The following is a 54,383-nucleotide window of genomic DNA, read 5'->3' on the forward strand; positions in this document are numbered from 1 at the left end:
TTACGTCGCTCTTCACGCGACGCCCTATCAATAGCCAACAATGTCACTCCTCCCGTAAGGAGACCCACCCCTTACACACACCATTTGACACGCTCCAGACGAAGCATCGTCAGTACGACCGCGCTGAGCCGGCTCAGTTCCGAAAACTGGAACATGCTTGCCGGAATTTACCAAGAGCGCTTCCGCCCAGCGGGTTTCCTGTGGACAATCACTTCCCGGCTCGTTCATCTTGGACGGGACAGCGCCGTTCACTGACTCACCGCCTCGCACGGGAAAGGGCTTATGTCACCCGAATCAGTCCGCCGAAAATACTCCCTCTAGGGCGAAAGTGCTCGGAGTTGGCTCGCCGAACGGCACTTGTTCGGAGAAGTCGGCGCCGGGTTTCGGCTCGTCTCCGACGAGATTCGTTTCGCGGGTTACCGGGCCGCCCGGCTCTGGCATAGCGAGGGCGAATACTCGATAGCGCGTCGCTCGAGGATGGCGCTGCTGCTCGTGCAGATCGAGGGAGAGGCGACGGTGCAGGTGCCGCTGTGGGGCGAGGTGCCGAAAGTACTGAAACCCGGCGATCTGGCGGTGCTGCCCGGAGGGACGGCGAGGCCCTTCCGATTCTGCGCGAAGCGCCCGGTTGCCCGATATCAAATTGAGTACGACCTGGCCGGCCTTCCTCCGCAGGCGCGCCTCGAACTCGAACTTGGAATGGTGTTCTCGCAGCCTGCGAAGCAGTATCGCGACGCCGTTGCGGCGACCGCGAATATTGCGCTGAATTCCTCGATGGGGAATGAGGAGACGGGCTTCATCGACTTTGGAATCGGACTCAGGCATCTGACGACGGCACTTCTTCTGCATGCCCTCGACGCGACTGCCCCCGAACTTCCGGAGGCTGCGGAGCGAGTGCACCGCGCGGCCCTTCGGGTGATCTCGATGCGGGCGACGGATCCCGCTTTCACTGTGGAGTCCCTCGCCGACGCGATCGGCACATCATCCCGCAATCTGCGCCACGTTTTCGCCCAGGCTGGGTCCTCGGCTAAGGCGGCGCTCACGGCGGAGCGGGTGCGCCGGGCTCGCAACCATGCTGCCCCGCGCGAGTACGGCCAGCGATTCACCCCGGCCGAGATAGCGCGGCTCTCCGGATTCCGGAACGTGCGGGCTCTTCGGCGTGCACTCGAGAAGGGCGAGGAGGAGTGCGCGTCTTAGCGGCGTGACGCCGCGTGTCAGCAGCCCCTTTGAGCCGCCCGAGTGCCTTGTGAAGCACCGAACATCTGCGCCAACTTGCACCAAACATGATTACGCCGCAGATGAACGAACGTCACCGCAGCGCGCCGGAGAGACTCATTTTGGAGGGTTATTCCGGCGTCGTGTTGAGTGATATCGGCGCCTAATAGGATGGCAAATTTTTCTAATAAGAATTTAGAGCGTTATTCATAGGACTTGATGTTTGCGTTGGTTCCGCCCCCCCTGCGGTTGACAGCGTGTCAGAGGCCGTCGCTCGCAAGCAATTGATTTAACGGCGGCGCGGATAATCTTAGGGCCGGGGAGGGTATGGAGATTCCAAGAGGCGTCGTGCGAAATCACGCCTTGTCGAACGGAGGGGTGGGAGGTATGGAGGCTTATGTAAAACGGCATCGCGCGCTGAACAAAGGTGCTCCTGACCTAAGTTTTGTGGCGCTCAGGAGGGTTTTGCATAGGCTTTATGATCGCGAAGAGGGACGTCCGGACGTGCTTTGCGCCCGGACGTCCCCTGATCTTTCGCCGAGTTCCCCTAATTGCTGAAGCTACGGCGAAACACTAGGTTGTATTACTATTTGCAAGCGGGTGACTTCTTGTAGGATGCGTAAGTCGTACTGCCGCTCTTGTAAAGTGAAACGAGCTTGCTATCCACAATTACGTCCTTTTCGGTGCCCTTGACGATGCCGGCGCCACTGTTTCTGATCGTGCCATCGGAACTCTGATAAACGAATGCGCCGGTTGCTCCATCGGAGACGAGCGTCGTTGCGGACTTCGAGTCCGCGGTCGCGCTTTCGATTGGTCCGGTGGTCGTACCATCGGAGAAGTTATAGCGGTATACCCCATCAGCCTTCTTGTAGTAGACGTAGGTCTTTCCGGCGTCGGTGGCTAGGGTAACGAGGCCTGCGCCCGTGTCAACTCCCGTGTCGGTACCCTTGACGAGAACACCGGTACTATTGTAAATGCTTCCGTCCGAGGTCTGGAAGACGAAGGCGCCGCTTCCGGCGTCTGAGATGAGCGAAGTCGCGTCCTTTGAATTCGCGATGGGCCCGGTCGTCGTCTTGGTGGAGAAGTTGTAGATGTAGACGCCGTCGGACTTCTTGTAGTACAGGGATGTGGTCCCGTCGCTTGTCGCGAGGGACGTGAGACGCTGGTCGGTGGATACGCCGGTTGACGTTCCTGGCACGAGATCGCCGCCGCTGTTACGGATGCTCCCGTCCGAGCTCTGGTAAACGAAGGCGCTTCCGCCCGCGTTGGAGATCAGCTTTGTTGCGGTCTTCGAACTCGTATTGGTTGTAGTGTCCGTGATAGGTCCACTCGTCTTCTTGGTGGTGAAGTTGTAGCTATAAACACCGTCGGCTTTTTTGTAGTAGACGGTGGTTTCACCCCCGCTAACCTGTAGAGTGACGAGGCCGTCCCCGGTGTCAACGCCTGTTTCAGTGCCGGGAACGACTGTGCCGTCGCTACTGTGGATTGACCCGTCCGAGTTCTGGAACACGTAACCTCCGCCGGAGGCGGAGGAGATGGTCTTGATCGCGGTTCCCGAGTTAGCCACCGGTCCGGTGGTCGATCCGTCGGTGAAGTTGTAGAGATAAAGTCCGGTCTCTTTGGAGGGGTCCGCAGATACGGGTGCATTCGTGGTCAGGGCATCCGACTTCGCAGCGAAGTTGCTCTTGCCGCCGGTTGAGGGGACCTTGATGTCCGGCAGCGTGACAAGCCCATTGGCATCGGTCGTTCCCGTGTAGGTGGTCGAACCATCGGCGAACGTGTAGCCGTCCTTGAGCGTGACGGTGACGGTCTTGCCCGGGTCGGGAGTGGTGCCGTCGGTGGTGCGCTTGACCTGCACGCCCGTGATGGTGCTGCAAGCAGTTCCGGTGTAGGACGCCTTCGTGAACGCCAGCGTCGGCGTCTTCGACGCTGCGGCAGCCGGCGTCGCAACCGCAACCGCAACAACGGGGATGGTCCAGGCGGCGCCCTTGACGATGGTGCGGCGGTGGACGCCGTCCTCGGCGGGGATGGTCCACTCGGTGAGGGGTGACCCGACGTCGCGGAATTTGTCGAAGGAATTCTTTGTCATGTGCTCGAACTTTCGTCTGTGATGAGGGGGACAGACGAAGCATTGCCAGGTCAGCGAGGCAAACGAGCCGCTGGGCCGCAAATAGTTCCGCCGGGGCCGGAACTTGCGATCACGGTAGCCCCTGGGCGATACATACGCAGACGATTATTCTTGGGTACATCGACAATTGACGAGATCCTGTCGATTTACTCGATTTACCGCTGAGCTCTTGGAGGGCTTATGTCACCCGATTCACTGCGCCGTAAATTCTCTCTGCAAGGCGAAGATGCCCAGCAATGGCTCGCGGAGCGAGACTTCTTCGGAGAATTCGATACGACTTTCCGACTTGTATCAGACGAGATCAGCTTCGAAGGTTTCGGAGCCGCCCGCGTATGGCACAGCGAAGGGTCATACGAGATCGCCCGCCGCTCACCCACGGCCCTCTTGATCGTGCAGATCGAGGGCGAATCGACCCTCCAGGTGCCCACGTGGGGCGAGGCGTCGAGGGTCATCAGCCCGGGTGATGTTGCGGTCCTCCCTGGCGGGGGGGGGGTGGCACCATTCCAATTCGCTGCCACCCGCCCGGTCGCGAGATACCAGATCGAGTTCGATCTCGCCGGACTTCCAGCCCAGGCACGCCTCGAACTCGAGTTCGGGATGGTGTTCGCTCAACCCGTGAAGACGTATCGCGACGCCGTCGCGGCCACCGCGAACATTGCCCTCAATTCCACGATGGCCGACAAGGAGGCGGGGTTCGCCGACTTCGGGTTGGGGCTTCGGCACCTCACGACGGCGCTTCTGCTGCACGCTCTCGACGCCACGGCACCGGAGCACTCCGAAGACACCGAAAGTCTGCACCGCGCGGCGCTCAGGGTGATCGCGATGCGGGCGACCGACCCCGATTTCACGGTAGAAGCCCTCGCGCACGCCATCGGTAGGTCGCCGCGGAATCTGCGCCACATCTTCGCTCAAGCCGGATCCTCTGCAAAGGCCGCGCTCACCGAGGAGCGGGTGAGGCGGGCCCGCAGCCATTTCGGCACGACGGAGCACGGACAGCGCTTCACCGCACCAGAAATCGCCCAGCTAGCCGGTTTCCGGGATGTGCGGGCACTGCGCCGCGCCCTCGCAAAGGACGAGGATGGCCAATAAGTTACTTCTTCGTCAGCGACGACTCCTTATGCGCGGCCTTCGCATCCGTCTTATCGCTCTGCACGATCCAATACGGCTCGTCCTCCGAGGCGTTGAATTTCTGCCCCTCGAAGTGGAAATCTTTCGTCTTCTTCTCGACGAGCTCCCCGCGAGTCTCGCCCTGCGAGGTGTTCCAGCTGATCTTGTCGCCCTTTTTCACGAGGCCTGTCCTTTCTCTCGGTCGCGCACGAGCGCGGGTTTCCCTTCACGCGGCAGCGCAATGGTGGTCGTCACATCGACTATCGCCGGAGCAGCGGGAGCCGACGAGAAGCCGAAACGCACGGGAGGCGAAAGCGGCCGCAACGGGCCGAGGTCCGCCTCCGCGAAAGTCGCCTCGACGCCCTCTATTCGGCGAATTCCCCGCACGCCGTAGTACTCCCGCAGCCCGTGCCCAGCCGAGCCGGCGGTGCGGACGCCGCGCACGAGCAGCGAGGCGACCGGCGAGATCGCGGTCAGCCACGCGGGATGCTCGGCCACCCGCCCCGGCACCGCCCGCAGCAGGCGCCCAAGCGGAGTGAGCCCACCGAGACGCAGCCTCACCCCGAGGGGACCGGCCGCAAGAGAGAGACCTCCGGCGATCCTCCGCCATTCCACCGCCGCCACCACGACCTCATCGAAGGCATACGTCGACCCGATGAAGTCGGCGATCTCACGGGTCGGCGCGATCAGGAGACGGTGGCCATCGCCCGCCTCGATCATCGCGTCGGCGAATGCCCCGAAGGGCGTGCGCTCCCAGAGTCCGAGCGCGACCCGCGTGCCCGAGGCCGTGCCGAACCCCGCGATGCGCCCGCCGAAGCGGAGTCGGCGCGGGGCTTGGCCAGGCATCAGGAGGCCGACCGCAGCAGCGTAAACGAACCGTCACGGACAATCAGCGTGGTCACCTCACCCGCGACAACCTGCTCCGGGTCGCTGGACGCGGCGAGCGTCCACTCCGCCCCGGGCGCCTTCGGCACCGTGAATTCGACGCCGTTCTCGGCCGCGTTCAGCAGCAGTGCAAAGCTCGCGCTGCCTCCGTGCTCGAACACGAAGGTGATCGAGCGGGCGTCCGGGTTGTCCCAGTCCTCGTCGGCGAACCCCTGCGCGTCCGAGCGGAGGATGCCGACGGAGTCGCTGCCGCCATCACCCGGGGCCCGGCGGAACCACTTCGGGTGCAACGCCGGCTCGGCGGCCCGCAAGGCAATGAGTTCGCGGGTAAAGGCGAAGAGTTCGCGGTCCGCGTTCTCCCAGTCGAACCACGAGATCTTGTTGTCCTGGCAGTAAGCGTTGTTATTGCCACCCTGGGTGCGGGCAATCTCATCGCCACCCAGGATCATCGGTACTCCCGCCGAAAGCAGCAGCGTGGCGAGGAAATTGCGGCGCATCCGATTGCGGCGCTCGATGACCGCCTGGTTGCGGGTCGGCCCCTCCGCGCCATTGTTCGAAGAGCGGTTGTCACTCTCGCCATCGTTGTTGTCCTCGCCATTGGCCGCATTGTGCTTGCGGGAATAGGCCGTGAGGTCGGCGAGAGTGAAGCCATCGTGCGCGGTGACGAAGTTGACGCTCGAGAGCGGCGAGCGACGGTCGGCCTCATAGACGTCGGGCGAGCCGAGCACACGCTGCGCGGTCGTGCCGAGGACGGAGTCGGCGCCGTGCCAGAAGTCGCGCACGTCGTCGCGGAACTTCCCGTTCCACTCCGACCAGTCCGCCGGAAAACCGCCGACCTGATAGCCCGCGGTATCCCACGGCTCCGCGATCATCTTGACGGGCGCGAGCACCGGATCCTGCGCGATCAGGTCGAGAAAGGCACTGTGCACCTCCGCCTCGCCGCTCTGGCGGGTGAGGGTGGTGGCCAGGTCGAAGCGAAAGCCGTCGACATGCATCTCGGTCACCCAGTAGCGCAGCGAATCCATGATGAGGCCGAGTGCGGCCGGATGCGCCACATTGAGGCTGTTGCCGGTGCCCGTGGTGTCGAAGTAGTGGGCGCGGTCCTCCTCGACCAGGCGGTAATAGGAGCCGTTGTCGATCCCCTTGAACGAGAGTGTCGGGCCCTTGTCGTTGCCCTCGGCGGTGTGGTTGTAGACCACGTCGAGGATGACTTCGAGCCCCGCCTCATGAAATGCCTTGACCATCGCCTTGAACTCATCCACCTGCGAGCCGTCATCGCCGGCGTGCGAATACTCGTTGTGCGGGGCGAAGAAGCCGAGGGAGTTATAGCCCCAGTAGTTGCGCAGGCCCTTCTCTTCGAGATGCGAGTCCTGCACGCACTGGTGCACGGGGAGCAGCTCCACCGAGGTGATGCCCAGGTCGGTGAAGTGCTTGATCGCGGCGGGGTGCGCGAGGCCGCGGTAGGTGCCGCGGATGTCCTCCGGCACGTCGGGGTGCAGCTTCGTGAAGCCCTTCACGTGCACCTCGTAGACGACCGTCTTTTCAAGCGGAATGCGCGGGGCGGTGTCGCCGCTCCAGTCAAAGGAGCCGGGGTCGGTCACGACGCAGCGCGGCACCAAGGCGGCGGAGTCGGCATCGTTTCGGCGGTCGGCGTCCTCGTAGAACTGCCCGAAGACGTCCTCCGACCAGGTGTAGGAGCCCTCGATCGCGGTGGCGTGCGGGTCGAGCAGGAGCTTCGCGGCATTATGGCGGAAGCCGTTGGCGGGGTCCCAGGGGCCATCGACCCGCAGGCCGTAGCGGGTGCCGACGCGCATGCCGGGGACGATGCCGTGAAAGACGTGGCCGGTCCGTTCCTTCAGGGCGACGCGGGTCTCTGTTCCGGACTCGTCGAAGAGGCAGACGTCGACGCTGTCCGCGGTCTCGGAGTAGACGGCGACGTTGGCGCCGACGTCGCTACGGAGCGAGACACCGAGGGGATACGGGAAGGAACGGGGAGAAGCGGGCATGCGATCATCCTGACCGTGCGACTGCGGCCGCTTCTCGGCCTTGTCCGGCGCGCCTGCTGCCGCTACGCTCGCGGGCCCTTGTGTCCCGGTCGCGAGGGACCCGACCGTGCTCAGCTGAGCGGAGCCGAGTCGTCGGTCGTGAACACGATCTTGCCGATCGTGCCGTCGGTCCCGGTAGCGCGACGCGAAAGCACGTCGATGACCGCGCCGAGCGGATGCACCGCGCCGGGCTCGGGGCGCAACTCGCCGGAGGACGCCAGCGAGACCGCGCGTCCGATCCGCTCCGCCGTCGCCGCCACGATGAGGTTGCGCACCCGCGGCCGGTCGCGGCGTACCACGCCGGCGGCCTGAGCGCCGAGCGCCGGACCACTGGGGACGAGGGTCGCGATCCGGCCGCCCGCGGTCAGGAGGATCGCCGCGTCGTCGACCGCCAGGTGCCCCGAGATATCGACCACCGCGTCGAAGCGCCCCGCCAACACCCCGAGATCGAGAGCCCGGTAGTCGTGCGGCTCAGCGCCGAGGGCGCGCAGAACATCAGCGGAGGCGGCCGAGCCGGTCGCGGCGAGAGCGCAGCCCGCGCGCAAAAGCAGCTGAATCGTCAGGTTCCCGATGGCTCCGGAGTCGCCGCCGACGAGGATCCGCTCGCCGGCGCGCACGCGCAGGGCGTCGACCAGGCCGATCGCGGTGCCCCCGGACATGGCCAGCGTCACCGCCTGCACGAAGTCGAGGCAGTCGGGCAGGGGGACGAGCGAGCGGCTGCGCACGATCGACGCGTCGGCGAAGGCGTCACCATCACGGGTCATCCCCACGACGCGATCACCGATGGCGACGGAGTGCGGGCCGGGACCCAGAGCCTCCACGGTGCCCGCGATATCGAGCCCGAAGCCGTAGGGGCGCGAGCGGCCGACGGCCATGATCCGCGCGGAGCCGGACAGAATCTTCTCGTCGGTCGCGTTGATGCTCGCCGCGCGAGTGCGCACAAGCACCTCTCCGCGACGCGGCATCGGGACCGGAGCCTCACGCCAGGAGAGCAGGTCGGGCCCGCCGAACCTGTCGTATCCGAGTCGTCGCATGTCACTCCCGTCGTCCGTGCCGTTCTGGCGCTCGCCCCCCGAGCCTAGGGCGTGAGGCTCGGAGCAGGACGCTCCCTGCACAGCAGGGGAAGCCCCCCTCGTGCGCTGATCGCCGGTGCTACCGTGGCGGCCATGAGCGCAGACCAGAGCCCCGAATTCGCAGGCTTCGAGGCCACACCCTCGTCCGATGTCGAACAGGCCGACGACGTCCGCTCGGCTGACGCCGAGTCCGAGGAGAACACCAGTGCCGAGGAGAGCCGTGACCCGGATCACGGATACGACCCGATGAGCGAGAGCGGTTCCGAGAACGCCCCCGAGGACGAGGTCGGCGCTCGCGAGGACGAGGAGGGCCTCCTCCCTCCCGGCAGCACCGCGGACGGAGCCGGCACGTCGCTCGGCGCAGTCCCCGCCGAATCCGCCGCCCCCCTGGGCGAAAACGCAAGCGACGGCACCCCACCTCAACTCGCCGACGAGCGCTGGCGCACCAACGGCCCCAACCCCCTCGGCTAACCCCGCCTCGCCCCGCCTCGTCTCCTCCCCTCCCCTCCTCCTCCCGTCCCCGTCCGCGAAATGTCGCGACATCGGCTAATCCGGACGAAACACCCCGCCGATTCCTGCGATCTCGTCCGTTCCTCCCGATCTCGTTGCCCGACCTCGGTCGTAGGGGGCGGCGCACCTCGCGAAAGAGCGCCGGACGGACGAAATACCCGGTTTCGGCGGCCGATCTCGTCCGTTCGAGGGCATCTCGCGACATTTCGCGGCGGGAGAGAGGGGGAGGAGAGAGGGGGAGGAGCGGGGGAGCGGAGGGCTCGGCGTCCAGGAAGTACTCCGGTCGCTCGGAGGAGGAGCGGGGTCTGGCACCGTAGCGTTCCGGATGCGCGGCACGACGGCCGCGCGGACGGGGAGTCCCATGTCGTTGTTCTTGAACCGCACGCGCGAGGTCCTCTGGACCGAGGACGAGCGACGCGCGCTGGCCGAGGCCGTCGCTGAGGACAGGGCGGCGGCGTGGCGAGGAGTCGGGACGCTCGACCGCACGGTCGTCATCTCCACCGAGGATCCCGGCGTTCGCGGGGGCGCCCGCTGGCCCACGGACCATCGTGCGTTCCTTCGCGTCGACCGCGGCTCGTCCGTCGTCATCACGACCGACGGGCTCAGCGACCCGTTCGACAGGCTCGCGCATCCGGGCATCGGCCTCGGTCTCGAACTCTGTCTCGAGACCTCAGCGGTCCGCGGCGTCCCGACCGCCGAGTTCTGGAAGCACTGGCACTTTCGCCTGCTCTACGAAGCCGCGCGCCGCGCCACACTCCAGGGCGTCTGCTGCCGCGCCGGACTCGACACCGCCCGCCTCGCCGGGGCCGACGCACCGGCTGCGTGGGCGGACGATCAGGGAACGGTCGGGGTGCTCTTCGGTCTCCGCAGCCCCGGTCTGCCCGAGCGCCTCGAACTGGCAACCGGAGACGCCGACCTCGTGACCGTCACTCCGCTGCGCCCGCAGGAGTACGCGTGGGCCGCGGTCGACGCGACCGCGCGGACCGAGATCGCCGCGCGTCTCCGCGCCCTGCCGCACGAGGAACTCGTGCACACCGCGCGTCCGCTCGTGGTCTAAAGCCTCAGGCGCTGTCGGCGGGCTCCGACATGACCGTCATCTCGCCCGTGTTGTTGGCGCTTGCCACGAGCTGCTCGATCCATGCGCGGTTGAGCGCGGGCCTCTTGCTGCCGTGGAAGCGGTAGTGCAGCGGCGTGGACGGGTGCACCCAGACGGAGCTGCGGCCGTACCCCATCGACTCGGGTTCGCGCCACGACAGGCTAAACGCCTCGTTGCGCCGCATCTTGGTGAACATGGCGACTTTGAGGTGAGCGAGCAGCCGATCATCGAAATCGATCTCGAGTGCTTGCGGTCCGTAGATCAGTCGTCCCATTGTCTCCGCCGTGCTGGTCGTGTCGATGCTCAGGAGTTCCGTCGCGCCGTGGGCTCCCTGTGGTTGGGAGGTGCCACGGAGAGGATACCGATCTGCCCGTCCGCGCGAAGTGGCGGGCACGAAGAACGCCCCGCCGACCGGATCCGGAGATCGTGGTCGACGGGGCGTCAGAAGTCAGAGATTACTCGCCGACGCCGCGGATGTTCGCGGCCTGCGGGCCCTTACGGCCCTGCTCGACGTCGTACTCGACTTGCTGGTTCTCGACGAGCTCGCGGTAGCCCTGCTTCGCGATGGCGGAGAAGTGCGCGAACACGTCGGCGCCTCCGTCGTCGGGAGCGATGAAGCCGAAGCCCTTTTCGGAGTTGAACCACTTAACGAGGCCAGTAGGCATTTCTTTTCCTTATGTGTTAATGACGCCGACCGTGGCCGACGTCGTCAGAGTCCGCACAGATGTGCGGTACCCGCTCGACTCGTCTTCTGCGGGTGAAACACGCAGCGGCCGGAGTCGTCCGGGTTGTCTAGAGGCTGAGCACGCGATTCCGGAGGAGGGCGGCTCTGCGGGGGAGAACGTCCCGTGCGTCGACGGAGTCGGCGGAACGGGGGTCGAACGAGAAACGGCGCGGCTTCCGCGGCGTCCTGTGAAGGGCGGTACCCGCGTGCGAGGCGGGCGTTCGAACCGTTAGACCGAGGACGATGCGCTCGATCGGTGCGGTTTCTATCAGGGGCTGAGTCTCTTCGTCGTGCGACTTGTCTCTTCGTCGTGCGACTTCTCAGCCGTGGAATTCGGGCGATTGCCCAGGAGATGTCTTAACTGTACGGGATCACTGCCCTCGAGCGCGACTGTGCACGTCACACGGCGTGCCGCTCCTTGTGGTCTCGGCCTCGGATCCGCGTTCCGCCCGCCACCAGGGCCACTCAGACCGTCTCGGCGCGCTTCTGCCGCGCCGGCTCGGCGGGGGCGTCCGGTCCATTCCAAATCGACACGATGCCCCAGACGACTGCCGCGATGGGCACCGCCAGCACGGCTCCGACGATCCCGGCCAGGACCGTGCCGACGGTCAGTGCGATCAGCACGATCAGCGGATGCAGCTTCAGCGAGCGCGCCATCACGACTGGCTGCAGGAAGTTGCCCTCCAGCTGGTTGACCCCGATCACGACGAGGATGACGATCAGCGCCGCGACCGGCCCGTTCGCGACCAGGGCGACGAGGGCGGCAAGGATACCGGCGGCCGTCGCTCCGACAATCGGAATGAACGCCGTGAGGAAGACGATGACGGCAAGCGGGATGGCCAGCGGCACCTGAATGATCGCCAGCGCGACTCCGATACCGACCGCGTCGACTGCCGCGATCGTCGCCGTGCCGCGGACATAGCCGCCGAGCACCTCGACGCCCTTGTGCCCGACGCGCTGGGCGCGCTCATAGCTCGATCCGGTGAACGGGCGGAGGAGGAACTCCCAGATCTTCGGCCCGTCCTTCATGAAGAAGAAGAGCACGACGATCATGAGCACGAGGCCGGTGATGAAGTTGGCCGCCGCCGAGACGCCGGCCAGAGCGCCAGTGCCGAACGAGCTCGAGGTCAGGAATCCGACGACCGACTGCCGAGCATCCTCGATTTGCTGGTCGGAGATCTGGAACGGCAGGTGCTGCACGTAGTCCTGCAGAGACGTGATGCCCTCGGAAGCACTGCTCACCAGCTCGTCCCACTGGTTGCGCACGGCGACAGTGATGAGCCAACCGACCGCACCCAGGATCGCGAGCAGCCCGATCAGAGCGAGCCAGGTCGCGAGGATCGAGGGGACGCCCTTCCGTCGCATCCAGCCGAGGACCGGGTGGATCGCTGACGCGAGGATCAGAGCGATCATCACCGGGATAAGCACCAGCGTCAGCTGCGTCATCGCAAAGACGAGTACCGAGGCGAGCAGTAGCACGACGACCACCTGGAGGCAGCGGAGCGCGAACCGGCCGAAGCCGTCGGTCCACACCGTCTGGCGCTGATCGGGTTGAAGGCGCTGATCGGGTTGAAGGGTCGAGGGGTCGTTGCGGTCGAAGAAGCCCATGCAGGGACGGTAGCGGCTCGCCGGGCTCTCTCGTGCCTCCTTGACACCCGCTACCGCCGACGGCGAGGTGCCCGAGAATGCTCCGATTCCAGCCGGCCTGGAGCACGGTCGGGCACCTCAGCCGGTCGTCGCGATCAGGCCGGGACGCGCACCGTGAGTCCACCCGGCTCGATCCAGGTGTGGAACGCCGACGTCAAGCCGAACGCGTCACCGTCGAGTTCGATCTCCTGCGCGCGCTCGAGGCGCACCGTGAGGTCTCGGCCCTTCACATAGCGCAGGGCCGAGACTTCCTTGGTCAGGCCCATGAGCTTATTCCCCACGACACCGCCGCGGCGCAGGACGCCGTTCTCCCAGACGACCTTGAAGATGATCTGCGCCCAGCCAATGAAGCCGTCCGGCCGCAGCAGGACGATGTCGAACTCGCCGTCGTCGACCGCAGCATCCGGCAATAGCAGGATGTTCGCGGGCAGAGCCCCGCAGTTGCCGACGATGATCGTATGCGCGCGCACCCTCCGGGTCTTCGAGTCGTCCAGGCGGTAGCGGAACTCCAGCTGGTTCTTATCGAGCAGCGCCTTGCGAAGCGCATCGACGTACGCGAGCCAGCCCGCGCGCTTCTTGAGATCGTCGTCGGTGTTCGCGAGCATCTTCGCGTCGATCCCGAGGCCCGCCATGACGACGTAGGCGTGCCGGTCCCGGCCCTGGGGTGTCTCGATGTCGATCATCCCGACGTCGATCGCACGGTCTTTCCCCGAAAAGGCGACGGAGAGCGCGTTGTCGATGTCGTCGAGGGTGAGGTTGAGGTTGCGGGCGAGCAGGTTGCCTGTGCCGGAGGGCAGCAGGGCGAGCGAAGCCTCGGAGTCGCGCAGCGCCTCCGCGACGACGCGCACTGTGCCGTCCCCACCTGCCGCGATCACCATATCGACGCCGGCGGCCAGTGCCTCCTTCGTCTGTCCGGCTCCCGGATCCTCGACGGAAGTCTCGAACCAGAGCGTCTCCTCCCAGCCCGCGGCCTCCTGCGCGCGAGCGATGGCGGCCTGCACTGTCTCGAGATCGACCTTGACCGGGTTGTAGACGATCGCTGCGCGGCGGTGCTCAGGCATCGTCCCGGCTCTCGCCGTTTTCGTCCACCCGGCCGGGACGCACGTCAGCGTCCTCGCGGATGTCGATGCGGGTGTCGCCTGCCGCGGTCGTCGAGACGTCGATGCGCGGGGCCGCGTCGGCCTCCGTCGCGTGTGGGGCGCTGGTCAGCTGGTCGTGGCGGTCGTCCGCGCTCTGGTCGCTCATGTCTGGACGCTAGCAGCGGGCCGTCCGGGGTTGCACGGGCTTGCGGCGGCGCACAACGTCAGCTGAGACGCCTCCTCATCCACCATCGTGGATGAGACCTCTTTTCAGCTGACGTTGCGTTGCGCCCTCAGCGCGACCGAGCAGCCTGGAGCCCCCACAGCACGAGCGGGACCTGTAGCGGCAGGCGCAGGAGAGTGATCGCGCGGGCCCGCGGGCGGCGCGCATCCTTCGCCATCTGCACGTTCCCGGGGAAGACGGCGGCCATCAGCGCAGCGGAGGCGAGCCCACCGACGGCGCGCGTGCGAGGCAGGAGGGTCGCGACGGCACAGGCCAGTTCCGCCGCTCCGGAGGCGAGGACCCAGCCGCGGGCCGAGCCCGGCATCCCGCGCGGCACAACCGCGTCGAACGTCTGCGGATGCACGAGATGTACCACTCCCGAGATCGCCATCGCCGAGACGAGGACGAGCGGGCCGGTGCCGAGCCGGGTCACTGCTCCTCCGCTCCTCGTTCGAGCGGAGCGACGTGGTCAAGGATGCGCCGCCACTCCCGCACTAGCGCCAGCCGCCCCGCGCCAGCGACGGTAACCGTGCGTGCGCGGTCGAGCCGCCCGCGGTACCAGCGGCCGTCCTCCGCGCTTGCGACCGGGTCCGCGTCGCCGTGCACGAGCAGGGTCTCGGCGGTGACCCGGTCCAGATCGTCTGCCCAGGAGCCGTGCCGGAGCGCGGCGAGGTCGATCGCCGCGCCGCTCGGCCCCTGCCTCCAGCCCTCGCCGAGCATCCGCTCGAGTCGATTGCGCAGGCCGCCGTGGCTCGCGAGGACCGGGTCGTCCGAGTCGATGCCGAGCGCGTCGAGTCCCGGCTGGGTCTGCGGTAGGGAGGCGCCGATCGCGGCGGCGTCCTCGTCCGGGAGGATCTCGCGCCGCTCCCACGCGCCGGTGGAGTGAACGAGGACGCCGGCCTGCGGCGGTGCCGGCGTGCCGACGAGGGCGAGACGGTCGACGAGGTCGGGGTGCCGCGCGGCGAGCGAGAGGGCGAACACGCCCCCGGACCCCCACCCCACCACGCCGACGCTGCCGAAGCGCGCGCCCTCGACCATGCGGGCCGTCCGCTCGGAGCGACGCAGGTACTCGGCCAGGTCATCGGCGCGGTCCTCCACCCGATCGTGCGCGGCATCGACCGGGTCGGAGGCGCCGTAACCGGGACGGTCGAGGATCAGCAAGTGCAGCCCCCAGGGTCCGGTGATTGTCGGGTCGGGGTCGAAGCCGCCCGCTCCCGGAGTCGGGTGGCAGAACACGACCAGACGGTCGGCGACGGGATCCCCCGCCGCCGAAACTCCGATCCCTCGGCCGGACCGCAGCTCGAAACGGTGGTTCGCCATGTCGCCTCCCAGGCACGCCGACCGCCGGCGCATCGTCCCCAGTCAAGCGGAGCCGAGCGCCCGCGCGCTGGGCCTTGCGCCGGAGGAGACGCACCCGTGTCAGTCGTCGGTGGACTGTGCCCGGCGGGAGCCCCTGCTCACAATCGGAGGCACCTCAAGGTGGGGCACGGCCCGTTTCATGAAGCGGTCGAAGTCCGGGACGGTGAACGCCGCGTAGCCGTACTCTGGAGTGTAGAGGAGCCCCATATCGATCAACTCCGCTCGAGTCGGGCCCAACTGCTGGGACGATCTCTCCAGAAGAGCTGCGACGTCACCCGCCTTCTGCGGCTCCGGGCCGAGTTCCGCCATTGCGCGCATGTAGGCGGTCTGAAGCTGCGTCGCTCGGTCGAGTCGGACGCGGAAGAACGAGCTGTCGAGCTTGGCCTCGTAGGCGTCCCTGGCGAACTCGACGTCTTCCTGAGTGATGCGGTTGGCGGTCGCCACGGTCCAGACCTGGTAACCCAGCTCCTGGATGAAGTACGGATATCCGCGCGTGATGGTGACTGCGAGTTCGACCGCCTCGTCGTCGTATGTCGCTCCTTCCGCGGCTGCAGGCTCGCGGAGCGCTGCGGCCGCCGCGTCGGGATGGAGGGAGCCGATTCGGGGAAACGTGAACAGCCGCTCTGCGTACGATTTCGCATCGCCGGCCAGCTCGGCGATCTGCGGGAGGCCCGCTCCTACGAAGGTAACGGGGAGGTTCCGCTGCACCGTCTTGTGAATGGCCTGGATGAGGGCTTCGAGCTGTGATGAGTCGAGGAACTGCACCTCGTCGATGAGCAGCACGATGCCCTCTCCCTGTTCGGCCGCTGCCTCTCCGACTGCGACCAGGACGTCTGTGAGATCGAGCCCGAGATCTCTGTGATCCGCGAGCCCTTCTGCTGGTGGGACGTCCCAGCCGATGGACCACGCCCCGTCGGCGCCGACCGAGACCGCGAAGGCGCTCAGCGCCGCCGCAGCATTCCGACCGCGGTCCGACCAGCGGGCTCGCGGTGAAAGCCGCAGCAGCGCGGCCTTGAGCTGGGAGGCGATCACCTGGCGGAACTGACCTTCGCCGTGCTTCACGGCCTCGAATTCGATGACCTCCCAGTTCTCCTCCTGGGCTATGGACCGGAAGCTGTTCAGGAGGACCGTCTTCCCCACACCCCGCAGACCGGTGATGATCATGGACTGGTCCGTGCGACCTCGCCTCAGGCGCCTGAGGAGAGTGCGGAAGGCCTCGGTCTGCTCGTCGCGCCCAATGAGTATCTCCGGCCGAGCGCCGGCGTTCGGCGTGTACGGGTTGTCAACGGCATCCATGACGGCGAGTTTAGGGAGTTTAGAGTGGTTTATCCAGATCTCCTAAACTGCACTAAAGTCAAAAAACCGCGGTCGAGCCGGCCGCTGACGTCGACCCGAGCCGACTGAGTAGAGGCCGCACCCGGCACCGGATCCCGCCCTTGGACGTGCAACGCTGCGAACGCTGGCATGCTGTACAAGATGGTCGGTGCGCTCAGGTGCGCCGCACGGACGGCTCCTTCCGCATGACAGCGGCGAGCTGACCCCGTCCCGTACACCTCCAACCGCTCCCGACAGCGCGCGACAGCGCCGGAGCGACACATCACCGCGGCCCGTCCGGGCGCGCGGTCGGACCGGCGCCGTGCGCACGAGTCCCGCCACTCCCTCCGGAAAGCACACATGAGAAACAGCAGAACCGCGAAGCCTGCCCGCCACCACCTTGAGCTCCCCAGGCCCAAGCCCCTCGAGAAAGGCGCCCTGCGGATCACGCCGCTCGGAGGCCTCGGCGAAATCGGCCGCAACATGACTGTCTTCGAGCACAAGGGCAAGCTGCTCATCGTCGACTGCGGCGTGCTGTTCCCCGAGGAGAACCAGCCCGGGATCGACGTGATCCTGCCCGACTTCGCCGCGATCCGCTCGCGCCTGAAGGACATCGAGGCGATCGTTCTGACGCACGGCCACGAGGACCACATTGGCGGCGTCCCGTACCTGCTCAAAGAGCGCGGCGACATACCGATCATCGCGTCGACCTTCACGCTCGCGCTGATCACCGCGAAACTCACGGAACACCGCATCACTCCGCGCACCCGCCCCGTCAAGGAGGGCGACCGCGTCGACGCGGGCGTCTTCGACCTCGAGTTCCTTGCCGTGAACCACTCCATCCCGGACGGACTCGCCGTCGCAATCCGCACCGAGGCCGGTCTCGTCCTGCATACCGGCGACTTCAAGATGGACCAGTTCCCGCTCGACGGGCGCACCACCGACCTCCCCGGCTTCGCCCGCCTCGGTGACGAGGGCGTCGACCTCTTCCTGGTCGACTCCACCAATGCCGACGTCCCCGGCTTCGCGATCTCGGAGGGCGATCTCGCTCCCGCGATCGACCAGGTGTTCCGCACCGCGCCGCGCCGCATCGTCGTGTCGAGCTTCGCCAGCCACGTGCACCGCATCCAGCAGGTTCTCGACGCCGCGCAGCGCCACGGCCGCAAGGTCGCCTTCGTCGGCCGCTCGATGGTCCGCAACATGGGGATCGCCGCCGAGCTGGGCTACCTCAAGATCCCGGCCGGCCTCGTCGTCGACATGAAGGTGCTCGAGAAGCTCCCCGCAACCGAGATCGTGATGATCTGTACCGGATCCCAGGGCGAGCCGATGGCTGCGCTCTCGCGCATGGCTAACAAGGACCACATCATCGACATCGGCCCGGGCGACACCGTTCTGCTTGCCAGCTCGCTCATCCCCGGCAATGAGAACGCGATCTACCGAATCATCAACGCGTTCACCCGATGGGGTGCGACCGTCGTGCACAAGGGCAACGCCAAGGTGCACGTCTCGGGTCACGCCAGCGCGGGCGAACTCGCCTACTGCTACAACATCCTCCGTCCGACCGCTGTCCTGCCGGTGCACGGCGAGTGGCGCCACCTGACGGCGAACGCGGCCATCGCGACCCGCACCGGGATCGACGAGAAAGACGTCTTCGTGATTGAGGACGGCGTCTCGCTCGACCTGGTTAAGGGCCGTACTCGAATCAGCGGCCGGATCGAGGCCGACCACATCCTGGTCGACGGCACCACCATGGGTGTCGCGACCGAGGACGCCATGCTCGATCGTCGCGTCCTGGCCGAGGAGGGGGCGATCACCGTCCTCGCCATCGTCGATGTCGACCGCGGCACGCTCGGAGAGTCGGTCGAGTTCTTCACCCGGGGCTTCGTAGAGGAGCCGGGTTGGAAGGCTAACGCCAGCAAGGCGATCGACGAGGCGGTGTTGCAGGCCGCGGGCTCGCCCACCGACCGCGACGCGATGGAGAAGCTGATTACCCGGACACTCGGCCGCTGGCTGACCCGCCGCCACCGCCGCAACCCAGTCATCACGACCATCGTGGTCGAGGAGTAAGCGCCCGCGTCCACTGCGCCACGCGACGCCCAACGCAACGGTTGGGTGGTAGCGTGGCGCACAGATCCTTTTTCCGGGATCGAAGGGCGGAGTGACATGGCATCCATCCAAGCGGAGCAGCAGACACGGCGGCCTCCCGCGGTGACGATGGCGCACAGGAGTGACGAGTCCGCCATCGAGTCCGCCTTGCAGGTGCGGGTGGCGCTCCTCATCGAATCCCTCGGAAGCGGAGCGGAGGTCGCGAGGCTTCTCGACGTCAACCGCAGCCAGCCGTCGCAGTGGCGTCGCGGAAACGAGCAGCCAGGGCCCCGGACGAGTCAACTGCTGCTCGACCTCGACTACGTCGTCGCCAAGGCTCGGCAGGCCTGGTCAGGGCGCGCCGCTGTCGACTGGCTGACCGGCGCCAACGCTGTCCTCGATGGTGCTCGGCCCATCGATGTCCTGAGGAGGTCCGGCAGCACCGAGGTCATCCGGGCCCTCGACGTCGCCATGGCCTAGGCGTGCTGGTCTACCGGGTTTTCCCCTACGATCCGGCGGCGAGGCTCGGCGAATCGGGGCACCCCGACTTCGTGTATCAGCCCGCTCAGGGAGCCTCGAGGCTCGATAATCCTGCGTCGTACACGACGCGGTATTTCGGCCACACACCGGAGGTAGCCGTGGGCGAGTCCTTCGGCGACCTGGCTACTTGGTCGGACGACATGTTCGAGACTCCCTGGCTCCCGCTCGGTCGCCGGGTCCTCGGGGTCTTCGAGATTTCCGACGAGACTCCGCTTCTCGAACTGGACGACGCCGCGAATCTCGTGGAGCGCGCGCTCCGGCCCACCCAGGTCGTCACGAGGGTGCGAGCGGTGAGTCAGGCGTGGGCGCTGAGCATCTTCCGGGAGGAGCGCCACGGTGCCAGGCGCTGGGCGGGAGTCCGATGGTGGTCCTACCAGCGCCCGCACTGGACAGTCTTCGGGCTCTGGAACGTCGAGGACGGAGCCGTGCAGCACCGGCTCGTCGAGGCGCAGACCCTCTCGCGGACGCATCCCGCTGTCGTCTCGGCCCAGGCCTCCCTAGGAAAGACCTGGCACTGAGCGGCGCCCTGTCACGCCCGCCTCCGCCTCCGCTACCCCCCTGCGCCGTCGGGCGGGGCGGAGCAGAGTGGAGAAGGTCGGCAGAGCGTCGACGCGAAAGGAGAGCGCTATGAGCACCGACCGCACCACAGGCGACGACACCGAGAAAGACGACACCGAGAAGACCGAGGACCTCCCCGACGGCTCCGGAACCGACACGTCGTCCGGCGGAGGCGACACCGACACCGTGTCCGGCGGCGAGCCGGAGGAGCCCACGAAGTAGGGGACCTTGCGGCGGGAGGAGCGGGGAGGGCGGAGCGGATAGCACTGGCCCACCCCGGCGCTCACCGCCCGCTTCCTCCGCTCGCTTAGGCCAAAGGGCCGTCGGTCTCGCTCGAGTGGCGGGTGACCTGCTCGCCGCTGGCCGGATCGACGGCCGAGCGGGTGGTCGACACGGCCTGGCGGCGCCGCGTCAACAGGACCAGCCCGAGGATCAGGCCGACCGCGCCTGCCGCCATCAGGATGTAGCCGACCAGCTTCAGGTCGATACCGGACACCTGCACGTCGACGGCGAAGGCGAGGACCGCGCCGATGACGAGGAGGAAGATCCCTGCTCCGATGCTCATTTCATACTCCTTCTGCATGTCGCCGATGCGCACGCTGGGGCGCGCAGAAACGTCGGCGATCGCTCCACGGTAAGCCGGGAGATGCGGGGCGACCCAGGCCTTTCTCCGGAGGGCGTCGGGGTGTAGGAGCCGCTCGCACGGCCCGCCGACGACTGGGCTCGTGACAACTGGGCTTGCGACAGGGGAATGCGGCGAGCGATCAGCGGTCGGTCACCCGCAGCATCACGCGGGTGCGGTCGCCACGGCTGACGAGGCGCTCGATCAGCATGAAGACTCGGTACTCGAGCCGATACTTGCTGAGGAACACCAGGCCAAGCCGCTCGACCTCCGCCGTGTCCGCATCGATCGTGGCATCCGCCTCCAGCACTGCGGCACGGTCGGCCACTCGACCGCGCCGGTCGCAGGGGACCAGCGTCACCCGCGGGTCGTTGCGAAGGCGCTTCACCTTCCCGCTGTGGCGGGGAGTGGTCACGATCAGCTCGTCCCCGTCCCTGGCGATCCACACCGGTGTCGACACTCCGACGCCGTTCTTGCGGAAAGTCGTGAGCGAGACGAAGGACGCGTCGCTGAGAGCGGCGAGGGCGGGGGAGAGGGGCATCTTCGAAGACTAGAGCCGCCGGGAACCCCCACCGCAAGCCTCCAAAGGATTCCAATTCGCCCCCGTAGGCTCGCAGGATGACCGCCCCGACGCCTCTGATCGGCCACACCGAGGCGCCCGACCTGCACGTGATGACCTACAACATTCGCCGGCGGATGCCGCGTCTCACCTCCCGCGCCGTCGACCGGTGGGAGCGTCGCCGGCCCCTCGTTCAGCGCCTCCTTGAGCAGGAGCGACCCTCGATCCTGGCCGTGCAGGAGGCGCTTCCCGACCAGTCCACGGCCGTGCACGACGCGCTCGGCTCCTCCTTTGAGGCGATGGGCTTTGGCCGCGACGCCGACCGCGGTGGTGAGCGCGTGATGCTCTTCGTCGATCGAAGCCGCTTCGCCGTGCGGGACTGCAATCAGATCGCGCTCTCTGAGACGCCCGACATCGCAGGCTCGCGTAGCTGGGGCAACCGGATCCCCCGCACCGCGGTGATCGCCGAGCTCACCGACCACGCGACGAATCGCGAACTCACCGTGGTCAGCACCCACTTCGATCACATCTCCCAGCGCTCCCGGCTGAGCTCCGCCGAGCTGGTGGCCGCGCGGGTGCTCGAGTTCGGGCGTCCAGCGATTGTGATGGGTGACACCAACACCGATGTCGACACCGCTCCTTACCGGGCGCTGCTCGACGGGGGCCGGCTCGTCGACTCCTGGGACGTCGCCGAGCAGCACCTGACCCCGGCGTGGGGCACCTTCTCGAACTACCGGGCGCCCGCATCGGGGCGGCGGATCGACTGGCTGGTCGTCAGCGCCGGCGCTGTCGATGTCCTCTCGGCGGGGATCAACGCGGTCCGCTACGACGGTGCGGCACCCTCCGACCACGAGCCGGTCCAGGCCGTGCTGCGCTTCACGAAGCCGTGAGCGGCTCCGTCCTCGTCGCGACCTTCCTCCAGCCCCCGCGCACCCGTGGCGAGTGGCTGGCCGACGCCGTCCGCGGAGTCGGAGCGGCGAGCATTGTGGCCGCCGCGATCGGCTGGGGCCTTGTCGACGTCGCCGTCCTGGCGCTCGCGGCGATCGGCCTCGTCGTGCCGCGATTCCTCGGTATTCGGCCGGCGCTCGACGCGGCGTTCGGTGTGGCGCTGCTCGTCGCCTCCTGGAGCAGCGTGCTCGGGCTTTACGAAGCATGGGTCGGCTGGGATCTGGTGGTGCACTGCGTGCTGAACGGGCTGGCCGCGGCGGTCGCCTACATCGTGGCCGCCCGGGCCGGAGTCGTACCGACGGTGTCCGGCGCGCGCGGACCACTCGCTCCCGCAGTCGTGCTCTGCGCATGCTTCGGCACCACCGCAGGCGTGCTGTGGGAGTGGGGCGAATGGGCAGGCCACCGCTTCATTGACTCCTCGATCTTCATTGGCTACGAGGACACGCTGGGCGACCTCGCTGCCGGCACCGTGGGGTCTCTCCTCGCCGGTCTCCTCCTGCGCTTCTGGTCTGCGAAGTCCCGCCTCGCCTCCTGACCTCGCGCGCGTCTCTCGCGCGTCGCCGATGGCGCGGCGTAGCGTGTGGCCCATGTGCGGCCGCTTTGCGATGGACTCCACGACCGATGAGTTGATCCGCGAGTTCGTCGCGGCGGGCGGGAGAGCGCAGGACTGGGCGCCCGACTTCAGCATCGCGCCCACCGACTCCGCCCCGATCGTGCGCGAGCGGATGCGCGACGGCGAGCCGGAGCGTGAGATCGAGGTGGCCTCCTGGGGCTTCACCCCGTCATGGTCGAAGGGGAAGGGAGCGTCGCCGATCAACGCCCGTCTCGAGACCGTGGCCTCGAACGGTCTGTTCCGCGGCGCCTTCGCCAAGCAGCGCGCGATCGTTCCGATGCGCGGCTACTACGAGTGGGAGGCCCGCGCGGACGGCAAGCAGCCGTGGTTTGTGCACGGCGAGCAGCCGATCCTCGCTGCCGCCGGCCTGTACGCCGCACGCAGGGAGGGTGACGAGCGGCGCATCTCGTTCGCGATCATCACCCGCGAGGCTCGCGACTCCTCCGGCGAGGTGCACGACCGGATGCCGGTGTTCCTCACGCCCGATATCCGAGATGACTGGCTGAGCCCTGAGCCGCTCGCGTCGGCCCAGGAGTTGCTCGCGACGCTGGATCGCGTGTCTGTCGCCATCGCGGCGACCATCACGGCATATCCGGTGGACCGCCGGGTCAACGACTCCCGCACCGTCGAGAAGCGGGACCCCCGCGTGTTGGAGCGAATCGGCTGACGCCGGAGCGACCCCGCGGACGAAGCGGTGCTCAGCCCCCGATTCGGCGATGGGGAGGCGGCGTCCGGCGCCAGAATCGATGCCGTGCGGAGCCCTCGACCTATCCTCAGCGGAAGATAACGCTGGAGAGGGGGACACGAGTGATGCACGCTGTGTCGGTTGTGGTGTTCGATGCCGAGATCGCCGAGAAGCTGTGCGCTCAGTTGCGGCAGGCTGCGGACGTGCTCGAGGGTCAGTTCGCGTCGAGAAGCGCGATGGTCGAGCAGGCGATGATCGACTTCTCGGGCATGTACTCGCGGATGTTTCACGACAATTTCCGGGACGAGGTGAGCGATCGGCACCGGCTCATCGGTGAGCTCCGCGAGTTCGCAGCGCAAGTCACCCTCATCGCGGGTCAGGCGGAGTCCGAGAATCGGCGTCGACGCGAACTCGCCGAGTGGCAGGAGCGCGAGGATCAGCGACAGCGCGACTCCGCTGACCCTGTCCTCGCGCTGGCGCAGAGCCTGGATCAGTTCGTCGACCTGCGTCCGAGTACGGAGCCGATCATTCCGAAGCCGATCATGGTCAGTTTCGCCCCTCGGCCTCGGTACCGGTACTGCGGCGGTTCGCCGACCCGCGAGCGAAGCTCGGCCGACCCTGAGCGTCTCCGCATCTTCGCAGGGAGGGTCCGAACGCTCGTCGACGAGGCAGTCGGCCCGCTCGTCCTGCTGCGCTCGTTCTGGCGCTACTTCGTCGAGGACTGCTGGTGGGCGCGGATCGAGTACGCCGAGGTCCTGCCCGGCTTCGAGTCCTTTCTTGCCGCGCTCGTCGAGGATGCGAGCTGGGCCGAGCGGATCGCCACCGCGTTCGAGCAGGCGGGCGGTGCAGGGCTCACCAACACTGCGCTCGATGCTCGGGCTTCCTCCCAGGCGCCGCCCGGTGTGCTGCGGCTGCTCGAGCCGGGCCTCGGTCCTGCCGAGGTGGCGGCGGAGTGGTCCCCGATGGATCTCGCGCTGGAGGATATCGCCGCGCTGCCCCTGCCCACGCGCTTGGGTCTGGCGGGCCTCAACGGACTGCCGGCCGCCGTCCGAGATGCCGCCTCCCGTTCGCTGCTCGCCGATGCCATCGCGGATCCGGCGCGGATGCGGACCTCAATGGGACTGACGTCGCCCGGGGGGCCTTCGCTGGAGGAGTTCGAGCACCAGGTGAGCTCGTTGGCGGCGGGACTGGCGTCGGCGGATGCCCGAGCACGGCGGAGAGGCACGGTTGCGCAGTTGGTGGGGTTCGGGTCGGATGACGGCATGCTGACGGCGGCCGTCTCGATCGGCGACCTCGACACCGCATCGACGGTGCTCGTCAACGTGCCTGGCGCGGGAACGACGCTCGACGGAATCGGAGGGAACCTGGACGCGGCGAACGACCTGCGGTCGGCGACGATGAAGGAAGTCGGCGGACCCACCGCCGTCGTCGCCTGGCTCGGCTACCGGGCCCCGTCTTTCCCGGAGGTGCCGGGGATAGACCGGGCAACCTCCGGCGCTGAGCGCTTCGCCACCTTCCTCGACGGACTGTACGACTCGCGGCGCGATGCCCCGCCTGATCGGGTGACGGTCATCGCCCACTCCTACGGGTCGACCCTCGTCGCCCTTGCGGTGCAGCTTACCGAGCATCGGATCGACGACTTCGTCGCTTACGGCTCCCCGGGTTTCCAGACGGGGACGGAGGTGGCGGACCTGAACGTCGATGAGGTGCACGCCACCGAAGTCACGGCGGATAACACAGCCATCGTGGGTCGCTTGTTGTCGGCTCCCAATCGAACGGATCCGCGGGAACTCTCGGGCGTGCACGTGTTCTCCTCCGAGGAAGGCCCTGGCACGCGCGCCGTGACGACACACGACATGACTCCCGATCAATCGGGTGGGGTCGTCGGCTATCTGTCGCCCGACTCCACAACGATGGCGTCCATCGCCCGCATCGCGGTCGGAGGTGAGCCGTGACGGAGTGGGGACGACGATGGCGGGTTATGGGGCTCGCGGTGCTGGTGTTGGTGATGAGTGTCGGGTGCGGCGCGGGAGAGGAGCGGAACGTGAGAGATGCGGCGGGTCTGACGCGGGAAGAGGTCGCGGTGTTGAGTCAGGAGCAGGAGTTCGCTCTCGTGGCGAAGCGTTATGCGCATGTGGAGGAGTTGCTGCGGGAGGCGCAGTTGCAGATCAGCGACGGGGAGTGGACCTGGATCGACGTCGACTGGCTTCCGCACGGCGGTGGCTCGGGCGGAGTCGGCGGGCCGCTCCCGGGGTCGAACAGTGGGAACACTTATTACCTTGAGGCTGGTCGGTATCAAGATGTGCCGGGCGGTTCGGGCGACGAGGCGGGTTTAGAGCCGATGCGCCGGTATTTTGAGGAAAAGGGCTGGCAGTATTACGTCCGGGAAATGTCGGGGACTCACGACATTTGGGGCATCACCGGTGATGGTTATCGGGTGGCGTGGGCGGTGCGTGATATCGGCCGTTATTCACTCGAGGTGTATAGCGAGTTGTTTTGGTCGAATGATTCGACCGAACTGACGATCGCGATTGGCGGCCGGGATACGACGAACACGCCGGTCACGTCGCGGCCGGGTGTTTTCATCCCGTTCCCGAAGTGGGAGGACCCGTTTACTCGCCCGCCGATCATGCGCGAACCGCCTGCGCGGTCATAGGAGTGGAGGGGGCGAAGGGAGCGCGGCGTTGGCCGTGGCGGATGATCGTGCTCGCGTTAGTGGTGCTGCTGGTGAGCGGGTGCGGCGCGGGAGAGGAGCGGAACGTGAGGGATGCGGCAGGTCTAACCCGGGAAGAGGTCGCGGGGTTGAGTCAGGAGCAGGAGTTCGCTCTCGCGGCGGAGCGTTATGCGCATGTGGAGGAGTTGCTGCGGGATGCGCAGTTGCAGATCAGCGACGGAGAGTGGACCTGGATCGGAGGTGACCGAGTGCCTTATGGGGGCGGCGCGGGCGGCGTCGGCGGGCCGCTGGCGGGATCCAACCACACGAATAGCTATTACCTTATGGCGAGCCGTCTTCAGGTTGTGCCGGGTGGGTCGGGTGATGAGGCGGGTTTGGAGCCGATGCGCCGGTATTTCGAGGAGAAGGGCTGGAAGTATTATATCCGGGCTATGTCGGGGTCTCACGATATTTGGGGCATGACGGGTGATGGTTATCGGGTGGCGTGGGCGGTGCGTGATAATGGCCGTTATTCGCTCGATGTGTATAGCGAGTTGTTTTGGTCGAATGATTCTACCGAGTTGATAATTGCGATTGGCGGCCGGGATGCGACGGATACGCCGTTCACGTCTCGTCCCGGCAGGTTCGTTCCGTTCCCGAAGTGGGAGGACCCGTTCACTCGTCCGCCGATTATGCGCGAACCATCCGCCACTCCGTAGCAGGAGGAGCGGAGCCGCGGCCCCTCCCCTCCCCGGCGCTCTACTTCGTGCCGGCGTGGCCCGGGAACGGCTTGCCGTTCAGCGAGACCTCATCGGGGTCGACCTCGACGGTCCCCACGTCGTCCGGGCCACCGGTGCCGGGCACGGCGGTGACGTGTGCCGAGCCGGAGACGTCTGTGCGGCTCGCGGCCGGGTCTTCGTCCTGCTTCGCCTCGGTCTCGCGCTCACTACCGGGAGACTCGGCCATGTCCTTCTCGATCGTCTCGCTTTCGGAGGAGGTGGCCGGCGCTGCCCCGTCCGGCGCGCCGATCGTCGAGCCCTGGTCGTTGTGTTCCGTACGGTTCTGATCCATGTCGTCGCCTCTCATCGTGACCTTCGACGCTACGTCCGGACGCAGCGGCAAGCACCGGCTTGACAGCTCTGCTCCCGTGCTTCGGATGGCGTCAAGGGAGGACGTACTACCCTGGGAGAACGGTCGCACCGGGGGGGCGCGGCACACGCCGCAGCACCCGCGCGAGGAGGATCCGTGGCATCCCACCGGACAGGCGAGACCCCTGTCGTCGGCATGACGATCGGCAGGCGGTACACGGTCGAGGCGCTCATCGGGCGCGGAGGAATGGCGACGGTGTACCGCGCCCGCGACGAGATCCTGGGCCGACCGGTCGCGCTGAAGATGTTTGCGTCGGATATCGACGATGCGCAGGACCTGCAGCGCAAGGCCTCCGAAATCCGCTTGCTGGCGGCTCTGAATCATCCGGCGCTGGTCACTCTCTACGACGCGCACGACGGCGGGGACGACACCAACGGTCAGGCATACATGGTGATGGAGCTCGCTGAGGGCCCCAGCCTCTCCGAACGCCTCGCCTCCGGGCCCGTCGCCCCGAACGACGTCGCCTCGATGGCCGCCGATCTCGGTGAGGCTCTGCATACGGTCCACGCGGCCGGAGTCGTGCATCGCGATGTCAAGCCGTCGAACGTCCTCCTCGTGCCGAGTCCGCTGACGAGCCGCGAGTTCCGGCCCAAACTCGCCGACTTCGGTATTGCGTCGCTCATCGACGCGACACGGATCACGGCCCCCGGCACGCTGATCGGCACCGCTGCCTACCTCAGTCCTGAGCAGGCCCACGGCGAGCCGCTCACGGCCGCGAGCGACGTCTACTCGCTCGGGCTCGTGCTCCTGGAGTCGCTCACTGGTCGTCGCTCGTTCACCGGCTCGGCCATCGAGGTCACACTCGCGCGGCTGCTGCGCGACCCCGAGGTATCGGAGTCGCTCGGGAGCGGCTGGTCCTCTCTCCTGGGTGCGATGACTCGACGTGAGCCCGGTGGGCGGCCGAGCGCACTCCAAGTCTCGGAGTCGGCGCGTCGCCTGATCGACCCTCGACGGGACGTTCCGCCGACGGCGATCGTCGTGCCGGACGTGCCTTCGTCGGCGACGCGGCTTCTCCCGGTCCACGAGTCGACGGACTACCCCGCCACCGAGGTCATGGAGCCGACGGTCGCGGGGCCGGAGTCGTTCGCGCCGACGCGTCGCTCCGAAAAGACGGGCCACCCCACCACAGATGTTCTGGCTCCGTCGGAGCGGGGTGCTTCGGCGCCTCGCACGGGACCGGCTCCCGCGAGGTCGCGTCGCTCCGGGCCGAACCCGTGGCTGCTCGTCCTGGTCCTCGTGCTGGTCGCGGTCGCGGTCGGGCTCGCGGTCATCCTGTTCGACAGCCCGCAGTCGCCGCTGCCCGCGGTCGACGGCGACCTCGGCGAACATCTCCGCCAGCTGCGCGAGAGCATCCGCTCGTGAAGCGTCTTCAACTGCGCGCGTCCGGCGCTGTTCTCGCCACGATCCTCCTTCTGAGCGGATGCTCCGCTTCGGCTCCGGGGATCGACAACGAGACAGCGCAGACCCTGGATGCTGCCGTGATCGCTGTGGCCGAGAAAGCGTCGACCAGCGATTATCGGGGGGCGGTCACCGCTCTCGATGCTCTGCAGGTCGCCCTCGACTCCGCTCTCGCCGGCGGGTCGGTGACGGCCGAGCGTGCGAGGACCGTGCAGGCGCGCGTCGATGTCGTCCGCGCAGACCTCGAGGCCCTGATCACCGGCGCCGCAGAGACGACTCCGCCCGCGACTCCGAGTAGCGAGCCCGCGCCGGAGGAGACGACTCCGGTCGAGGAGGAACCGGAGGAGGCTCCCGCGCCCGCCGAGACCGAGGACGATCCCGCCCCCTCACCCGAGCAGTCGGAGCCCGCCGAGACTCCGGCCGAGCCGGAGCAGCCCGCGCAACCCACGGAGGAGCCGACCGGAATGGGAACTCCCGGAACCGGTAATACGGGCAACGGGAACAACGGCAATGGCGCTCCTGGAAACAGCGGTAACGCGCCCGGAAACAGCGGTAACTCCCCGGGAAACAGCGGTCAATCCCCCGGCAACTCAGGAGGCTCCGCGGGCCGCTGACGCCCAGATGTTCGGCGAAGCCGCCCGCGCTTGCTGAGGCGCGGTGCCCCGCCGGCTCCCGGTCACTCGTCGCGGTCGGTGTACTCGCCCTCGCCCTCGGAGCCGGTGCCTGCCGCGCCCGTGTCGACGTAGCTGCCCTTCTGGGAGCTGTCCTCCTTATTGGTGGACGTGTTGATATAGCTGCCCTCTTCTTCTTCGGACGTGTGCGAGACGCCGTCGGTCGAGGTGTACCCGCCCTCCGTCTCCTCGGCGTCAGTGCCCTCAGCGAGGTGCCGCCCCCGCTCGCTCTCGTGGTTCTCGTTCTCGTGGGCCATAGCGGCCTCCTCGCCTCATCGCGGTCGTGCGCGGTCGGATCGGCCGCGCTCGGTCTGACACTTCTGCATCGTGGCTGGGCGTGCAAGGTATTGCGCCTGCACATCCGTGCCGCGCAACTCCTAGCCGCACTCGAGGCGTGCGTTTAGCCTCCGAGCATGAGCAGACCCCCTCGCACCCGCTGGATCGCGATTGGCCAGCTCGGACCGGTCTTCGACGACGGCGGGCCGATGCTCCTCGTCGAGGCCCGCTCCGCGTTCGGGAGACGGCCCATGCACCGCGCGAAGGCGCAGCTACTCCTCTCGGCTCTGCGTCATCGCGCCCGGGAGCTGGGAGATCGCGCCGAGTACGTCCAGGCCGACACCTTCGCCGAGGCGCTGTCAGGCCGTGACGATCTGGAGGTCATTGACCCGCCGACCCGGGGTGGCCGCCGGCTTGCGCGTCGAGTCGGGATGAGCATCCTGCCCAGCCGTGGCTTCCTCACCGCGGAGGAGGACTTCCGCGAGTGGGCGTTGGCCCGCTCCGGGAAGCGCCTGCTGCTCGAGGACTTCTACCGCTGGGGCCGCGAGCGCACAGGCGTGCTCATGCGCGGCGACCAGCCGGAGGGTGGGCGCTGGAACTTTGACCAGGACAACCGCGAGCCGCCGCCCAAGGGAGCCTCCCGCCTGGGTCTGCCCGAACCATGGTGGCCCGAGGAGGACGACATTGACAAGGAGGTGCGTGCCGACCTCGCCCGCTGGGAGGCGGAGGGTGCGATCCGTCTGCTCGGCGCCGACGGGCCTCGCCGGTTCGCGGCGACCGCTGCAGAGGCGGAGGAAGCGCTCGCCGACTTCGTCTCCTCGCGCCTGGCTGACTTCGGGACGTATGAGGACGCGATGCTCTCGGGCGACTGGACCATGGCCCACTCCCTCCTGAGCGCGCCGATGAACCTCGGCCTGCTCGACCCGCGCGCGGTCATCGCCGCCGCCGAGGCGGAGTATGCGGCGGGAGGCGCGCCGATCGCCGCGACGGAGGGGTTCATCCGCCAGATCCTCGGCTGGCGCGACTACGTCTGGAACCTTTTTTGGTACCTCGGACCCGAGTATCGGACGCGCAGTCGTGCGCTGGGCGCCTCCGCCCCACTGCCCACTGAATTGCTCTCGCTCGATCCGACTGGCATCGAGGCGAACTGTCTGCGCGAGACGCTCGACGACGTCCGCCGGCATGGCTGGGCGCACCACATCCAGCGTCTGATGGTGCTGGGAAATTGGGGCTTGCAGCGCGGCTGGGATCCCGCCGAACTCAACGATTGGTTCGTCGATGTCTTCGTTGACGGAACGGAGTGGGTGATGCCGGCGAACGTCATCGGGATGTCGCAGCACGCGGACGGCGGCGTCGTCGCGACCAAGCCCTACGCGTCCGGCGGCGCGTATATCAACCGCATGTCCGACTACTGCGGCGGCTGCCGGTTTGATCCCAAGGTGCGCCTCGGTGAGAACGCCTGCCCGGTTACCGCGGGGTACTGGGCGTTCCTCGACCGCGTTGAGCCGGTCCTCGCCGGCAACCATCGGATGGCGCAGCCCCTCGCAGGCCTGCGCCGCCTCGCCGACCGCGCCGCCGTTGTTGACCAGGAGCGCCGCCGCGACTCCTTCTGACCCTCTACTCCTCTCGCACGAATCGCGAGACTGTCACCGCCACGGTGACCGTCGTCGTTCCCGTCACCCCGGCCAGCGCCGTGTCGAGCGCTACCGGATCCACGTGGTGCGCGCTCGGGCCCATGAGTACCTCTGCGCGCAGCTCGGCCGCGGTCATCGCGACCGTGTGGTCGATCTCGTCCCGTCCGACGGCGGAGAGCCCGGACAGTTGCTCGTCAAGCCGTTCTGCCTTGCCCGGGTCGATGCCGAGCATCCCGAACCGCTCGCGGATCTCGTGCAGATGCCGTTCGCGCGGGGTGACCACCACCGCGACTGCGCCCAGCCGCAGTATCCGCCGCATCTCCGGGGCGTTGCGCGGGGCGAAGACCGTGAGCAGCGCGTCGGCGCAGGAGTCACGGAGCGGGAGCGGCTGCCAGAGGTCGGCGGTGGCGACGGCTGCGCGGGAATGGGATCGGGCCGCGCGGCGGGCGGCAGACGCTGAGAGGTCCAGCCCCAACCCGTCAGCGTCCGGGCGCGCATCGAGCACTGCCGCGAGGTACGCGCCCGTGCCGCACCCCAGATCGACGACGAGCCTGGCGTCGTGGGGGACTGCCGCGGCCACCGCCTCCTGGATCGCCCGGTAGTGCCCCGACCCGAGCAGCTCCGCGCGCGCCTGCACCATGGCGGAGGTGTCTCCCGAGGTCGCGTGCCGGCCGCGCAGGAGGGAGACGTAGCCCTGGCGGGCGAGGTCGGCAGTGTGCCCGAGAGCGCAGCGGAGGGACGCGGGTTGCGGCAGCGAGTCGGGTGTCAGTGCCCCGCCGCAGACCGGGCAGGCGAGCGCGGGCAGCACCGTCGAGCCCGGCCGCGAGCCAGGATCGAATGCGCTCATCCCGTGCCCGTGCCCGTGCCCGTGCCCGTGCCCGCGGAGCGCATCGCGGTGATCGCCGCGTTGAGCGTCGCAATCGTCGGCACGGCGAACAGTGCACCGGCCAGTCCCGCGATCTCGAGTCCGGTCGCGACGCCGAGCACAACGGCGAGCGGATGCACCTTGACCACCGTCCCGAGGATGAGCGGCTGTAGCACGTGGCCTTCGAGCAGGTGGACGACGATCACGACGCCCACCATCACGAGTGCGGCGACCGGTCCGCTGAAGAGCAGGGCCACGAGCGCGGCGAGCGCTCCGGTGACGATCGCACCGAGGATGGGGACGAAGGAGCCGAGAAACACCACGATCGCGATCGGCACGACCAGCGGTAGCTGCAGGGCGAGCGCTCCGATCCCGATGCCGACCGCGTTGATGCCGGCGACCCCCAGCTGAGCGAGCACGAAGTGACTGAGTGTCTGCCAGCCGGCCGCACCTGCGCGTTCCAGCGCCGGTCGCGCGCGCCGCGGCAGCAGGCGGAGAATCCATTGCCAGATCCGTCGCCCGTCGAGCAGCAGGAAGATCAGCGAGAAGAGGGTGAGCAGTGTTCCGGCGACGACCTCGGCCACTTGGGAGCCGACGGCGAGCGCGCCGGAGGCGATGGTCGACGCCTGCGTGTCGGCCCAGGTGATCGCGTGCTGGGCCCAGTCGCCGAGCTGCACGTTCGAGAAGGAGAGCGGCGGGCCCTGCAGCCACTTCTCGACACTCTCGACAGCGTCGAGCGCCCGCTGACCGATCCCACTGAACCCGGAGCGCGACTGCACGATCACGAGGCCGACGAGCCCGGCGAGGGCGAGGAGCATCGCGAGGAGCGAGACGAGGACCGCGACGCCGCGGGGGAGGCGCAGGCGCTCGAGCCGGTCACGGAGCGGGGCGAGCAGGGCCGTCAGGAGCAGCGCGACGAGCACGGGCACGACGACGACGGGGAGCAGCGACACGAGCCGCACGAGGAGGTAGAGGACGGCGGCTACGGCGAGGAAGCGCCACGACCAGGCGGCGGCGATGCGCATCCCGGGGGCGACATCGCCGGCAGCGTCACGGGCACGGTCGGTCGGGGGTGCCGCGGGGACGGCCTCGACAGCAGGAGCGGTCGCCTCGGTGCGGCGTCGCCCCTCGCGCGCCCGGCGTTCGTGCATATCCCCTCCGATCCTCTCGCAGTGTACGGCGAGGAGGACTCAGCCGCCGGTGGCTCAGGGTGGTCGTCGAGTGCCGTTCCTGACGGAGCTGACCGCGGCGGCGTTCATGGGCGCGCCGAAGGGAGGCACGTCGCCGCTCGCAGCACGCCGTTCGCGCCTCCGCCACCCCGTTCTCCGCCCAGGGAGCAGGCAGGCTCCCGCAGGCGGTATGGTCCTGCGGGATAGAAGCCGACCGAGAGGACATCGAATGCTGGAGGTTGTTCTCGCGGTAGCCGCGTGGTGTGCAGGAGCGGTGCTCGTGGTGAGCGGTGCGCTTAAGCTCGGCCGGGTCGCGTCCTTTCGGGCGAGCCTTGCCGCACTGAGGGTGCCGCGTGTTCTGCAGCATCGCGGCTGGTTCGCCTCCGCCTTTCCCTTTATCGAGATCGCGCTCGGGGCGGCGGTCGTCCTGGCGCCGGCCCCGCTGCACCGAGTAGCACTCGCTCCGGTGGCGTTGCTCGACGTCGTCTTCCTCGTGGTCGCGATCCGAGCCGCCCGGGCCCCTGAGCCGGTCGATTGCGAGTGCTTTGGTGGGCTCGGGTCGACGCGAATGACCGGTCGCACCGTTGCGCGCAACGCTGCCCTGCTGGCGCTTGCTCTGGCCGGCCTCGCCGGTGCCACCGCGCCGTCCGCCCTGCTCGCCGAATCGGGAGGGGGCCTGGCCGCGACCGTTGCCTCAGGCCTGGCGGCAGCCCTCGCCGCGGTCGCACTGGTGCTGGTGCGTGACCGTCGTGCGGCGGCGGAGCGGGCCGGTACCGCCTCCCATAGCTCGGCCAACGCTGACGCCTCTGCCGACGCCGACCGGCTCGAACTCGCCACGGCCACGGGCGAGCGCCTGTCGTTGGAGGAACTCTCGCGCCCCACTACTCACCTCGTCTTCTTCTCACCGTCCTGCACGTCGTGCCACCACCTGGTCGACCGCTTCCGCTGGTGGCCGAACGGGTTGCGCGAGGGGGAGGAGCTGATGCCCGTGTTCATCGGGACTCGCGAGGAGTTCGCCGCGTACGACGTCTTCGCTCCCCTCCTCGACCATGCGCTCTACGATCCCACCGGTCGCGTCGCCGGCGTCCTCGGCCGCTCAGGAACTCCGGGTCACGTCCTCCTCGACGAGAACCATCCCTTCGGCGACGGCTGGACCTCCGGGGCGATGGACATCGAGGCGCGCGTAGTGCGGTCCGACTTCCTCGCTGACATCCAGGCGGGGGTCCTGATGCCGGTGCACGCTCCGACGCCCGCGGAGTGACGCCGGACAGTCGAACTGCCAGGCTGAGCGAGTGACAGCACTCCTCGTCGTGATCGTGACCGCGCTGGTGGCGGTCGCAGCTGCGGCCGTGCTCGGCCCGCGCCTCGGCATCGCGTCACCGCTCGTGCTCGTGGTGATGGGAGTGGGCGCGAGTTTCCTGCCGATGCTGCCGCCGGTGGTGATTGAGCCGGAATGGGTGCTGCAGGGGATTCTGCCTCCGCTGCTCTACTCCAGCGCAGTGTCGATGCCGGCGATGAATTTTCGCCGCGAATTCGGTGCGATCGGCGGCCTCTCGGTGCTGCTGGTGGTCGGCACCTCTCTCGTTCTCGGGCTCTTCTTCCTCGTGGCAGTCCCGGATCTCGGTTTCGCGTGGGGTGTCGCGTTAGGCGCCATCGTCAGCCCTACGGACGCCGTGGCCACCTCGATCGTGAAGGGCACCGCCGTCTCGCGGCGGGTCGTCGCGATGCTAGACGGTGAGAGCCTGCTGAATGACGCGACCGCGCTGGTGCTTCTGCGTACGGCGATCGTCGCGGCGGCCGCGGGCTTCTCGTTCTGGGGAGCGGTCGGCTCCTTCGCCTATTCCGTGACTCTCGCCCTGGCGCTCGGCATCGCGGTGGGGGCGCTTGACCTCGCCGTGCGCCGCCGCATCGCCGACCCGACGGTCACCACCGTTCTCTCCTTCACGGTTCCGTTCCTCGCCGCCGTGCCCGCCGAGCTGCTTGGCGCGTCCGGTCTCGTCGCCGCGGTCGTCGCGGGTGTCGTGACCGGTGTTCGCGCGCCGCGGGAGCTCTCGCCGCGCAACCGGCTCTCTGACTCTCAGAACTGGCGAACCGTCGAACTTGTCCTCGAGGGTGTCGTGTTCCTGGCGATGGGGCTCCAGATGCGCTCGATCGTCACGAGCGTCGAGGAAGACCACGCCGGAGTGTGGCCCGCCGTTCTCGTGGCCGCCGGGGCGCTGCTGCTCACACTGCTGGTGCGCGCGGCGTATGTCGGCCCCCTGTTGGCGGTGCTGGCGAGTCGAGGTCGTCTGCGCGAGCGGATGCGACCGCGGGTCGAGGGGCTGAACGAGCAGATGACCACGCCGGAGGGGCGTCGCGACAGTCTGGAGTCGCTGGGTCGCCGTCGCCGTCGGCCGTCCGCGCGGGATCTTGACCGCTTCTCGGTTCGGCTGAGGCGGATGCTCGCCGATATGGAATATTTCGTGCGCGAACCGCTCGGCTGGCGTGACGGCACCGCGGTGGTCTGGGCGGGCATGCGCGGTGCCGTCACGGTCGCCGCAGCGCAGACCCTGCCCGAGGACACTCCTCAGCGCTCGGTACTCGTGCTGATCGCGTTCGCGGTCGCCGCCCTCTCGCTCCTGATCCAGGGTGGCACGATTGGACCCCTGCTGCGCCTGCTCGCACCGCAGGTCGACGGGGAAGCTCGAGCGACGGAGTCGGCAGCCGAGCGCGAGCGGATCTACGGGCTGCTGCGGACAAGCGCTGAGGCCGTGGCGGCTCCCATCCCGGTTCCGGAGGACCGCAGTCGAGCCGCGTTCGAGGCTGCGCGGACTCACCGGCTTGCGGTGATCGCGGCGCAGCGCTCGGCGCTGCTCGACGCGCGGGACGACGGTACTTTCGACGCCGACGTGCTCGCGTCGGTCCTGGCTGCGCTGGACGCGACGGAGATCGAGATCGACCTGCGTGCCCAGGCCGCGGGCTGAGTTCAACGCCGCTGCGGATCGGACGGCTCCGGGTCGGCGACGAGGTCGTGGGGAGCGGCGAGCCCGGTCGGATCAGTCGTGCAGTGCCCAGGCGTGCGGTGCGATCTGCACTCCGCCGACGGTGACCGTCTCCTCGCCCAGGTTCAGTGCGAGCCTGGCCGTCTGCCCCTCGTTGCCCTCGGCGAGGAGCAGTACCGCGGTGTTCGTGAGGTCGACTGTGCGGATGCGGGCGCTGACAAGCCACGGATGCCGACGACGGAAGGCGATCACCTCCTGGTGAGTGCGGTACGCCGCGCCGCGCGGCCACTCGGCCGGGTCGGCGGGAAACGGAGGCCTGATGGCGTCGTCGCCGCCGATCCGCTCCTCCTTCACACCGCGCAGCCCGCGCTCGTCACCGGAGTAGATGCTCGGGACCCCGCCGACGAAGCCGAGGATCGCGGTGGCATGGCCGTGGTGGCGCTCGTCGCTGATCGCGCTGGCGAGGCGGGTGACGTCGTGGTTGCCGACGAAGGTGAGGGGCGGGAACTCTGCGACGAAGCCATCATGGCGCTCGAGCGACCACGCGAGTTCGAACAGGTTCGCCTCCTGGATCGAATTGCGCACCGCCTTCCACAGCTCGTACTGCGTGACGGAGTCGAGGCCGGACTCGCGCACGTAGCCCGCGTAGTCGCCGTGGATGACTTCGCCGACGAACCACGCTTCGGGGAAGCGGTCGCGCACCGGTTCGATCGCCGCTCTCCAAGCCTCGGGTGGCACCGCGTATGCGGCGTCGAGGCGCCAGCCGTCGATCCCGCGCTCGAGCCAGTGGAGGAGGACCGAGGAAACGTACTCCGCTACCTCGGTACGACCGTTGTCGAGTTCGACGAGAGCGTCGTGGCCCTCGAAGACGTCGACGTGGAGTCCGTCGACCACCTGCGAGCGGTCGCTCCGGGAAAAGCGTGCCAGCTCCGCAGACCCCTCGCCAGCCTCGACTGCCGCTCGCCACCAGGGGTGCTCGCGGCCCACATGGTTGAAGACGCCGTCGAGGAGCACACGGATACCGCGCTCCCGGCAGGCCGCCACAAGTTTGTCGAAGTCGCTGTCGTCGCCAAGGCGGGGGTCGATCCGGAAGTGGTCGATCGTGTCGTAGCCGTGGGTGCTGGAGGCGAACACTGGTCCGAGCAGCAGACCGTTGCAGCCCAGCGCCAGCAGATCGTCGAGCCAGGGAAGCAGGGCCTGGAGCCGATGCCGCGGCTCCTCGTCCGCCGTCGGCCCGGTCTCGGCCGCCGTCGGGGCTCCGGTAAATCCGAGCGGATAGACGTGCCACCAGATCGCCGTCGAGATCCAACCGTCCGTCTGCGCCATCGTCGTCGCCCTTCCGGCGCGCTCGAGCGCGCGCCGTCCGCCACTGTAGCGAGGACGCCCGCACCGTGGACGCCCGCACTGGGGAGTCCCGCACTGGGGAGTCCCGCACTGAGTAAGGCCGCACCGTGGACGCCCGGCTCGCAGCGTGCGTGCCGCTTACGGTCCCGGCCGCAGCGCGGCGAGCCACCCCAGCAGTGCGAAGCCCGCCCCGACCGCCGCCGGCGCGGTGATCGAGCACACGAGCAGTGCGAGCGCTGCACACGCGAGACCGGCTGCGGCCGGCCGCCGTTCGCCTCGGCACGGCAGTGCCCTGGCCGCTGCTGCTCCGGCGACCACGGCCACGGCGATTGCGGGCACCGACCAGAGCGGGTGCACCGACGAGGCCAACGCGAGCACCCCCCATGCCAGGGCCACCAACCCCGGCTCGCGGAAGCGCCCGTGCGGAGTGCGCCGCCGAGTGCGCCAGGGGGAGGGACGCGTGGCCCGGGTGTGCCCGGGAGAGAGGGGAAGGATGCTGATCGCCATGCGCCGATCCTGCCGAGTGAGCACGCCGCAGGGAGGCTCTGCCGGTCAATCGGTGGAGAGAAGAGGACCCGCTCTGCCTGTGGAGGAGCCGTGAGAGCGTCGAAGAGGGGTAGATCGCCGTCATTCCGGGCCTACTGAGGCCGGAATCGCGAGGATTCGGGGATCGGGCTGGTAGGTTACCGACGGTCCGACTGGCTGAGGGCATCCGTCCCCGGCCGAGGACGATCCACCACAACCAGCTGTTCTCAACAGCGCGAACGTCCTGGGAGGACACTCCATGGCTGACAAGTCGCTCAACCGCACCGAGCTCGTCGCGAAGATCGCCGCCGACTCCGGTCAGAGCCAGGCCGCCGTCAACGGCGTCCTCGACTCGCTCTTCGCCACCCTCGCCGACTCCGTCTCCAACGACGTGAAGGTCACCGTCCCCGGCTGGATTGCCGTCGAGCGCACCTCCCGCGCCGCGCGCACCGGTCGCAACCCGCAGACGGGCGAGACCATCGAGATCGCCGCCGGTCACTCGGTCAAGGTCTCGGCCGGCACCAAGCTCAAGGCCGCCGCCAAGTAGTCACGATCTCCGGCACGGCCCCGACATATCGTCGGGGCCGTCGTCGTGGCCGGACGGCTGGTGACCCGCCGTGGAACGTAGGCTGGGGGAGTGAATCGAACCGTCCGGATCGTCGGCCCCGCGCTCGCGCTTGTCGCAGCGTCGCTCGTCGCACTCCTCGCGGCGCTGGCTTTCGGTGGGGGTGCCGCCCCCCAACTGCTCAGCGATCCGGGCCCGGTGGTTCGTTACGGTCTTCCGATCGCGAAGCTCGCGGTCAATCTCGGTGCGGCCGGCATGATCGGCTCGCTCGTGCTGACACTCTTCGCGCTCAGCCCCCGCGCGCTCAGTCCTCGAATCGGGAACCCCGAGAACACCCGCGCTCTCACCGTCACCTCCGCTGGTGGCGTCTCTCGCTCCGCGACGAGCCGCACCGCCATCGCCCCCGCGTCGGAGCCTCGCACCGAGTTCTCGATTGCCCTCGACGTCGCCGCGGCGAGTGCCGCCTTTTTCGCCGCCGCAAGCGCTGTCACGGGTTTCTTCACCTTCCTCAGCGTGACGCAGACTCCCTTCAGCCTCGACCGTGATTTCGGCACCAAGCTCAGCTACTTCGTCGGCAGCATTCCGGTTGGCCAGGCGTGGCTCATCACGACCCTGCTGGCTGCGGTCACGACGGTCCTCTGCTTTGCCGTCCGCAACCAGACGGCGCTCGTCTTCGTCACCGCCCTCTCTCTGCTCGCTCTGCTGCCTATGGCGCAGCAGGGCCATGCGGCCGGAGCCAGCGGGCACGACGCGGCGGTGACCGCACTCGGTCTGCACCTTATCTTCGCGGCGGTCTGGCTCGGTGGCCTCATCACGGTTGTCGCCCTGCGGCCGATGCTGAGCGGTTCGCGCCTCCTGCCCGTGATCGAGCGCTACTCCAGCCTGGCGCTCGTTAGCTTCGTTGTCGTTGCGGCCTCCGGCTACATCAGCGCCGAACTGCGGTTGGCGACTTTCGACAACCTGCTCACCGGCTACGGGATCCTCGTGCTGGTCAAGGTGGCGGCGCTGATCGCGCTCGGCCTCTTCGGTGTCGTGCAGCGGCGCTTCCTGATCGCGCGGATGCGCTCCGCGGGAGGATCGGGCGGCCGCAGCTTCTGGTGGCTGGTCGGCGCCGAAATCGCCTTCATGGGTATCGCTTCCGGAGTCGCCGCGGCCCTCGCACGCACGGCGACTCCCGTCGATCAGATCGCCGCCAGCCAGCTCGCCGACCCCACCCCGGCGCAGCTGCTCACTGGTGAGCCGCTGCCGCCGCCCGCCAGCGCCATGAACTTCGTGACTCTCTGGAACGTCGACCTCGTCTGGCTCCTGGTCTGCTCGTTCGGGATTGCCTTTTACGTCGGCGGAGTGGTCCGCTTGCATCGTCGCGGCGATAACTGGCCTCTGCACCGCACGATCCTCTGGATCGCCGGGATGCTTCTGCTCGCGTACATCACCAACGGTGGCGTGAACGCCTACGAGAAGTACCTGTTCAGCGCGCACATGGTCGCGCACATGGTCCTCACGATGGCGGTGCCGCTGCTGCTCGTCCCCGCCGCACCGGTCACGTTGATCGCGCGTGCGGCGGTCCGGCGTACCGACGGCTCCCGTGGTGCCCGCGAGTGGGTGCTGCTCGCCGTGCATTCCCGCTTCGCCACCGCGATCTCGCATCCGATCGTCGCGGCCCTGCTCTTCGTCGGCTCCCTCTGGGGCTTCTACTATTCACCGCTGTTCCGCTGGGCGACGACCGACCACATCGGCCACGAGTGGATGATCGTGCACTTCCTCATCACGGGCTACCTCTTCGTCAGCGTTCTCATTGGGGTAGACCCCAGCGTGCACAGGGTCCCCTACGCGATGCGACTGCTGCTGCTGCTGGGCACGATGGCGTTCCATGCCTTCTTCGGCCTCGCACTGATGACGGGCGAGGGCCTTCTGCTCGCCGACTGGTATGGAGCGATGGGCTGGGGCACGTCCGCCCTCGCCGACCAGCAGGCGGCTGGCGGTATCGCGTGGAGCATCGGCGAGATACCGACCCTCGCGCTGGCGATCATCGTCGCGATGATGTGGAGCCGCTCCGACGCCCGCGAGACCAAGCGCCGCGATCGCCAGGCCGACCGCACGAATGAGGCCGAGCTGACGGCCTACAACGACCGACTTGCCGCGCTCGGCAGACGCGGCTGACGCGGGTCCCTCCGTGACGTCGACCCGGCGGGAGGCCGCGAACGGCCGAGGACGCGCGGGTACAGTAGACCGGTGACCGAGCCGACCCTCTCCGACGAGCAGCAGCGGGTGTTCGACCTCATCGAGAACACGCGCGAGCACCTGTTCGTCACCGGTCGTGCGGGCACCGGCAAGTCCACCCTCCTCAACCACCTGAGCTGGAACACCGAGAAGCAGATCGTCATCTGCGCGCCCACCGGCGTCGCGGCGCTCAACGTCGGCGGGCAGACCATCCACTCGCTGTTTCGCTTGCCGATCGGGGTCATCGCCGACTCCGATCTCGATCAGCCGCCGGAGTTGCGCAAGCTTCTGAACACCATCGACACGCTGGTGATCGACGAGATCTCGATGGTCAATGCCGATCTCCTCGACGGGATCGACCGCAGTCTGCGTCAGGCGCGGCAGCGGCGTTCCGAGCCGTTCGGAGGCGTCCAGGTCGTCCTTTTCGGCGACCCGTTCCAGCTCGCGCCCGTTCCCGGCGACCCGGAGGAGCGAGCCTACTTCGCCGACCGCTACCGCTCGCTGTGGTTCTTCGACGCGCTGGTCTGGCAGGACGCGCCGTTGCGCATCGTGGAGCTTGGCACGATCCACCGGCAGAGCGACGAGCGCTTCAAGTGGATGCTCAACGCGGTCCGATTCGGCATGGTGACGAAGGACATCGCCGACGTCCTTAACGCGGCTGGTGCCCGCACTCCGCCTGCCGACGACGCCATCACTCTCGCCACCCGTAACGACGCCGTCAACCGGATCAACCAGACGGCGCTCGCCCGCCTCACGGGTCCTCTCAAGACGGCCTCTGCCGAGATCAGCGGCGACTTCGGTGGCCGCGCCTACCCGGCGGATCAGAAGCTCGAGCTCAAGATCGGCGCGCACGTGATGTTCCTGCGCAACGACTCCGATCAACGCTGGGTGAACGGCACGATCGGTCGGGTGACGAAGGTCGCCGGCACGGTCTGGGTCGAGGTAGACGGCGAGGTGCACGAGGTGGCGCCGGCCACCTGGGAGCGCTACCGCTACTCCTACTCCGCGGCCACGAAAAAGCTGACCCGCGAGATCGTTGCGGAGTTCGCGCAGTTCCCGCTTCGCCTCGCCTGGGCGGTCACGATCCACAAGTCGCAGGGTAAGACGTACGATTCGGCGGTGGTCGACCTCGGCCAGCGCGCGTTCGCGCCGGGCCAGACGTATGTCGCGCTCAGCCGAATCACGAGCCTCGAGGGCCTCTATCTCACCCGTCCACTGCGCCCGAGCGACATCATCGTCGACAAGGATGTCCTGCGCTTCATGTCGGAGCGGCGCGCTGAACCGGCAGGTGTCGCGGGGGCGGCGGGAGCCTGATCCGGCGGGCGGATTATGCGGCCGCGCGGGTGCGAGCGAGGTCGCGGAAGAGTTCCGTCGTGAGGCGGTAGGCCTCTGCGACCTCGGCGATCACGCGCTCCCGCTCGGCCTCGTCCCAGCCGGCGCGATCGAGCTGTTCACGGTAGGTCGCCCGGAATGCGGAGGGAGCGGCAATCTCGCCGTAGAGGAAGAAGCCGACTCCGTTGGTCTCGAAGCCGAAACGGCGCTGCAGCAGGGCGCGCACGATGGCACAACCGGAGAGGTCGCCGAGATAGCGCGTGTAGTGGTGCGCGACGAAGCCGCCGCTCCAGCCGGCCGCGACCGTGCGAATGCGCTCGACGTACGCCCGGGTCGAGGGGAGCGGGCTGATTCGCGAGCGCCAGTCCTCGCCGACCAAGAAGCGCAGGTCCTCCGCAATCGCCGGGAGCCGGGTCAGCTTGGCCGAGAGGAACGGGGCGGCGACCGGATCGCCTGCCATATCCTCGGCGACGGCCTCCAGCGCCTCGTAAACGAAGTAGTGCTGCGAGATCAGCGCGATGTAGTCGTCGCGGCTGCCGGAGCCGGTCATCAGCGATGTCATGAAGGCAGCACCCTCATCGTCGGCACCAGACTGCCCGATGCGCTGGCGCAGGGCCTCGGAGAACGGGATCACGTTCGACACGGCGGCCTCCCTCCACGACTTAGGTTGGCCTTACCTTAGCCGAGCGGAGCCGCAGTGACCAGGGGTGTCAGTGGTGATGTCCACCGTCAACGACCGAGGTCATCATCCCGCCCATCTCGCCTGAGCCGCCCGAGGAGGCAGCGAGTGCCGGAGTCGCGAGCGCCGAGACGGTGAGGGCGCCCGCGAGCATTCCAAGAACCACGCGGGACGGTGAGATGGGGCGCTCCTGACCGGGCGAGGAGCGCAGTGACACGGCGACCACGGCGGCGGCGATCAGTTGCAACACCGCCGCGCTGAGCGCGGGCAGCGGCTCCCGGAGGATCCCGGCTGCGAGGGCCGCCGCGAGGGCAGCGAGAGAGGCGGCCGCCACGACGAGTGCCGTCCGCGGCAGGAGGAGGCGTCCGCGGGCCAACACCAGCACAGACCAGAGCAACTCAGCTATTCCAAGAGCGCCGAGGACCGGCGCTGAGGGCGCGACGCCCCCCGCGGCGAGCGAAAGGTGGACGAGTCCGGCGCCCAGTCCGGCGAAGGCAGCGTTGCAGCGGGCCACGGTGGTCATGGCATCTCCGATCCCTGAATTGCGGAGAAAAGAAGGAGGCCCCGGATCGACACACCGCATCGTGTCGTCCGAGGCCGTCTAGTCCGTCCGCCGCGGAAAACGGCGGGTCCGCGGCGGACGGAGTCTCAAGGGGCGGCAGGAGCCGCCCGGGGTCAGGCGGTCGCGGCGGTGCGCGTCCTCGCCGACTTCTCGGTGCCGAGTCCGACTCCCAGCAGCACCAGCGCACTAGCCAGGTGGAGGAAGTGATCGGCGGTGTTCAACGCGAGCACATTCACCGCCGTATCGACCAGGAAGAACCCGACGATACCCAGCGCCAAATAGACCGCTCCGATGGTGATGTTCACCGTCTTCGCCGCAGATACTGTCGACAGACCTGCAATCAGCAGGGCCCCGCCGATAAGCAAGTGCGCGATGTTATGCAGTGGATTCACCTCGAAGATGCCGAGCAGAAGCCCGCCCTGCGTCGCGAGGAATTGCACGCCTCCGGTCACGACGAAGCCGAGAAGGCCAACGACGACGTAGACGGCTCCGAAGAGAGTCGCCAGCAGTCGATTGGGGGATCTGCGCATGGTCTCTTACCTCCTTCGAGCAGCGCCTCTGCGCTGTACTCCCTCTCTTCGTAACCCTGCTCTCGTCGGTTTGGAAACGGGGTGGACGTCGCCGGTCATGGTCCTGCTCCGACACCGTCTCCTTCCGTGTCGAGGTGTGGCCTCCCCGTGCTGAGTCGCAGCCGCGCCGCTGAGCGCTCGGCCTACTCTGGTGCCATGCCGATCACTCCCGACACCAAAGACTGGACGTGGGTGCTCGAGCGCCCCTGCCTCGACTGCGGCTTCGACGCCGCCCTCGTCGACCCGGCCGAGGTTCCGGCTCTCATCCGTGAGAACGCCGCCGCGTGGCCCTCTGTCCTCGAGCGCGACGATGCGGCGGGGCGCCCCGATGACGAGACCTGGTCGCCTCTGGAGTACGCGGCGCATGTGCGCGACGTCCACCGCCTCTACCGCACCCGGGTCGAGCTGATGCTCGACGGCGACGATCCGCTGTACCCCAACTGGGACCAGGACGTCACCGCTGTGGAGGAGCGCTATGACCGGCAGGATCCGCCCACCGTCGGCCGAGAGTTGGTGGAGGCCGCCGACCGCGTCGCCTCCGTGTTCGAGGGCGTCTCCGGAGCGGCATGGCAGCGTCCTGGTCGCCGCAGCGACGGCGCCTCCTTCACTGTCGACACCATTGCGCGGTACTACCTCCACGACGTGCAGCACCACCTCCACGACGTGCAGGGCTGAGCGCTCAGGTGTCGATGAGCTGCGGATTCAGGAATGAGAGCGTCCGCGCATAGGCGAGCGCGGCGGAGGAGGGGCTGACCGCCGCGCGCAGGTTGCCGTTCGCGAAGTGGCGCTCGGTATCCGGGTAGGTGTGCGCCGTCACGGGCGTGCCCGACTCCTTCAGCCGACCGACAAACGACTCCGGATCCTCCCCTCCCGGCCACTCGTCGCGCTGCGCGTAGTGCAGGAGCGTCGGACAGGGCACCAACACGTGCTCCTCGGCGCCGAGGGCCGCGTAGTAGGCGACGACCGCGTCGACGAGGCCCGTCCCTGCGGCGAGCAGCCCGAGCCGGCCACCGAAGCCGAAGCCGACGATCGCTCTGCGCGGCGCCCCGGCGGCGACTCCGATCCGCACGGCCTCGATGACGGAGGCGAGCGTGCGGTCCTGCGCAGCCATCGCTGCGAGATCGCGGGCATCCTCCGGAGCGAGGGTCGCCCACCCGTCGTAGAGGTCGGGAACGAGCACGTGGTACCCGTGTTTCGAGACCGCCTCGGCGAACGGCTCGAGCCACGGCAGGCGCCCGAAGACATCGTGCAGAACGACCACCACGGGGCGGCCGGGCGTACCGTACTCGAGGGCGACGCCCGGCGACGGGATTGGGACGAGCTCACTCACGCCTCCACCCTGCCGTGCGCGGGCGCGAATCCAGTGCGGTTCCGAGGATCGGCCCGGCGTGTCGCGCTGGAACGGAGTCAGGTGCCGCACGTTGCCAGCCTCAGTGCCGACCGGCGTCTTCGCTCTTTGTGTTCCTGCAATCGCGCCCCTGGTCGACGGGTTCGGAGCGGCTCCCGATCGAATCCGAGATCTGAGGATGGCGCCGCATAGCGGGTAGCGTGCCGTGCACGTCTGGTTGAACCTTGAGGGCTCGGCGAAGGTCGAGGTGCAGGGGCGAACGCGGCCCGGGCCACCCGCGTGGACGACGAGTACCTCCACTCCGTCGCTACGGCAGCGCCCGACGAGCTCGAGTACCTTGCGGCCGGTGTCGTCGGCCCGCGGAGTCGTCGGCCCGCGGAATCGCATCGACAAGCTCGTCGGACGCCTCCGCTCCTGGCCTGACGCGACCGACCGCACGGCCGCAGTCGCGATTAGGGGAGGACGACGACCTTGCCCCGGATTCCGCTGTTCGCGGCTTCGGCGTGCAGCGCGGGCAGCTCGGCCAGTGGAATCCGGCGATCGACCTGGACAGTGAGCGCGCCGTCGTCCACCAGGGACACCAGCGCGGTCAGGCGTTCGCGGTCGGCGCGGACGAACACGGTCGCCGCCCGCACTCCGCGGTTTTCGTCGCCGGGGGTCGTCATGAAGGCGGTCGTGCTGACGACGGCGCCGCCGTCGCGGACGGCCGCCACGGCGTCGGCGAACTGCCCGGGCTCGATCGGTGCGAGGTTCAGGAGTACGTCGACCTGCCCGTCGAGGGCACCGAGCACGTCCGTGACGGTGTGGTCGATGATCCGGTCCGCACCGGCTGCGCGCACCGCGTCGATGCTGCGCGGGCTCGCGGTCGCAATGACATGCACGCCGGCGCGCTTCGCGAGCTGGATGGCGTACGAGCCGACCACTCCGCCCGCGCCGACGATGAGGACGTGCTGCCCCGCCTGGAGTTGGCCGTCGTCGAAGAGGGCCTGCCAGGCGGTGAGAGCTACCGAGGGCAGGGCGGCCGCATCGACGAGCGGGATGCTCGTGGGGGCGGCGACGACGGCCTCGGCGGGTGCGACGACATACTCGGCCGCGCCGCCATCATGCTCCATTGGCAGGAAGGCGACCACGGCGTCGCCGACCGCCGCGCTGTCGACGCCCTCGCCGATCGCGTCGACGGTGCCGGAGACGTCGTAGCCGGGAATATGGGGGAGCTCGATGGGGATCGGCAGGAACCCGCCCCGCATGCCGGCGTCCGCCGCGTTGAATGCCGAGGCTGCAACTCGGAGTCGCACCTGTCCCGGCCCGGGGATGGGCTGTTCGATGTCGCTGAAGCGCAGGACCTCTGGCCCGCCTGTCCTCTCGAACCGCACGGCCTTCATCAGGCCGGTTCCTGGGTCATGTGCGCTCGTCATGTCGCTCATGGTCGTGTCCCTTCTCGTTTGCTTCCAATTCGAAGCACCTGTGGCGACCATAGCACTGCTTCGATTTCGAAGCAATAGGTACGATGGGCAGATGACCGAGACCCCTCCGGCGCTCACGCCGACGCAACTCAGCGCCTACCTCGCGTTCACTGAAGTGGGCAGCCTCCTGCGACCTGCGGTCGAGAGGCAGCTCCGTGACGCCGGCCAACTGAGCTACGTCCAGTTCCAGCTCCTCGCGCGCCTCGGCGACGCTCCCGACGGGCACCTACGGATGACCGACCTTGCCGACAGCGTCGTCTACAGCCGCAGCGGCCTGACCTATCAGGCGCAGCTGCTCGAGCAGCGCGGACTTATTACGCGCTCGCCGGGGCCGGATGACGAGCGCAGCACCGTCGCCGCGATGACGGCGGCCGGACGCGAGGTGCTGACTACCGTGTTCCCGGGACACATTGCCACCGTGCACGGACTGCTATTCGCACCGCTCACCGCCGGTGATGCCGCCGATCTCGCGCGGATCCTCGGCCGCGTCGGCGAGCATCTTCGGGCGGGTCCGCCCCGGTCGGCGAATCGGCGTCGCGCGGGCTGACGCGGCGCCGTTCAGCCGCCGACGTGCGACCCGAAGCCCGCCTTGCCTGTGCCGCCGAAGCCCCCCGAGAGCGTCGCGCGCGAGCCGACGGTCGACCCCGCCGGCGCCTTCTGCACGACGTCCGGCTGCGTTGATCCGCGGGCCGCGAAGCCGCCGGACGGGACAGTCGCCCAATTCGACGCGCGGGTCGAGTTCCAGCGTGACGACGGGAAGATGATGGGGCCGAGCCAGAGGCCGCCGCTGTAGTGGCCGCGGTATTCATCGGTCGATTCGCAGATCTGCTCCGGATCATCACCTACCGGCTCGCCCTCGGCCTGAAGCTTCGCAATCTGTTCCCGAACATCCGCGAGACAGTCCTCCCGGCTCGAGTAGACGGGGCGCTCGGCGTTCTCGGGGATGACGTAGTCCTCCCCGTCCGCCCCCGTCGTGACCACGCCGTCCGTCTGCGGGTTCCCGGCCGCGAGCGCGACGGCCAGCCCGATCGCCCCGACCGCGACCGCGCCGCCGATCAGTAGTCCCCGTCGCCGTGCCGCGATCCCGCTGATGCCGACTCTGCCCGACCGGCGCCGGTCGGGCGAAGTGGCAGCGGTCTCGTCGGCAGCCGTGTGCTCGGGCTCGGTCATTGCCTCTCCTCATTCTGCGGACGGTCGCCGCGGACCTCCTGCGCTCGGTGGTGCTCGGGTCGGCCGAACACGGGCGACCCGTCCGCGTTCTCGGGGCGCCCGCCCTCGATGAAGTGGGGGACGAATTCGGCAAGGTCGCCCGTGATCGGCCCGCTCGTCTCGCGCACGTCGATCCCGGCCGGAGTCTCGCCGACGATCCAACTGCCGATCACGACCGTCTTCCCGTCGACTCGAGCGAGTTCCGCGCGGGCCTGATGGACGAAGCCCTCCTCGCCGTAGCCGCCGCCGTTCTGGGCGACGACGGTGCCGTCGGCGTCGAGGACCGTAACGTTCGCCCCCTCCCTGCCCAGGCGCGGCTTGCGCACGTGCGCCCGACCGACGAGCGGATGAGCGGAGGCGGGAAGCAGATTCGGGTGCCCGGGGAACATCTCCCACAGCACCACGAGCAATTGCTTGTTACTGAGCAGCAGCTTCCACGCAGGCTCCACCCATCGCGTGCGCTCACGCCGGTCCAGCAGGAGCCCGCCGAACTGCTCGCCGAGCATCCACTCCCACGGGTACAGCTTGAAGATGCGCCGGATCGGCTCGCCGTCGGCATCAACAAAGCCGACGCCGTCCAGTTCGTATCGGATGTCCTCCACGAAGATGAGCTTGGGGTCGAAGCCCGCCTGGGCGGCCGTCTCGGCCATGTAGGCCACCGTGTCTGCGTCCTCGACAATGAGTTGGCCGTCTCCCGAGTCATGCAGCGACGCGAGGTGCAGCCGGGCGCCCTCATTAAGCTGCCAGCGCTCGAGCCGCAGGTGGCGCCACTGTTCAACGAGCCGCTCGTGCAGGCTGTTGAACTGGTCGGCGTCCGGCCCGCGGGTCTCGATGAGCCACTGCCACTGGGCGGCGGCCGTCTCGACCAGGGAGGTCGGGGTGTCGGCGTTGAATTCGAGCAGCGTGACCGTGTGGTCATTGTCGTAGGCGAGGTCGAAGCGTCCGTAGACAGTCGGGTCGTCCTCGTCCCAGGAGGTTCTGACCAGATCGTGGAAGCGCCCGGGGATGCCAAATTCGGCGAAGCGTCCCGTCCGCACGATGTGCTCGCACGCCTCCATGCAGAGGTCGAAAAGCTCCTGCGTGACGCGCTCGAACATCGTGATCTCGTCGCCGGTGAAGCCGTAGGCCGCCGACTCATTCCAGTAGGGCCGATCACCCTCGGACGGGAGGTCGTAGAAGCTGAAGCCGACCTCATCGCAGCGCGCTCGCCAGTTTGGTCGCGGGGTCAAGCTATATCTGCGCATGGTGTCGCGTCAGTCTACGGCGGGGGCTCTCGACAAGCAGGTCTCTCAGTATGAGCTGAGAACAGTATGAGCTGAGAAGTAGTGGAGCGAGTGACGGGAATCGAACCCGCGCCATCTGCTTGGGAAGCAGAAGTTCTACCATTGAACTACACTCGCGCGGCGCCGCAGTGGCGCACTACGACATCGTAGCAAGGCTCGCGACGGCCTCACGCCCTAGGATCGCCTGGTGCTGCTCTCCGATCGCGACATCAAGCTCGAACTCGCCGCCGGCCGCGTCGGGCTGGCCCCGCACGATGCGTCGATGATCCAGCCGTCGTCCGTCGATGTGCGCCTCGATCGTTTTTTCCGGTTGTTCGACAACCACCGCTATCCCTACATCGACCCTGCGAAGGATCAGCCAGAGCTGACTCACCTGGTCGAGACTCCGGCAGGCGAGCCGTTCATCCTGCACCCTGGCGAGTTCGTGCTCGGCTCGACCTACGAGGAGGTGTCGCTGCCGGATGACATTGCGGCGCGTCTCGAGGGCAAGAGTTCGCTCGGGAGGCTCGGCCTGCTCACCCACTCCACGGCAGGGTTCATCGATCCGGGCTTTACCGGCCATGTCACGCTCGAACTGAGCAACGTCGCGACGCTCCCGATCACCCTCTGGCCCGGAATGAAGATCGGCCAGCTGTGCTTTTTCCGCCTCAGCTCTCCGGCCGAGAAGCCCTACGGATCGGCCGAGTACAGCTCGCGCTACCAGGGCCAGCGTGGTCCGACCGCCTCCCGCTCGTCCCTCAACTTCCATCGCACGGACGTCTACACCGACTGACTTCCCTCCACCCCGAGGGAGGCCTACCGAAGAGGCATCCCGCGAGCGGGGGTACCAGCCTGCGTCAGGCCAGCAAGCGAGGGAGTTGCAGTACCAGCCACGGGGAGAAGGCCCACGGGGTGACGCGCACGGCGGCCAGCGTCGCTGCAGGGTCGACCCACTCGTAGTCCATGACCTCGTCGGCCCGCGGCGAGAGAGCGTCGCGGCTTGCAAGGGTCGCGGTGTAGACGGGGCAGATCTCGTTCTCCACGATCCCGGAGGCGTCAACCGCCCGGTAGCGGAAGTCGGGCAGCGCTACTTCCAGGCCGCCCAGACGGGCCCCTAGCTCCTGCTCGGCGCGGCGCACCACAGCCTCCTCAATCCGCTCGCCCGGAGCGGGATGGCCGCAAAACGAGTTGGTCCACACGCCCGGCCAGGTGCGTTTCCCGAGCGCTCGCCGCGTCACGAGGAGCGCCCCATCGGGGGAGAAAACGTGGCAGGAGAACGCGAGATGCAGGGGAGTGGCCCTGTCGTGGACGGTCGCTTTATCAGCGACTCCGACGGCGATTCCCGTCTCATCGAGGAGGACCACCTCCTCAATCTGGTTCGTCTGCATGGCGATGCCTGGCGAAGTCATACCTGCAAGTGAAGCACGCCGCAACACTTCAGTCGGCTTATCGTTCCCGAAGTCGCTTTGTTAGCCTTCTCCCCGTGGATACGTGCGACCCCGTGGTTCTGTCCCGGCTGAGGCAGTCGCACGTCGACGCTGTTCTGGACCGTTTCTTTTCACTAGCGAGGTCTCGGGCGGTCCGTCTCGGACCCCGCTACCTCACGCTCTGGCAGACCCTCGAGGCGAACACTCGCGGCGGCAAGCGCTTCCGGCCGCTGATGGTGATCTCGGCGTACGAGGCCCACGGCGGTCAGGATCCGGAGGCAGCCGCTCACCTCGGCGCGGCTTTCGAACTGCTGCACACCGCGCTGATCGTGCACGACGATGTGATCGACCGCGACTTTGTTCGTCGTGGTAGCCCCAACGTCTCCGGCAGCTACCGCGACGAGGCCACGACGGTCGGCCTCTCGATCCCGATCGCGGAGCACCGTGGCACGTCGGTCGCCGTGATCGCTGGCGACCTCGCGCTGACCGGTGCGCACCGCCTCGTGGAGGGGGTCGGAGCGTCGGACGCCGTCCGCGCGCGGCTGCTCACCCTGCTCGATGAGGCGGTCTTCGCCTCCGCCGCGGGGGAGCTAGCCGATGTCGACTTCTCACTCATGCCCGGTATGCCGTCGGTCGACGAGGTCCTCGAAATGGAGCGACTGAAGACCGCGGTCTATTCGTTCGAGGCGCCGCTGCAGGCCGGGGCGATCCTCGCCGGGGCTCCTGATTCGGCGGTGGAGGCGCTCGGCGAGTTCGGGCGTTACATCGGCATCGCCTACCAGATCGTCGATGACCTGCTCGGCGTCTTCGGCTCGGAGGGGCAGACCGGCAAGACCACGCTTGGCGATCTGCGGGAGGGCAAGCGCACGGTGCTCATCGCACACGCAGCCGGGACCGGCTGCTGGATCGAGATCGAGAAGCTCATCGGGGACGAGCATCTCGCCCCGGAGACAGCCGAGCGGGTGCGTCGGATCCTCGAGGAGTGCGGGGCCCGCAGCTACGCCGAGGGACTCGCCGCCGAGTTCGCCGCCCGCGCCTGGGCCGCGCTCGAGACTCCGGCGGTAACGGAGGCCTTCCGCAACGAGGTCCGTCCGCTCGTCGCGAGCGTTGTCGGGCGTACCCGATGAGCGCGGTGTGCCTCGCGCAGTCGGCCGCTACGATGCGGTCGGCCCGCTCTTACCCCCGTACGGTGGCACGATGAGCCGCCAAAGTGACCTGTACGATCGCGTTGCGCACGAGTCGTCGGCGCAGGTCATCCGCCGCTACTCCACCTCGTTTGGGCTGGCTACTCGGCTGCTCGACGTGGGTGTCCGCGAGCGCATCGAGGATATCTATGCTCTGGTCCGCGTCGCCGACGAGATCGTTGACGGGGTGGCCGAGGAGGCACGCCTCGACCGGGCGGCCGTCGAAGACTCGCTCGACGCCTTCGACGCCGACACCGAGCGTGCACTGGCCACCGGCTACAGCTCGAACCTGGTGATTCACGCGTTCGCGCGCACGGCCCGCGCGACAGGCTTCGGCACGGAGCTGACGCGCCCCTTCTTCGCGTCGATGCGCGCCGACCTGCGCGAGACGGAGCACACGCCCGAGTCGTTCCAGGCTTACGTGTACGGTTCGGCCGAGGTCGTCGGTCTGATGTGCCTGCACGTCTTCCTCGCCGCACCCGACGCGGGGTTCGTCTCGGCCGCCACTCGCGAGCGCCTGGTCGCTGGTGCCCGCCGCTTGGGCGCCGCGTTCCAAAAAGTCAACTTTCTCCGCGACCTCGCCGCCGACGTCGATGGTCTCGGTCGGAGCTACTTCCCTGGAGTCGACCCACGCGCCTTCTCGGAGCGTGACAAGGCCGCCCTGCTTGCCGACCTCGACGCCGATCTCGAGGCGGCCGGCACCATCGTTCCCGAGCTGCCGCGTTCGAGCCGCCGGGCAGTGCTGCTGGCCCACTCTCTCTTCGCCGCTCTCGCCGACCGGATCCGCGCGACTCCCGCCGATGAACTCCTCCGCGCCCGCGTGAGCGTGCCGACGGCGACGAAGGCGGCGCTCGCCGCGAAGGCGGCCGTCTCGACCCTCGGCCCGCGTCTCGGCCCCGGCCCCGTTCGGGCCACCCGGTCGACGGCCGGGCCGCACCGCGCAGTCGTCATCGGTGGCGGGATTGGCGGCCTCGCCTCCGCCGCACTGCTCGCCCGCGACGGCTGGGACGTGACGCTACTCGAGGCTCGCGAGGTCGTCGGCGGACGTGCCGGTTTCTGGGAGCACGAGGGCTTCCGCTTCGACACCGGTCCCTCCTGGTATCTGATGCCGGAGGTCTTCGACCACTTCTTTCGCCTCATGGGCACCAGCGCCGAAGAACGCCTCAACCTGGTCACCCTCGATCCTGGTTACCGCGTCTATAGCGAGGGCGTCGAGGAGCCGATCGACGTGCTCGCCGACCTGGAGTCGAACCTCGCCCTCTTCGAGAGCATCGAGCCGGGTGCGGGCGAGCGGATGCGTGTCTACCTCGATTCGGCGCGTGACACCTACGAGACGGCGAAGCGCCGCTTCCTGTACACCAGCTTCTCGTCGTTCCTGCCCCTGTTGCGCCGCGACGTGCTCAGCCGCACGGCGACACTTGGCAGGCTGCTGCTGACTCCGCTGGATACTTTTGCCGCGACGGCCGTGACCGACAACCGGCTGCGCCAGATCCTCGGCTACCCCGCTGTTTTCCTGGGTTCCTCGCCCTACACCGCGCCGAGCATGTACCACCTGATGAGCCACCTCGATCTGGCCGACGGCGTTCTCTATCCGATGGGCGGATTCACCACGCTGATCGGGGCGGTCGCCGACGTTGCCGAGGAGGCCGGGGTATGCATCCGCACATCGTCGCGCGCCACGCGCATCCTTACCACCCGAGCCCCGCGAGGTGCGCGGCGGGGCGCCGAGGTCGTCGGAGTCGAGTTCGACGGGCCGGAGGGGACGGAACGTGTGCCTGCTGACCTGGTCGTCAACGCCTCCGACCTCTTCACCACCGAGCAGTCGCTGCTCCCGGACGAACTGCGCACCTTCCCGCCCGCCTATTGGGAGAAGCGAGAGTCGGGCCCTAGCGCCGTCCTGGTTCTTCTTGGCGTCCGCGGTGAGTTGCCGCAGCTCGAGCACCACACGCTGCTGTTCACCCGCGACTGGCGCGACAACTTCGCCAAGATCTTTGGCGAGAATCCGAGCGTCCCCGATCCCGCATCGATCTACGTCTGCCGTCCAAGCGCTACCGATCCGAGCGTTGCTCCGGAGGGACACGAGAACCTGTTCGTGCTCGTCCCGATCCCGGCCGACACCTCGATCGGGCACGGCGGAGTGGACGGCGCCGGCGATGAGCGCGTCGAGGCCATCGCCGACGCCGTGATCGAGCAGATCGCGACGTGGACGGGAGCGAGAGACCTCGCCGAGCGGATCGTCGTGCGCCGCACGATCGGTCCAGCCGACTTCGAGAAGGATCTTGGCGCGTGGCGCGGGACGATGCTCGGCCCCTCGCACGTCCTGTCGCAGAGCGCGTTCTTCCGTGCGGGAAATGTCAGCAAGCACGTCGACGGGCTGCTCTTCGCGGGCAGCTCGACGATCCCGGGCATCGGCCTGCCGATGTGCGTCATCAGCGCCGAAGTCATGCTCAAGCGGGTGCGCGGTGACGTCTCCACCGAGCCTCTCCCGGTGCGTGCGGCGCCGACCGCTCCGGTGGCGCCGAGCGTCTCGCTCCCGCCCGCCTCCATGCCCCCGGCGGAGTAGGCGTGGGCGTCCTCTACCTGCTCGCCCTTGCCGTCTCGATCACCGGGATGGTCGTGCTCGACCGGCGCTTCCGGCTGTTCTTCTGGGCCGACGCCCGACGGGCCGCAATTGTCCTGCCGGCCGGGGTGGCGTTCTTCCTGGTCTGGGACCTCGTCGGGATCGGCCTCGGCGTCTTCTTTCGCGGCGAGACCTCCTATATGACGGGCATTCTGCTCGCGCCGGAGTTGCCGGTCGAGGAGGTCCTCTTCCTCACCCTGCTCTGCTACCTGACGATGGACGTGCACGGCTTCCTCGCGCGGCAGACAACCCGGCGGACGGGGGCG

Annotated in this window: 57 protein-coding genes and 1 tRNA gene (1 of these 58 running past the window's edge); 28 read left to right on the plus strand and 30 right to left on the minus strand. The window is 68.2% G+C overall.

The features are described 5' to 3' along the window. Nucleotides 1–357 precede the first annotated feature (357 nt). Complete coding sequence (locus tag B0H03_RS04135) at nt 358–1,194, plus strand: helix-turn-helix domain-containing protein (RefSeq protein ID WP_104265480.1); 837 nt, start codon at nt 358–360, stop codon at nt 1,192–1,194. A gap of 604 nt (nt 1,195–1,798) precedes the next feature. On the opposite strand, the gene B0H03_RS04140 is transcribed toward B0H03_RS04135, so the two are convergent. Beyond that, a complete protein-coding gene (locus B0H03_RS04140) occupies nt 1,799–3,301 on the minus strand; it encodes a hypothetical protein (RefSeq protein WP_104265479.1) in 1,503 nt (500 codons plus the stop codon). A 219-nt stretch (nt 3,302–3,520) separates the two neighbouring features. Here B0H03_RS04140 and B0H03_RS04145 point away from each other — a divergent pair, with 219 nt between their 5' ends. Beyond that, entirely contained in the window at nt 3,521–4,429 is a 909-nt protein-coding gene (locus B0H03_RS04145) for a helix-turn-helix domain-containing protein (protein WP_104265478.1), read from the plus strand. Nucleotide 4,430: 1 nt separating this feature from the next. Here the strand turns inward: B0H03_RS04145 and B0H03_RS04150 are convergent, their stop codons facing one another. From B0H03_RS04150 to B0H03_RS16475, 4 genes are all read right to left on the minus strand, one after another. Continuing rightward, the gene (locus B0H03_RS04150; protein WP_104265477.1) at nt 4,431–4,628 is read right to left on the minus strand and encodes a hypervirulence associated TUDOR domain-containing protein; all 198 of its coding nucleotides are present in this window, start codon (nt 4,626–4,628) and stop codon (nt 4,431–4,433) included. Continuing rightward, nucleotides 4,625–5,293, minus strand: a complete 669-nt coding sequence (locus B0H03_RS04155; protein WP_104265476.1) for a hypothetical protein — start codon at nt 5,291–5,293, stop codon at nt 4,625–4,627. The genes B0H03_RS04150 and B0H03_RS04155 overlap by 4 nt, the downstream gene beginning before the upstream one ends. Then, a complete protein-coding gene (gene glgX, locus B0H03_RS04160; RefSeq protein ID WP_104265475.1) occupies nt 5,293–7,338 on the minus strand; it encodes a glycogen debranching protein GlgX in 2,046 nt (681 codons plus the stop codon). Before glgX ends, B0H03_RS04155 begins: the two co-directional genes overlap by 1 nt. A gap of 110 nt (nt 7,339–7,448) precedes the next feature. Further along, entirely contained in the window at nt 7,449–8,411 is a 963-nt protein-coding gene (locus B0H03_RS16475) for an NADP-dependent oxidoreductase (protein ID WP_160487226.1), read from the minus strand. 132 nt (nt 8,412–8,543) lie between these two features. On the opposite strand from B0H03_RS16475, the gene B0H03_RS16480 reads away from it, so the two are divergent. Further along, nucleotides 8,544–8,921 carry a hypothetical protein gene (locus B0H03_RS16480; RefSeq protein WP_146083384.1) on the plus strand — a complete coding sequence of 126 codons (378 nt, stop codon included), beginning with the start codon at nt 8,544–8,546 and terminating at the stop codon, nt 8,919–8,921. Nucleotides 8,922–9,321: 400 nt separating this feature from the next. Beyond that, the gene (locus tag B0H03_RS04170; RefSeq protein WP_127843988.1) at nt 9,322–10,017 is read left to right on the plus strand and encodes a hypothetical protein; all 696 of its coding nucleotides are present in this window, start codon (nt 9,322–9,324) and stop codon (nt 10,015–10,017) included. 4 nt (nt 10,018–10,021) lie between these two features. On the opposite strand, the gene B0H03_RS04175 is transcribed toward B0H03_RS04170, so the two are convergent. The 8 genes from B0H03_RS04175 to B0H03_RS04210 all read right to left on the minus strand — a co-directional run bounded on the left by B0H03_RS04175 (nt 10,022) and on the right by B0H03_RS04210 (nt 16,384). Further along, nucleotides 10,022–10,330, minus strand: a complete 309-nt coding sequence (locus B0H03_RS04175; protein WP_104265462.1) for a DUF7882 family protein — start codon at nt 10,328–10,330, stop codon at nt 10,022–10,024. A 181-nt stretch (nt 10,331–10,511) separates the two neighbouring features. Beyond that, nucleotides 10,512–10,721, minus strand: coding sequence for a cold-shock protein (locus B0H03_RS04180; protein ID WP_104265461.1), 210 nt, complete (start codon nt 10,719–10,721; stop codon nt 10,512–10,514). A 524-nt stretch (nt 10,722–11,245) separates the two neighbouring features. Next, nucleotides 11,246–12,388 (minus strand): AI-2E family transporter, encoded by a 1,143-nt coding sequence (locus B0H03_RS04185; RefSeq protein ID WP_104265460.1) that lies wholly within the window; start codon nt 12,386–12,388, stop codon nt 11,246–11,248. Nucleotides 12,389–12,522: 134 nt separating this feature from the next. Beyond that, nucleotides 12,523–13,488 (minus strand): diacylglycerol/lipid kinase family protein, encoded by a 966-nt coding sequence (locus B0H03_RS04190; protein WP_104265459.1) that lies wholly within the window; start codon nt 13,486–13,488, stop codon nt 12,523–12,525. Next, nucleotides 13,481–13,672, minus strand: coding sequence for a multidrug transporter (locus B0H03_RS04195; protein ID WP_104265458.1), 192 nt, complete (start codon nt 13,670–13,672; stop codon nt 13,481–13,483). The genes B0H03_RS04190 and B0H03_RS04195 overlap by 8 nt, the downstream gene beginning before the upstream one ends. Nucleotides 13,673–13,799: 127 nt before the next feature. Continuing rightward, the gene (locus B0H03_RS04200) at nt 13,800–14,162 is read right to left on the minus strand and encodes a DoxX family protein (protein ID WP_219814978.1); all 363 of its coding nucleotides are present in this window, start codon (nt 14,160–14,162) and stop codon (nt 13,800–13,802) included. Then, nucleotides 14,159–15,049: an alpha/beta fold hydrolase gene (locus B0H03_RS04205; RefSeq protein ID WP_160487227.1), complete on the minus strand. Its 891-nt coding sequence runs from the start codon at nt 15,047–15,049 to the stop codon at nt 14,159–14,161. Before B0H03_RS04205 ends, B0H03_RS04200 begins: the two co-directional genes overlap by 4 nt. A 99-nt stretch (nt 15,050–15,148) precedes the next feature. After that, nucleotides 15,149–16,384: an ATP-binding protein gene (locus B0H03_RS04210; RefSeq protein ID WP_104265456.1), complete on the minus strand. Its 1,236-nt coding sequence runs from the start codon at nt 16,382–16,384 to the stop codon at nt 15,149–15,151. A 378-nt stretch (nt 16,385–16,762) separates the two neighbouring features. Between B0H03_RS04210 and B0H03_RS04215 the strand changes: the two genes are divergently transcribed. From B0H03_RS04215 to B0H03_RS16485, 4 genes are all read left to right on the plus strand, one after another. Further along, nucleotides 16,763–18,469, plus strand: a complete 1,707-nt coding sequence (locus B0H03_RS04215) for a ribonuclease J (protein ID WP_104265455.1) — start codon at nt 16,763–16,765, stop codon at nt 18,467–18,469. A gap of 96 nt (nt 18,470–18,565) precedes the next feature. Next, entirely contained in the window at nt 18,566–18,967 is a 402-nt protein-coding gene (locus tag B0H03_RS04220; RefSeq protein WP_202129868.1) for an antitoxin Xre/MbcA/ParS toxin-binding domain-containing protein, read from the plus strand. Nucleotides 18,968–18,969: 2 nt separating this feature from the next. After that, nucleotides 18,970–19,545 carry an RES domain-containing protein gene (locus B0H03_RS04225; protein WP_104265454.1) on the plus strand — a complete coding sequence of 192 codons (576 nt, stop codon included), beginning with the start codon at nt 18,970–18,972 and terminating at the stop codon, nt 19,543–19,545. Nucleotides 19,546–19,654: 109 nt separating this feature from the next. Beyond that, nucleotides 19,655–19,807: a hypothetical protein gene (locus B0H03_RS16485; protein ID WP_164860199.1), complete on the plus strand. Its 153-nt coding sequence runs from the start codon at nt 19,655–19,657 to the stop codon at nt 19,805–19,807. Between the two features lie 85 nt (nt 19,808–19,892). On the opposite strand, the gene B0H03_RS04230 is transcribed toward B0H03_RS16485, so the two are convergent. Further along, nucleotides 19,893–20,150 (minus strand): DUF6458 family protein, encoded by a 258-nt coding sequence (locus tag B0H03_RS04230; protein ID WP_104265470.1) that lies wholly within the window; start codon nt 20,148–20,150, stop codon nt 19,893–19,895. 199 nt (nt 20,151–20,349) lie between these two features. Then, the gene (locus tag B0H03_RS04235; protein ID WP_104265453.1) at nt 20,350–20,748 is read right to left on the minus strand and encodes a PPOX class F420-dependent oxidoreductase; all 399 of its coding nucleotides are present in this window, start codon (nt 20,746–20,748) and stop codon (nt 20,350–20,352) included. A 77-nt stretch (nt 20,749–20,825) separates the two neighbouring features. On the opposite strand from B0H03_RS04235, the gene B0H03_RS04240 reads away from it, so the two are divergent. The 6 genes from B0H03_RS04240 to B0H03_RS04265 all read left to right on the plus strand — a co-directional run bounded on the left by B0H03_RS04240 (nt 20,826) and on the right by B0H03_RS04265 (nt 26,384). After that, entirely contained in the window at nt 20,826–21,656 is an 831-nt protein-coding gene (locus B0H03_RS04240) for an endonuclease/exonuclease/phosphatase family protein (protein WP_104265452.1), read from the plus strand. After that, the gene (locus B0H03_RS04245) at nt 21,653–22,249 is read left to right on the plus strand and encodes a DUF2238 domain-containing protein (RefSeq protein WP_104265451.1); all 597 of its coding nucleotides are present in this window, start codon (nt 21,653–21,655) and stop codon (nt 22,247–22,249) included. Before B0H03_RS04240 ends, B0H03_RS04245 begins: the two co-directional genes overlap by 4 nt. Before the next feature lie 52 nt (nt 22,250–22,301). Beyond that, nucleotides 22,302–22,994, plus strand: a complete 693-nt coding sequence (locus B0H03_RS04250; protein ID WP_104265450.1) for an SOS response-associated peptidase — start codon at nt 22,302–22,304, stop codon at nt 22,992–22,994. A 143-nt stretch (nt 22,995–23,137) separates the two neighbouring features. After that, entirely contained in the window at nt 23,138–24,967 is a 1,830-nt protein-coding gene (locus B0H03_RS04255; RefSeq protein WP_104265449.1) for an alpha/beta hydrolase, read from the plus strand. Nucleotides 24,968–25,056: 89 nt separating this feature from the next. Next, complete coding sequence (locus tag B0H03_RS04260) at nt 25,057–25,668, plus strand: hypothetical protein (RefSeq protein WP_127843984.1); 612 nt, start codon at nt 25,057–25,059, stop codon at nt 25,666–25,668. Nucleotides 25,669–25,709: 41 nt separating this feature from the next. Beyond that, a complete protein-coding gene (locus B0H03_RS04265) occupies nt 25,710–26,384 on the plus strand; it encodes a hypothetical protein (RefSeq protein ID WP_104265447.1) in 675 nt (224 codons plus the stop codon). Between the two features lie 40 nt (nt 26,385–26,424). Here B0H03_RS04265 and B0H03_RS04270 read toward each other — a convergent pair whose 3' ends face one another. Next, the gene (locus tag B0H03_RS04270) at nt 26,425–26,736 is read right to left on the minus strand and encodes a hypothetical protein (RefSeq protein WP_202129869.1); all 312 of its coding nucleotides are present in this window, start codon (nt 26,734–26,736) and stop codon (nt 26,425–26,427) included. A 174-nt stretch (nt 26,737–26,910) separates the two neighbouring features. On the opposite strand from B0H03_RS04270, the gene B0H03_RS04275 reads away from it, so the two are divergent. Both B0H03_RS04275 and B0H03_RS04280 read left to right on the plus strand, forming a co-directional pair. Continuing rightward, nucleotides 26,911–28,176, plus strand: coding sequence for a serine/threonine-protein kinase (locus B0H03_RS04275; RefSeq protein ID WP_104265446.1), 1,266 nt, complete (start codon nt 26,911–26,913; stop codon nt 28,174–28,176). Next, nucleotides 28,173–28,826: an outer membrane protein assembly factor BamD gene (locus B0H03_RS04280; RefSeq protein ID WP_104265445.1), complete on the plus strand. Its 654-nt coding sequence runs from the start codon at nt 28,173–28,175 to the stop codon at nt 28,824–28,826. Before B0H03_RS04275 ends, B0H03_RS04280 begins: the two co-directional genes overlap by 4 nt. 62 nt (nt 28,827–28,888) lie before the next feature. On the opposite strand, the gene B0H03_RS04285 is transcribed toward B0H03_RS04280, so the two are convergent. Further along, nucleotides 28,889–29,140, minus strand: a complete 252-nt coding sequence (locus tag B0H03_RS04285; RefSeq protein WP_104265444.1) for a hypothetical protein — start codon at nt 29,138–29,140, stop codon at nt 28,889–28,891. A gap of 156 nt (nt 29,141–29,296) precedes the next feature. On the opposite strand from B0H03_RS04285, the gene B0H03_RS04290 reads away from it, so the two are divergent. After that, entirely contained in the window at nt 29,297–30,772 is a 1,476-nt protein-coding gene (locus B0H03_RS04290) for a cryptochrome/photolyase family protein (protein WP_104265443.1), read from the plus strand. Between the two features lie 4 nt (nt 30,773–30,776). On the opposite strand, the gene B0H03_RS04295 is transcribed toward B0H03_RS04290, so the two are convergent. Beyond that, nucleotides 30,777–31,640, minus strand: coding sequence for a methyltransferase domain-containing protein (locus B0H03_RS04295; RefSeq protein ID WP_104265442.1), 864 nt, complete (start codon nt 31,638–31,640; stop codon nt 30,777–30,779). Continuing rightward, on the minus strand, nt 31,637–32,809 hold the full coding sequence (locus tag B0H03_RS04300; RefSeq protein ID WP_104265441.1) for an AI-2E family transporter: 1,173 nt from the start codon (nt 32,807–32,809) through the stop codon (nt 31,637–31,639). The genes B0H03_RS04295 and B0H03_RS04300 overlap by 4 nt, the downstream gene beginning before the upstream one ends. Before the next feature lie 247 nt (nt 32,810–33,056). On the opposite strand from B0H03_RS04300, the gene B0H03_RS04305 reads away from it, so the two are divergent. Both B0H03_RS04305 and B0H03_RS04310 read left to right on the plus strand, forming a co-directional pair. Continuing rightward, nucleotides 33,057–34,088: a MauE/DoxX family redox-associated membrane protein gene (locus tag B0H03_RS04305; protein WP_109714841.1), complete on the plus strand. Its 1,032-nt coding sequence runs from the start codon at nt 33,057–33,059 to the stop codon at nt 34,086–34,088. Nucleotides 34,089–34,119: 31 nt separating this feature from the next. Beyond that, nucleotides 34,120–35,790, plus strand: coding sequence for a cation:proton antiporter (locus B0H03_RS04310; RefSeq protein ID WP_104265439.1), 1,671 nt, complete (start codon nt 34,120–34,122; stop codon nt 35,788–35,790). A gap of 72 nt (nt 35,791–35,862) precedes the next feature. Here the strand turns inward: B0H03_RS04310 and B0H03_RS04315 are convergent, their stop codons facing one another. Beyond that, nucleotides 35,863–37,134, minus strand: a complete 1,272-nt coding sequence (locus B0H03_RS04315; RefSeq protein ID WP_104265438.1) for an alpha-amylase family glycosyl hydrolase — start codon at nt 37,132–37,134, stop codon at nt 35,863–35,865. A gap of 156 nt (nt 37,135–37,290) precedes the next feature. Then, nucleotides 37,291–37,659: a hypothetical protein gene (locus tag B0H03_RS04320; RefSeq protein ID WP_104265437.1), complete on the minus strand. Its 369-nt coding sequence runs from the start codon at nt 37,657–37,659 to the stop codon at nt 37,291–37,293. A gap of 277 nt (nt 37,660–37,936) precedes the next feature. On the opposite strand from B0H03_RS04320, the gene B0H03_RS04325 reads away from it, so the two are divergent. From B0H03_RS04325 to B0H03_RS04335, 3 genes are all read left to right on the plus strand, one after another. After that, nucleotides 37,937–38,224 (plus strand): HU family DNA-binding protein, encoded by a 288-nt coding sequence (locus B0H03_RS04325; RefSeq protein ID WP_104265436.1) that lies wholly within the window; start codon nt 37,937–37,939, stop codon nt 38,222–38,224. A gap of 90 nt (nt 38,225–38,314) precedes the next feature. After that, the gene (locus B0H03_RS04330; protein ID WP_104265435.1) at nt 38,315–40,402 is read left to right on the plus strand and encodes a bifunctional copper resistance protein CopD/cytochrome c oxidase assembly protein; all 2,088 of its coding nucleotides are present in this window, start codon (nt 38,315–38,317) and stop codon (nt 40,400–40,402) included. A 72-nt stretch (nt 40,403–40,474) separates the two neighbouring features. After that, nucleotides 40,475–41,776, plus strand: coding sequence for an ATP-dependent DNA helicase (locus B0H03_RS04335; RefSeq protein WP_104265434.1), 1,302 nt, complete (start codon nt 40,475–40,477; stop codon nt 41,774–41,776). A gap of 13 nt (nt 41,777–41,789) precedes the next feature. On the opposite strand, the gene B0H03_RS04340 is transcribed toward B0H03_RS04335, so the two are convergent. The 3 genes from B0H03_RS04340 to B0H03_RS04350 form a co-directional block, all read right to left on the minus strand. After that, nucleotides 41,790–42,437, minus strand: a complete 648-nt coding sequence (locus tag B0H03_RS04340) for a biliverdin-producing heme oxygenase (RefSeq protein ID WP_104265433.1) — start codon at nt 42,435–42,437, stop codon at nt 41,790–41,792. A 67-nt stretch (nt 42,438–42,504) separates the two neighbouring features. Further along, nucleotides 42,505–42,996 (minus strand): hypothetical protein, encoded by a 492-nt coding sequence (locus B0H03_RS04345; protein WP_104265432.1) that lies wholly within the window; start codon nt 42,994–42,996, stop codon nt 42,505–42,507. Nucleotides 42,997–43,148: 152 nt separating this feature from the next. Then, entirely contained in the window at nt 43,149–43,565 is a 417-nt protein-coding gene (locus B0H03_RS04350; RefSeq protein WP_104265431.1) for a DUF4383 domain-containing protein, read from the minus strand. Between the two features lie 195 nt (nt 43,566–43,760). Between B0H03_RS04350 and B0H03_RS04355 the strand changes: the two genes are divergently transcribed. Further along, entirely contained in the window at nt 43,761–44,279 is a 519-nt protein-coding gene (locus B0H03_RS04355) for a DinB family protein (RefSeq protein ID WP_104265468.1), read from the plus strand. Between the two features lie 4 nt (nt 44,280–44,283). Here the strand turns inward: B0H03_RS04355 and B0H03_RS04360 are convergent, their stop codons facing one another. Then, the gene (locus B0H03_RS04360; protein ID WP_104265467.1) at nt 44,284–44,934 is read right to left on the minus strand and encodes a dienelactone hydrolase family protein; all 651 of its coding nucleotides are present in this window, start codon (nt 44,932–44,934) and stop codon (nt 44,284–44,286) included. A gap of 470 nt (nt 44,935–45,404) precedes the next feature. Next, nucleotides 45,405–46,334: an NADP-dependent oxidoreductase gene (locus B0H03_RS04365; RefSeq protein ID WP_104265430.1), complete on the minus strand. Its 930-nt coding sequence runs from the start codon at nt 46,332–46,334 to the stop codon at nt 45,405–45,407. A gap of 133 nt (nt 46,335–46,467) precedes the next feature. Between B0H03_RS04365 and B0H03_RS04370 the strand changes: the two genes are divergently transcribed. Continuing rightward, entirely contained in the window at nt 46,468–46,962 is a 495-nt protein-coding gene (locus B0H03_RS04370; protein ID WP_104265429.1) for a MarR family winged helix-turn-helix transcriptional regulator, read from the plus strand. Nucleotides 46,963–46,973: 11 nt separating this feature from the next. Here the strand turns inward: B0H03_RS04370 and B0H03_RS04375 are convergent, their stop codons facing one another. From B0H03_RS04375 to B0H03_RS04385, 3 genes are all read right to left on the minus strand, one after another. Beyond that, on the minus strand, nt 46,974–47,585 hold the full coding sequence (locus B0H03_RS04375) for a hypothetical protein (RefSeq protein WP_104265428.1): 612 nt from the start codon (nt 47,583–47,585) through the stop codon (nt 46,974–46,976). Then, nucleotides 47,582–48,868 (minus strand): glutathionylspermidine synthase family protein, encoded by a 1,287-nt coding sequence (locus tag B0H03_RS04380; protein WP_104265427.1) that lies wholly within the window; start codon nt 48,866–48,868, stop codon nt 47,582–47,584. The genes B0H03_RS04375 and B0H03_RS04380 overlap by 4 nt, the downstream gene beginning before the upstream one ends. 82 nt (nt 48,869–48,950) lie before the next feature. Continuing rightward, nucleotides 48,951–49,024, minus strand: a tRNA-Gly gene (locus B0H03_RS04385). A gap of 70 nt (nt 49,025–49,094) precedes the next feature. On the opposite strand from B0H03_RS04385, the gene dcd reads away from it, so the two are divergent. Beyond that, entirely contained in the window at nt 49,095–49,679 is a 585-nt protein-coding gene (gene dcd, locus B0H03_RS04390; protein WP_104265426.1) for a dCTP deaminase, read from the plus strand. 64 nt (nt 49,680–49,743) lie between these two features. Here the strand turns inward: dcd and idi are convergent, their stop codons facing one another. Next, nucleotides 49,744–50,295: an isopentenyl-diphosphate Delta-isomerase gene (idi, locus tag B0H03_RS04395; protein WP_237399322.1), complete on the minus strand. Its 552-nt coding sequence runs from the start codon at nt 50,293–50,295 to the stop codon at nt 49,744–49,746. Nucleotides 50,296–50,369: 74 nt separating this feature from the next. Between idi and B0H03_RS04400 the strand changes: the two genes are divergently transcribed. The 3 genes from B0H03_RS04400 to B0H03_RS04410 all read left to right on the plus strand — a co-directional run. Next, on the plus strand, nt 50,370–51,440 hold the full coding sequence (locus B0H03_RS04400; protein WP_241560444.1) for a polyprenyl synthetase family protein: 1,071 nt from the start codon (nt 50,370–50,372) through the stop codon (nt 51,438–51,440). A 70-nt stretch (nt 51,441–51,510) separates the two neighbouring features. Continuing rightward, nucleotides 51,511–54,060 (plus strand): phytoene desaturase family protein, encoded by a 2,550-nt coding sequence (gene crtI / locus B0H03_RS17325; RefSeq protein ID WP_104265464.1) that lies wholly within the window; start codon nt 51,511–51,513, stop codon nt 54,058–54,060. A gap of 2 nt (nt 54,061–54,062) precedes the next feature. Beyond that, on the plus strand, nt 54,063–54,383 hold the 5' portion of the coding sequence (locus tag B0H03_RS04410; RefSeq protein WP_104265425.1) for a lycopene cyclase domain-containing protein. The gene runs 9 nt beyond the window's last position; only the first 321 of its 330 coding nucleotides appear in the window; it begins with the start codon at nt 54,063–54,065; its stop codon lies off the right edge, out of view.

The organism is Rathayibacter iranicus NCPPB 2253 = VKM Ac-1602 (assembly GCF_003149025.1).
GTDB classification, from domain to species: Bacteria; Actinomycetota; Actinomycetes; order Actinomycetales; family Microbacteriaceae; genus Rathayibacter; species Rathayibacter iranicus.

Bases quoted from the DNA above. Each gene is read 5' to 3' on its own strand.
- B0H03_RS16485 (WP_164860199.1), top strand. From the start codon at position 19,655: ATGAGCACCGACCGCACCACAGGCGACGACACCGAGAAAGACGACACC.
- B0H03_RS16475 (WP_160487226.1), bottom strand. From the start codon at position 8,411: ATGCGACGACTCGGATACGACAGGTTCGGCGGGCCCGACCTGCTCTCC.
- B0H03_RS04180 (WP_104265461.1), bottom strand. From the start codon at position 10,721: ATGCCTACTGGCCTCGTTAAGTGGTTCAACTCCGAAAAGGGCTTCGGC.
- B0H03_RS16480 (WP_146083384.1), top strand. From the start codon at position 8,544: ATGAGCGCAGACCAGAGCCCCGAATTCGCAGGCTTCGAGGCCACACCC.
- glgX (WP_104265475.1), bottom strand. From the start codon at position 7,338: ATGCCCGCTTCTCCCCGTTCCTTCCCGTATCCCCTCGGTGTCTCGCTC.
- B0H03_RS04230 (WP_104265470.1), bottom strand. From the start codon at position 20,150: ATGAGCATCGGAGCAGGGATCTTCCTCCTCGTCATCGGCGCGGTCCTC.
- B0H03_RS04220 (WP_202129868.1), top strand. From the start codon at position 18,566: ATGGCATCCATCCAAGCGGAGCAGCAGACACGGCGGCCTCCCGCGGTG.
- B0H03_RS04190 (WP_104265459.1), bottom strand. From the start codon at position 13,488: ATGCCTGAGCACCGCCGCGCAGCGATCGTCTACAACCCGGTCAAGGTC.
- B0H03_RS04145 (WP_104265478.1), top strand. From the start codon at position 3,521: ATGTCACCCGATTCACTGCGCCGTAAATTCTCTCTGCAAGGCGAAGAT.
- B0H03_RS04250 (WP_104265450.1), top strand. From the start codon at position 22,302: ATGTGCGGCCGCTTTGCGATGGACTCCACGACCGATGAGTTGATCCGC.
- B0H03_RS04185 (WP_104265460.1), bottom strand. From the start codon at position 12,388: ATGGGCTTCTTCGACCGCAACGACCCCTCGACCCTTCAACCCGATCAG.
- B0H03_RS04370 (WP_104265429.1), top strand. From the start codon at position 46,468: ATGACCGAGACCCCTCCGGCGCTCACGCCGACGCAACTCAGCGCCTAC.
- B0H03_RS04315 (WP_104265438.1), bottom strand. From the start codon at position 37,134: ATGGCGCAGACGGACGGTTGGATCTCGACGGCGATCTGGTGGCACGTC.
- B0H03_RS04345 (WP_104265432.1), bottom strand. From the start codon at position 42,996: ATGACCACCGTGGCCCGCTGCAACGCTGCCTTCGCCGGACTGGGCGCC.
- B0H03_RS04325 (WP_104265436.1), top strand. From the start codon at position 37,937: ATGGCTGACAAGTCGCTCAACCGCACCGAGCTCGTCGCGAAGATCGCC.
- B0H03_RS04305 (WP_109714841.1), top strand. From the start codon at position 33,057: ATGCTGGAGGTTGTTCTCGCGGTAGCCGCGTGGTGTGCAGGAGCGGTG.
- B0H03_RS04205 (WP_160487227.1), bottom strand. From the start codon at position 15,049: ATGGCGAACCACCGTTTCGAGCTGCGGTCCGGCCGAGGGATCGGAGTT.
- B0H03_RS04380 (WP_104265427.1), bottom strand. From the start codon at position 48,868: ATGCGCAGATATAGCTTGACCCCGCGACCAAACTGGCGAGCGCGCTGC.
- B0H03_RS04140 (WP_104265479.1), bottom strand. From the start codon at position 3,301: ATGACAAAGAATTCCTTCGACAAATTCCGCGACGTCGGGTCACCCCTC.
- B0H03_RS04175 (WP_104265462.1), bottom strand. From the start codon at position 10,330: ATGGGACGACTGATCTACGGACCGCAAGCACTCGAGATCGATTTCGAT.
- B0H03_RS04240 (WP_104265452.1), top strand. From the start codon at position 20,826: ATGACCGCCCCGACGCCTCTGATCGGCCACACCGAGGCGCCCGACCTG.
- B0H03_RS04350 (WP_104265431.1), bottom strand. From the start codon at position 43,565: ATGCGCAGATCCCCCAATCGACTGCTGGCGACTCTCTTCGGAGCCGTC.
- B0H03_RS04270 (WP_202129869.1), bottom strand. From the start codon at position 26,736: ATGGATCAGAACCGTACGGAACACAACGACCAGGGCTCGACGATCGGC.
- B0H03_RS04320 (WP_104265437.1), bottom strand. From the start codon at position 37,659: ATGGCGATCAGCATCCTTCCCCTCTCTCCCGGGCACACCCGGGCCACG.
- B0H03_RS04295 (WP_104265442.1), bottom strand. From the start codon at position 31,640: ATGAGCGCATTCGATCCTGGCTCGCGGCCGGGCTCGACGGTGCTGCCC.
- B0H03_RS04375 (WP_104265428.1), bottom strand. From the start codon at position 47,585: ATGACCGAGCCCGAGCACACGGCTGCCGACGAGACCGCTGCCACTTCG.
- B0H03_RS04355 (WP_104265468.1), top strand. From the start codon at position 43,761: ATGCCGATCACTCCCGACACCAAAGACTGGACGTGGGTGCTCGAGCGC.
- B0H03_RS04285 (WP_104265444.1), bottom strand. From the start codon at position 29,140: ATGGCCCACGAGAACGAGAACCACGAGAGCGAGCGGGGGCGGCACCTC.
- B0H03_RS04155 (WP_104265476.1), bottom strand. From the start codon at position 5,293: ATGCCTGGCCAAGCCCCGCGCCGACTCCGCTTCGGCGGGCGCATCGCG.
- B0H03_RS04365 (WP_104265430.1), bottom strand. From the start codon at position 46,334: ATGAAGGCCGTGCGGTTCGAGAGGACAGGCGGGCCAGAGGTCCTGCGC.
- B0H03_RS04210 (WP_104265456.1), bottom strand. From the start codon at position 16,384: ATGGATGCCGTTGACAACCCGTACACGCCGAACGCCGGCGCTCGGCCG.
- B0H03_RS04265 (WP_104265447.1), top strand. From the start codon at position 25,710: ATGATCGTGCTCGCGTTAGTGGTGCTGCTGGTGAGCGGGTGCGGCGCG.
- idi (WP_237399322.1), bottom strand. From the start codon at position 50,295: ATGACTTCGCCAGGCATCGCCATGCAGACGAACCAGATTGAGGAGGTG.
- B0H03_RS04300 (WP_104265441.1), bottom strand. From the start codon at position 32,809: ATGCACGAACGCCGGGCGCGCGAGGGGCGACGCCGCACCGAGGCGACC.
- B0H03_RS04255 (WP_104265449.1), top strand. From the start codon at position 23,138: ATGCACGCTGTGTCGGTTGTGGTGTTCGATGCCGAGATCGCCGAGAAG.
- B0H03_RS04215 (WP_104265455.1), top strand. From the start codon at position 16,763: ATGAGAAACAGCAGAACCGCGAAGCCTGCCCGCCACCACCTTGAGCTC.
- B0H03_RS04290 (WP_104265443.1), top strand. From the start codon at position 29,297: ATGAGCAGACCCCCTCGCACCCGCTGGATCGCGATTGGCCAGCTCGGA.
- B0H03_RS04235 (WP_104265453.1), bottom strand. From the start codon at position 20,748: ATGCCCCTCTCCCCCGCCCTCGCCGCTCTCAGCGACGCGTCCTTCGTC.
- B0H03_RS04170 (WP_127843988.1), top strand. From the start codon at position 9,322: ATGTCGTTGTTCTTGAACCGCACGCGCGAGGTCCTCTGGACCGAGGAC.
- crtI (WP_104265464.1), top strand. From the start codon at position 51,511: ATGAGCCGCCAAAGTGACCTGTACGATCGCGTTGCGCACGAGTCGTCG.
- B0H03_RS04195 (WP_104265458.1), bottom strand. From the start codon at position 13,672: ATGAGCGACCAGAGCGCGGACGACCGCCACGACCAGCTGACCAGCGCC.